The 57671-nt window shown below is 71.6% G+C and carries 45 protein-coding genes, 1 tRNA gene and 1 pseudogene (1 of these 47 running past the window's edge); 25 read left to right on the forward strand and 22 right to left on the reverse strand.

Annotated features, from left to right (window positions below; genetic code table 11):
- Positions 1-129 precede the first annotated feature (129 nt).
- Positions 130-1113 (reverse strand): annotated as a pseudogene (locus IF651_RS12205) (type I restriction-modification system subunit M); the annotation flags it as partial.
- 176 nt (positions 1114-1289) lie between these two features.
- Between IF651_RS12205 and IF651_RS12210 the strand changes: the two are divergent.
- Positions 1290-1991: a phosphatase PAP2 family protein gene (locus IF651_RS12210; protein WP_191829412.1), complete on the forward strand. Its 702-nt coding sequence runs from the start codon at positions 1290-1292 to the stop codon at positions 1989-1991.
- Here IF651_RS12210 and IF651_RS12215 read toward each other — a convergent pair.
- Positions 1977-2258: a hypothetical protein gene (locus IF651_RS12215; RefSeq protein WP_191829413.1), complete on the reverse strand. Its 282-nt coding sequence runs from the start codon at positions 2256-2258 to the stop codon at positions 1977-1979. The genes IF651_RS12210 and IF651_RS12215 overlap by 15 nt on opposite strands.
- Before the next feature lie 628 nt (positions 2259-2886).
- On the opposite strand from IF651_RS12215, the gene IF651_RS12220 reads away from it, so the two are divergent.
- The 3 genes from IF651_RS12220 (at position 2887) to IF651_RS12230 (ending at position 4623) form a co-directional block, all read left to right on the forward strand.
- On the forward strand, positions 2887-3399 hold the full coding sequence (locus IF651_RS12220) for a GNAT family N-acetyltransferase (RefSeq protein ID WP_191829414.1): 513 nt from the start codon (positions 2887-2889) through the stop codon (positions 3397-3399).
- Positions 3400-3482: 83 nt separating this feature from the next.
- Complete coding sequence (locus tag IF651_RS12225; protein ID WP_191829415.1) at positions 3483-3791, forward strand: type II toxin-antitoxin system TacA family antitoxin; 309 nt, start codon at positions 3483-3485, stop codon at positions 3789-3791.
- 268 nt (positions 3792-4059) lie between these two features.
- A complete protein-coding gene (locus tag IF651_RS12230; RefSeq protein ID WP_191829416.1) occupies positions 4060-4623 on the forward strand; it encodes a site-specific integrase in 564 nt (187 codons plus the stop codon).
- Positions 4624-4669: 46 nt separating this feature from the next.
- Here the strand turns inward: IF651_RS12230 and IF651_RS12235 are convergent.
- From IF651_RS12235 to IF651_RS12245, 3 genes are all read right to left on the reverse strand, one after another.
- Positions 4670-4759: transfer RNA gene (locus IF651_RS12235), tRNA-Ser, on the reverse strand.
- Positions 4760-4867: 108 nt separating this feature from the next.
- Positions 4868-5887, reverse strand: a complete 1020-nt coding sequence (locus tag IF651_RS12240; RefSeq protein WP_191829417.1) for an iron-siderophore ABC transporter substrate-binding protein — start codon at positions 5885-5887, stop codon at positions 4868-4870.
- Between the two features lie 9 nt (positions 5888-5896).
- Complete coding sequence (locus IF651_RS12245; protein WP_191829418.1) at positions 5897-6736, reverse strand: siderophore-interacting protein; 840 nt, start codon at positions 6734-6736, stop codon at positions 5897-5899.
- A 272-nt stretch (positions 6737-7008) separates the two neighbouring features.
- Between IF651_RS12245 and IF651_RS12250 the strand changes: the two genes are divergently transcribed.
- From IF651_RS12250 to IF651_RS12265, 4 genes are all read left to right on the forward strand, one after another.
- Positions 7009-7659: a DUF4956 domain-containing protein gene (locus IF651_RS12250; protein ID WP_191829419.1), complete on the forward strand. Its 651-nt coding sequence runs from the start codon at positions 7009-7011 to the stop codon at positions 7657-7659.
- Positions 7656-8510, forward strand: coding sequence for a VTC domain-containing protein (locus IF651_RS12255; protein WP_191829420.1), 855 nt, complete (start codon positions 7656-7658; stop codon positions 8508-8510). The genes IF651_RS12250 and IF651_RS12255 overlap by 4 nt, the downstream gene beginning before the upstream one ends.
- On the forward strand, positions 8510-10495 hold the full coding sequence (locus tag IF651_RS12260; RefSeq protein WP_191829421.1) for a carbohydrate-binding domain-containing protein: 1986 nt from the start codon (positions 8510-8512) through the stop codon (positions 10493-10495). Before IF651_RS12255 ends, IF651_RS12260 begins: the two co-directional genes overlap by 1 nt.
- Positions 10496-10752: 257 nt before the next feature.
- On the forward strand, positions 10753-11550 hold the full coding sequence (locus tag IF651_RS12265) for an NAD-dependent protein deacetylase (RefSeq protein ID WP_194720181.1): 798 nt from the start codon (positions 10753-10755) through the stop codon (positions 11548-11550).
- Here IF651_RS12265 and IF651_RS12270 read toward each other — a convergent pair.
- Positions 11547-11978, reverse strand: a complete 432-nt coding sequence (locus IF651_RS12270; RefSeq protein ID WP_422110483.1) for a nucleoside deaminase — start codon at positions 11976-11978, stop codon at positions 11547-11549. The genes IF651_RS12265 and IF651_RS12270 overlap by 4 nt on opposite strands.
- A 288-nt stretch (positions 11979-12266) precedes the next feature.
- Here IF651_RS12270 and upp point away from each other — a divergent pair, with 288 nt between their 5' ends.
- Together upp and IF651_RS12280 are read left to right on the forward strand one after the other, a co-directional pair.
- Positions 12267-12902, forward strand: coding sequence for a uracil phosphoribosyltransferase (gene upp / locus IF651_RS12275; RefSeq protein ID WP_191829422.1), 636 nt, complete (start codon positions 12267-12269; stop codon positions 12900-12902).
- 273 nt (positions 12903-13175) lie between these two features.
- Positions 13176-13802 carry a winged helix-turn-helix domain-containing protein gene (locus IF651_RS12280; RefSeq protein ID WP_191829423.1) on the forward strand — a complete coding sequence of 209 codons (627 nt, stop codon included), beginning with the start codon at positions 13176-13178 and terminating at the stop codon, positions 13800-13802.
- 52 nt (positions 13803-13854) lie between these two features.
- On the opposite strand, the gene IF651_RS12285 is transcribed toward IF651_RS12280, so the two are convergent.
- Positions 13855-18540, reverse strand: coding sequence for a sigma-70 family RNA polymerase sigma factor (locus tag IF651_RS12285; RefSeq protein WP_191829424.1), 4686 nt, complete (start codon positions 18538-18540; stop codon positions 13855-13857).
- 204 nt (positions 18541-18744) lie between these two features.
- On the opposite strand from IF651_RS12285, the gene IF651_RS12290 reads away from it, so the two are divergent.
- On the forward strand, positions 18745-19512 hold the full coding sequence (locus IF651_RS12290; RefSeq protein WP_191829425.1) for a hypothetical protein: 768 nt from the start codon (positions 18745-18747) through the stop codon (positions 19510-19512).
- An 84-nt stretch (positions 19513-19596) separates the two neighbouring features.
- Here the strand turns inward: IF651_RS12290 and IF651_RS12295 are convergent, their stop codons facing one another.
- The 5 genes from IF651_RS12295 to dnaK form a co-directional block, all read right to left on the reverse strand.
- Positions 19597-19905 (reverse strand): DUF1540 domain-containing protein, encoded by a 309-nt coding sequence (locus tag IF651_RS12295; protein WP_191829426.1) that lies wholly within the window; start codon positions 19903-19905, stop codon positions 19597-19599.
- A 150-nt stretch (positions 19906-20055) separates the two neighbouring features.
- Positions 20056-20553, reverse strand: a complete 498-nt coding sequence (locus IF651_RS12300; protein WP_191829427.1) for a heat shock protein transcriptional repressor HspR — start codon at positions 20551-20553, stop codon at positions 20056-20058.
- Positions 20554-20566: 13 nt separating this feature from the next.
- Entirely contained in the window at positions 20567-21568 is a 1002-nt protein-coding gene (locus tag IF651_RS12305) for a DnaJ C-terminal domain-containing protein (protein WP_191829428.1), read from the reverse strand.
- 132 nt (positions 21569-21700) lie between these two features.
- The gene (gene grpE, locus IF651_RS12310) at positions 21701-22381 is read right to left on the reverse strand and encodes a nucleotide exchange factor GrpE (protein ID WP_191829429.1); all 681 of its coding nucleotides are present in this window, start codon (positions 22379-22381) and stop codon (positions 21701-21703) included.
- Positions 22378-24243 carry a molecular chaperone DnaK gene (dnaK, locus tag IF651_RS12315; RefSeq protein WP_191829430.1) on the reverse strand — a complete coding sequence of 622 codons (1866 nt, stop codon included), beginning with the start codon at positions 24241-24243 and terminating at the stop codon, positions 22378-22380. Before dnaK ends, grpE begins: the two co-directional genes overlap by 4 nt.
- A 252-nt stretch (positions 24244-24495) precedes the next feature.
- Between dnaK and IF651_RS18385 the strand changes: the two genes are divergently transcribed.
- The 3 genes from IF651_RS18385 (at position 24496) to IF651_RS12330 (ending at position 27009) form a co-directional block, all read left to right on the forward strand.
- On the forward strand, positions 24496-24996 hold the full coding sequence (locus IF651_RS18385; RefSeq protein ID WP_191829431.1) for a Fic/DOC family N-terminal domain-containing protein: 501 nt from the start codon (positions 24496-24498) through the stop codon (positions 24994-24996).
- Positions 24897-25448, forward strand: coding sequence for a Fic family protein (locus tag IF651_RS12325; RefSeq protein WP_191829432.1), 552 nt, complete (start codon positions 24897-24899; stop codon positions 25446-25448). The genes IF651_RS18385 and IF651_RS12325 overlap by 100 nt, the downstream gene beginning before the upstream one ends.
- A 214-nt stretch (positions 25449-25662) precedes the next feature.
- A complete protein-coding gene (locus IF651_RS12330; protein ID WP_241744408.1) occupies positions 25663-27009 on the forward strand; it encodes an APC family permease in 1347 nt (448 codons plus the stop codon).
- Between the two features lie 49 nt (positions 27010-27058).
- Here the strand turns inward: IF651_RS12330 and IF651_RS18255 are convergent, their stop codons facing one another.
- Positions 27059-27988: a cold shock domain-containing protein gene (locus tag IF651_RS18255; protein WP_191829433.1), complete on the reverse strand. Its 930-nt coding sequence runs from the start codon at positions 27986-27988 to the stop codon at positions 27059-27061.
- A gap of 140 nt (positions 27989-28128) precedes the next feature.
- On the opposite strand from IF651_RS18255, the gene IF651_RS12340 reads away from it, so the two are divergent.
- Positions 28129-29640 (forward strand): SDR family NAD(P)-dependent oxidoreductase, encoded by a 1512-nt coding sequence (locus IF651_RS12340; RefSeq protein ID WP_191829434.1) that lies wholly within the window; start codon positions 28129-28131, stop codon positions 29638-29640.
- 39 nt (positions 29641-29679) lie between these two features.
- Here IF651_RS12340 and IF651_RS12345 read toward each other — a convergent pair whose 3' ends face one another.
- The 4 genes from IF651_RS12345 to IF651_RS12360 all read right to left on the reverse strand — a co-directional run bounded on the left by IF651_RS12345 (position 29680) and on the right by IF651_RS12360 (position 32346).
- On the reverse strand, positions 29680-30120 hold the full coding sequence (locus IF651_RS12345; RefSeq protein WP_191829435.1) for a hypothetical protein: 441 nt from the start codon (positions 30118-30120) through the stop codon (positions 29680-29682).
- Between the two features lie 64 nt (positions 30121-30184).
- On the reverse strand, positions 30185-30997 hold the full coding sequence (locus IF651_RS12350) for an alpha/beta fold hydrolase (RefSeq protein ID WP_191829436.1): 813 nt from the start codon (positions 30995-30997) through the stop codon (positions 30185-30187).
- Positions 30998-31016: 19 nt separating this feature from the next.
- Entirely contained in the window at positions 31017-31586 is a 570-nt protein-coding gene (locus IF651_RS12355; RefSeq protein WP_191829437.1) for a DJ-1/PfpI family protein, read from the reverse strand.
- 97 nt (positions 31587-31683) lie between these two features.
- Positions 31684-32346 carry a GntR family transcriptional regulator gene (locus IF651_RS12360; protein ID WP_241744409.1) on the reverse strand — a complete coding sequence of 221 codons (663 nt, stop codon included), beginning with the start codon at positions 32344-32346 and terminating at the stop codon, positions 31684-31686.
- A 282-nt stretch (positions 32347-32628) separates the two neighbouring features.
- Between IF651_RS12360 and IF651_RS12365 the strand changes: the two genes are divergently transcribed.
- The 9 genes from IF651_RS12365 (at position 32629) to IF651_RS12405 (ending at position 42697) form a co-directional block, all read left to right on the forward strand.
- Positions 32629-33900, forward strand: coding sequence for an iron-containing alcohol dehydrogenase (locus tag IF651_RS12365; protein WP_191829439.1), 1272 nt, complete (start codon positions 32629-32631; stop codon positions 33898-33900).
- 147 nt (positions 33901-34047) lie between these two features.
- Complete coding sequence (locus IF651_RS12370; protein WP_206715303.1) at positions 34048-35394, forward strand: extracellular solute-binding protein; 1347 nt, start codon at positions 34048-34050, stop codon at positions 35392-35394.
- Between the two features lie 7 nt (positions 35395-35401).
- Positions 35402-36340, forward strand: a complete 939-nt coding sequence (locus tag IF651_RS12375; RefSeq protein ID WP_191829441.1) for a carbohydrate ABC transporter permease — start codon at positions 35402-35404, stop codon at positions 36338-36340.
- The gene (locus IF651_RS12380) at positions 36340-37251 is read left to right on the forward strand and encodes a carbohydrate ABC transporter permease (RefSeq protein WP_191829442.1); all 912 of its coding nucleotides are present in this window, start codon (positions 36340-36342) and stop codon (positions 37249-37251) included. Before IF651_RS12375 ends, IF651_RS12380 begins: the two co-directional genes overlap by 1 nt.
- Entirely contained in the window at positions 37251-38315 is a 1065-nt protein-coding gene (locus tag IF651_RS18050; RefSeq protein WP_191829443.1) for an ABC transporter ATP-binding protein, read from the forward strand. The genes IF651_RS12380 and IF651_RS18050 overlap by 1 nt, the downstream gene beginning before the upstream one ends.
- Complete coding sequence (locus IF651_RS12390) at positions 38315-39391, forward strand: ABC transporter ATP-binding protein (protein ID WP_191829444.1); 1077 nt, start codon at positions 38315-38317, stop codon at positions 39389-39391. The genes IF651_RS18050 and IF651_RS12390 overlap by 1 nt, the downstream gene beginning before the upstream one ends.
- Before the next feature lie 53 nt (positions 39392-39444).
- Positions 39445-40902: an NAD-dependent succinate-semialdehyde dehydrogenase gene (locus tag IF651_RS12395; RefSeq protein WP_338403937.1), complete on the forward strand. Its 1458-nt coding sequence runs from the start codon at positions 39445-39447 to the stop codon at positions 40900-40902.
- Between the two features lie 170 nt (positions 40903-41072).
- Positions 41073-41693 (forward strand): RNA polymerase sigma factor, encoded by a 621-nt coding sequence (locus IF651_RS12400; RefSeq protein WP_191829446.1) that lies wholly within the window; start codon positions 41073-41075, stop codon positions 41691-41693.
- Positions 41693-42697, forward strand: a complete 1005-nt coding sequence (locus IF651_RS12405) for a hypothetical protein (RefSeq protein WP_191829447.1) — start codon at positions 41693-41695, stop codon at positions 42695-42697. Before IF651_RS12400 ends, IF651_RS12405 begins: the two co-directional genes overlap by 1 nt.
- A 100-nt stretch (positions 42698-42797) precedes the next feature.
- On the opposite strand, the gene IF651_RS12410 is transcribed toward IF651_RS12405, so the two are convergent.
- On the reverse strand, positions 42798-47207 hold the full coding sequence (locus IF651_RS12410) for a family 78 glycoside hydrolase catalytic domain (protein ID WP_191829448.1): 4410 nt from the start codon (positions 47205-47207) through the stop codon (positions 42798-42800).
- A 526-nt stretch (positions 47208-47733) separates the two neighbouring features.
- Here IF651_RS12410 and IF651_RS12415 point away from each other — a divergent pair.
- Complete coding sequence (locus IF651_RS12415) at positions 47734-52002, forward strand: family 78 glycoside hydrolase catalytic domain (protein ID WP_191829449.1); 4269 nt, start codon at positions 47734-47736, stop codon at positions 52000-52002.
- 124 nt (positions 52003-52126) lie between these two features.
- Here the strand turns inward: IF651_RS12415 and IF651_RS12420 are convergent, their stop codons facing one another.
- The 4 genes in view from IF651_RS12420 to rhaI are tightly spaced (at most 60 nt apart) and all read right to left on the reverse strand, a layout consistent with a single transcriptional unit that may run on beyond the window.
- Positions 52127-53572 (reverse strand): rhamnulokinase, encoded by a 1446-nt coding sequence (locus IF651_RS12420; protein WP_191829450.1) that lies wholly within the window; start codon positions 53570-53572, stop codon positions 52127-52129.
- Positions 53569-55605, reverse strand: a complete 2037-nt coding sequence (locus IF651_RS12425) for a bifunctional aldolase/short-chain dehydrogenase (RefSeq protein ID WP_191829451.1) — start codon at positions 55603-55605, stop codon at positions 53569-53571. The genes IF651_RS12420 and IF651_RS12425 overlap by 4 nt, the downstream gene beginning before the upstream one ends.
- Positions 55606-55665: 60 nt before the next feature.
- On the reverse strand, positions 55666-57099 hold the full coding sequence (locus tag IF651_RS12430; protein ID WP_191829452.1) for an L-fucose/L-arabinose isomerase family protein: 1434 nt from the start codon (positions 57097-57099) through the stop codon (positions 55666-55668).
- A gap of 3 nt (positions 57100-57102) precedes the next feature.
- Positions 57103-57671 carry the 3' portion of an L-rhamnose isomerase gene (rhaI, locus tag IF651_RS12435; RefSeq protein WP_191829453.1) on the reverse strand. The gene runs 598 nt beyond the window's last position, so the window shows 569 of its 1167 coding nt (coding positions 599-1167); its start codon lies beyond the right edge, outside the window; the stop codon is at positions 57103-57105.

The raw sequence follows: 57671 nt of genomic DNA on the forward strand, positions 1-57671 counted from the left end.
GCCCTTGCGGGCCACGGCCACGACGTCGTCGCGGAACTCCTTGGGGTAGGGCTTTGCCACGGGGACATCCTTCCACCTGAGGCCGGAACCTCAGAGATCAGGTGTCAACCAAACTCGGGGCAGACCCTAGCGCGGGTCGTTGATGAGTAGCGGGTTCGCGTCGCCCTCCCACCTGGTCGAGTACGGCGGGTTGGACACGATCGCCTCGAACGGCTCGTCGTCCCAGTGCGCCGGGTCGATCAGGGTGTCGCCGTGGGCGATGTCGAACTGCTCGTAGTTCACGTCGTGCAGGAACATGTTGATGCGGCACAGGTTGTAGGTCGTCAGATTGATCTCCTGACCGAAGTACCCCTGGCGGACCCCGTCCTTGCCGAGCACCTTGCGGTACTTCAGCAGCAGCGACCCGGACCCGCAGGCAGGGTCGTACACCTTGTTCACGCTCGTCTTGCCGACGACCGTGATGCGAGCGAGGAGCTCGGAGACCTCCTGCGGGGTGTAGTACTCCCCGCCGGACTTGCCCGCTGAGGAGGCGTACATCTGCATGAGGTACTCGTAGGCGTCGCCGAAGGCGTCGATCTTGTTCTCGCTGAACGTCCCGCTGCCCAGGTTCAGGTCGCCGATCGCGGCGAGCAGCTTGGCGAGCCTCTCATTGCGCTTGGCCACCGTGGTGCCGAGCCGGTTCGAGTTGACGTCGACGTCCTCGAACAGACCCTTGAGGTCGTCCTCGGCGTCGGTGCCCACCGCGGAGGCCTCGATGTTCCGGAACACCCGCTCCAAGGTCTCGTTGAGGTTCGCGTCGCGCGAGGCCCGGCCGCGCACGTTGACGAACAGCTCCGAGGGCCGGATGAAGAAGCCCTTCTCCGCGACGATCCCCGCGACCAGGCCCTCGTCATCGACGTCGGCGTTCGATGCCTTCGCGTAGTCGAAGTCCACGTTCCCGGCCGCCTGCTCGCCCTCGTTCAGATAGGCGGCGAGGTTCTCAGAGACGTACCGGTAGAACAGGAATCCGAGGACGTACGACTTGAAGTCCCACCCGTCCACGCTGCCGCGAAGGTCGTTCGCGATCCTCCAGATGGTCTTGTGCAGTTCGGCCCTCTGGGTCTCACGATTCATGACGCGACCCTATCGGCACGTGCCGACAGCACCACCTGCCGGGTGACCCGCGCCAGGGCTGTACCGGGCGGCGTCGGGCACAGTAGCGTGACGCCGCGCGTCGATCCTGCAGTGCGCCCGACCGGGGGACGCCATAGGCTGACGCGCCGCACTCGACCCCCGATCGGAGACCTTGAGTGAACGCCTTCGTCCACCGCTACGAGCTCGACACCACTCGACCGTCGGGGCGGGAGGTGGCGCGGGACGCCGCACGTCGCGCCCTGCTCCCGGGCCTCGCCCTGTGGCTGGTGATCGTCGGGATCGGGTTCCTCATCAAGGGCCCCCTGGAGGGTCTCGAGCAGGAGGCCGCGGTCAACGAGTGGTTCGAGTCGAACCGCACGCCGTTCCTGAACACGGTGACCGAATGGGTCTCGGCAATCGGGACCACCGAGTTCATCATCGGCGGCTGCGTGCTCACGATCGCCCTGGTGTGGTGGCGCACACGGCAGTGGTGGTACGCGTTCATCCCCGGGCTCGCGGTGGCGCTGCAGGCGGCGATCTTCCTCACGTCGTCGCTCGTCGTCGGCATCGAGCGCCCCGAGGTGGAGAAGCTGGACGACGCACCCCCGACGTCGAGCTTCCCGAGCGGGCACACCGGCGCATCGACCGCGTTCTACCTGACGCTCGCGCTGATGGCGCAGCGGGTGCAGAACCCGGTGCTCCGCGTGGTCCTGACCGTGCTCGCGGTCCTCGTCCCGTTCGCCGTGGGGACCGCACGGCTCTACCGCGGCATGCACAGCCTGACCGACGTGCTCATGGGGTTCGTCAACGGACTCGCGTGCGCCGTCATCGCGTGGAACTACCTGCGACGCGACGTACGGGCGTCAGCTCGACCCTGAGCGCCAGTGCCACAGGTAGACCACGCCATAGGTGATCCCTGCGGCAAGGAACCCGAGGACGTACGGGGCGAGCGGGCTGCCCTCGATGACGAGCGGCGTCGACCCGAACACGTTGCGGCAAGGCTCCAGCGGGGTTCCGAGCACAGACGTCCCGCACGGAAAGTTGACCGCGAAGGTGAGGGCGAAGACCAGCGCACCACCGAGGACCCCGGACACGAGGCCGTACGCGACGTCCGCCGCCTTGCCGGCGTGTTCATCCGCATCCATGGTCAACTCCGTTTGCCAAGGGGTCGTCCGGCCATGATGCGAGCGTGGCCACGAGAATGCCAGGACTTCCGGTCTTTCTCACCCGCCCAACCGATCTGGGTGCCCGCCCGCGGGACAACCTGGGACGTTGCCGGGCTCCGCGGCACCTGGACGACGAAGGGCCCCACATCCGCAGAATCCTGCGGATGTGAGGCCCTTCGGGTGGCGGTAGCGGTGAGCTTGGATGGCCGCCTTCGACGCCGTACGTTGGTTCTGCGGAAAACCTCCGTTGACCTGCACTGTTGGGAAGGCACTGGTTGCACTGGGCTGGTCATGCCAGCACCCGTGTGGCGGCGAAAACGGAGGCATACCGATGGCTCCAGGCTCCCACCGCGGCGGGGACGCTCCGAGGCGCCGGACCGATAGCGGAGCACGGGAGGTCGGCGGAGGACCGGGTCAGGGGTGGCCGCAGGCCATCGCGCAGCGACGCCGTAGGTGCCCTTGACGCGGACCGGAGCCGGCCGGATGCTCGGCTCTCGGTCCGGGGCCGGACGGCCGCGAGCTTCGCGCCGCCGTGCCCAACGTCACTGCATAACTCTAAGGTGGCCAGCACAGCGCCCCTCATCGCGGACGGAAGGCACTCAGCAGGATGCTCATCACGCGGCCGTTCGACTCGGCGGCCCTCAAGCTCCATCCCTTCAGCTGCGGCGAACCGGACCTCGACGACTGGCTCACCAGGTACGCCGGCCAGAGCGAGAAGAAGGACAACGTCCGCACGACACTGCTCCTGGACGAACAGCAGGGCCGCATCGCCGGCTACTACTCGATGCGCACGTTCGAGCTGTCCGCCGCCGACGCAGCCTCAGCCGACGGGCGGAGCCGCCGATACCCCGTCCCTGCGATGCTCCTTGCTCGCCTCGCGGTCGACAGCGACTACCAGAGTCACGGCGCCGGAAGACTGCTCCTGTTCGACGCGCTGCAGAAGCTCCTGGCTGCGGCGAACAGCATCGGGTTCGAGGTCATCGTCGTGCACGCCCTGCACGAGGACGCTGCGTGCTTCTACCTCAAGCACGGATTCCGGCGATTCCTGGACCACGACCTCAGCCTCTTCCTCACTACGAAGGACCTCCGTGCGACCTTCGTCACTCAGGATCCCAGTTGAAAGCGTACGCACCACGTGCGTACAGTGGACGTACGTCGGTGGCGCAGCGACCCACCACAAGCCATCTGGTACAGGGAGTAGTCATGCCTACCGCAAATGCGCGGTCCGAACGCCTCAGCATGCGCGTTTCGCCCGAAGCCCTCGCGACGATCCGCGAGGCGGCCACAGCACAACAGCAGGACGTGTCCGCCTTCGTCCTTGGTGCCGCGATGGAGCACGCGCGCGAGGTGCTGCTCCGTGACCGCGTCATCCAACTGACACCGCGAGAGCTCGACCAGGTCGACGCCGCACTCGATGCCGAGCCTCGTGTGATCCCAGAACTAGCCGCGCTGATCGCTGCGGTCCGTCGAGACACGCCGCAGCACGGCGCGAAGGAGCTCGCGACGCACTGAGCAAGTCGTCGTCATCACGCGCAGGGCGGTCTCGGAACTGATCCGGGGCCGCCCTCCGTCGTCTCGGCGGCCGGACGGACGGGTGGGGTGCGCGCAGCGAGCTTGCGAGCGGAGCGCGGGGCCCCTCCCGGGAGATCGGCCAAGCGCGGCGGAGCCGCGCCTTGAGGACATCGCGCTGCTGCGCAAGGCCGTCCGCGAGTGGGAGGACCGACCTGCGCTGCCCCGTGGCCGTCGCAACGTCACGCTCCTGCCGCAGATCGTCGACACGATGCTCGGCACCGGGCTGCGGATCGGTGAGTGCCTGGCGCTGCGTGAGGCGGACGTCGACCTCGACGCGGAGGTGCCGACGCTCACCGTGACCGGGACCGTCGTCCGGGCCGAGGGTCGGCTCGTGCGGCAGGGCAAGCCGAAGTCGGACCCGTCGCGCCGAACGATCACGTTGCCGGCCTTCGTCGTCGCGGCCATCACCGAGGCGCTGGACCTCGGCCTCGACGGCGGGCCCGACGAGCTGGTGTTCCCGTCGACCAAGGGCACGCCCCGCTCCCCCAGCCGGGTGCGTGAGCAGCTCCGCGACGCACAACTGGCGATCGGCACCACGGTCACCCCGCACGACTTCCGCCGGACCGTCGCGACGCAGGTCGCGAACTCGACGACGATCGGGAACGCGACGGCGCTGCTCGGCCACGCCGACGAGGGCACCACCGTGCGGCACTACGTGAAGCGGAACCACGTGGCGCCGGACCTGCGGGTCGTCATCGACCAGCTGATCGCGGTGGCGGGAGAGCCGGTCACCGAGTCCCAAAGAGGTGAGTTTCCGGTGACCTCCACATGATGAAGGGCCCCACATCCGCAGAATCTCGCGGGTGGGGCCCTTCGGGTGGCGGTAGCGGTGAGATTCGAACTCACGGTGGACTTTCACCCACACACGCTTTCGAGGCGTGCTCCTTAGGCCGCTCGGACACGCTACCTGTGCCGGTGAACCCGGCCGAAGCAGGATACCTGCTCAGCCCACCGGAATCCCAATCGGCCGGATCACGGGGGCCCGGACCGACGTCGGGCCGCCCGCCCGGCCGCGCTCACTCGCCGCCGAGCGCGTCCGCGAAGAGCGGCACGACGTTGTCGACCGCGTAGATCACGGCGGTCGGCGTGCCGAGCGAGAACGCGTTCGACAGGTCCTTGTCGTCGAACACGACGTAGCGACCGTCGGCCACGGACGGCACGGTCTGGAAGAGCGGCTGCTCCTCGACCTCGGCGGCGGTGAAGCCGATGGGCTGGATGACGGTGAGGTCGGCGTCGAGCAGGTCGAGGGTCTCGGTCCCGAGGTTCACCGAGAACTCCTCGCCCGCAGCCTCGTCGATCTCCGGCTTCGTGACGAACCCGAGCGCCTGCATGAACTCGCCGCGGCTGGACGTCGAGACGTAGGCGCCGAAGCCCTCGGACCAGTACGAGCCGATGACGGCCGTCTTGCCCTCGAAGTCGGGGTTCTCCTCCCGCGCGGCGGCGTAGGCGTCGTCGACCTCGGCGAGCAGCTCGTCGCCGGCCTCGCTGCGGCCGAGGGCGGCGGCGATCATGTCGACCTGGTCCTGCATGGGCGTGAGGTAGGCCTCGCCGCCCTCGGGGACGCCGACCGTCGGGGCGATCTCCGAGAGCCGCTCGTACCGCTCCGGGTCGCCCGAGGACTTCACGTCGAGGATGACGTCCGGCTCGAGCACGGCGATCTGCTCGTACGACGGCTCGAGCGTGTCCACGATCTCGGGAGACGTGGTGTAGGCGTCCTCGAGCCAGGGGCCGACGCCGTCGCCGCCGAACGCGAGCCAGTCGCTCGCCCCGACGGGCTCGACGCCGAGCGCGAGCGCCGTCTCGGCGTCGCCCCACCCGAGCGCGACGACACGGGTCGGCTCCTCCGGGATCTCGACGGTGCCGAACGCGGTGTCGATCGAGACGGGGAACGCGTCGGCCGCGGCCTCCGTGTCGCCCGACGACGCGTCGTCGGCGGGCTGTTCCGCGTCGTCGCCGGACGAGCACGCGGCGAGCGCGAGCACGGCGACGGCGGAGACGGCCGCGAGCGCGCGGCGGGTGCTGGTACGAGCGGTCATGGGTGGTCCTCAGTCCTCGAAGATCTGGCCGATGGGTTCGCGCTTCTCGGCCTGGAACCGGTCCTCGGCACGTCCGAGGGCCCAGTAGCCGGAGAGCGACAGGTCGTCGCGGGGGACGCCGCGGTCGGCGAAGACACGGCGCAGCGCCTTCATCGCCTCGCGCTCACCGTGCGCGAAGACCTGCACGCGCCCGTCGAGCCACTCGGTGCCGTGCACCGCGTCGGGGAGCAGCGTCGTCGTGCCGGCGTGCGCCTCGCCGCGCAGGAGCCACGTCACGGTGAAGCCCGCGGGGGCCTCCAGCGGCTGCGCGTCCGCCTCGGTGCCGATCTCGACGAACACCTGCCCGACGGCGTCGCGCGGCATGGCCTCGAGCGCGGCGGCGATCGCGGGGATCGCCGCGTCGTCCCCGGCGAGCAGGTGCCAGTCGGCGGTCGGGTCGGGCGCGTACATGCCGCCGGGACCGGCGAGCACGAGCCGGTCACCAGGCTGGGCCGCGGCGGCCCAGGGCCCGGCGAGGCCCTCGTCCCCGTGGACGACGAAGTCGATCGCGAGCTGCTGAGCCGCGACGTCGACCCACCGGACGGTGTACGTGCGGGTGACGGGCAGGTCGGCGGGCGGGAGCGTCTCACGCAGTGCGGCGACGTCGTACGGCGGTTCGAGGCCCAGCTCGGGCTTGGCGAAGAAGATCTTGACGTACGCGTCGGTGGACGCGTTGTCCGTGAACGCGGCGAACCCGGGCCCGCCCGCGACCACACGCACCATGTGCGGGGTCAGCCACGTGGTCTCGACGACGTCGAGCACGATCTGGGGCCGGGAGCGGCGGGGCGCCTGGACGGTGGGGGTCGACATACCTGCCTCTCGTTCGGACTCATCCTTGCTTAGGTGAGGCTAACATCACCTGCCGCGCCGATCGCGGGTCCCGATCGATGATCCCGGTCACACGCGGGCGGCCGCCGCGCGCCGTCGAGCCCGTCCTCGGCAGATGAACGCCCGGTGACCTGCCGATGCACAGGACTCACACGGCGACCTTGTGCCCGGCACAGCAGGCACACAGGGTCGGGCGGTGTTCTGAGACCTGTCAGCATCCACGGCGCCCTGCGCCCCGGCCCCGGAGCCGCCTCGTGTCCCAGAACCTCCTGTACGCCGTCGACCTCGTCGCCGCCGCCGTCCTCGCGTTCGGCCTGTACTTCCCTCGCCATCGTCGGCGCGACCTCGTCGTGGCCTATCTGGGTGTCAACGTCGGGGTGCTCGCGGTCTCGGCGACGCTCGCGTCGAGCGCGGTCGGCGCCGGACTCGGTCTGGGGCTGTTCGGCGTCCTGTCGATCATCCGGCTGCGCTCCACCGAGCTGTCGCAGACGGAGGTCGCCTACTACTTCGCCGCCCTCGCCCTGGGTCTCCTCGGCGGGCTCGGCAGCACCACGGGGTGGATCTCGCTCGCGGGCACGGTCCTGGTCCTGGTGGTCATGGCGGTCGTCGACCACCCGCGTGTCCTGCGCCGCCACCAGAGCGGGACGATCGTCGTCGACCGGGCCTTCCCGGACCGCGACGAGCTCGCGACCTACCTCGAGCAGCTCCTCGGTGCCCGCGTGCACGGCGTGAGCGTGCAACGCCTCGACCTGGTGAACGACACGACGCTGGTCGACGTGCGCTACGAGATCCCCAGGGACGGAGCGCCCCGGCGCACCGACGTCGTGACCTCGGCAGCGGCGAGCGCACTCCCGACCTCCCCGCCGGCACCGCCGACCGCCGACCGTCTCGAGGTGCGCGCGTGAGCACCGCCCTCGCCGCGTCGACCGACGACCGGGTCCGCGCTGCGCTCGACCCGCTCGACGGCGTCGGGCTCGAGGAGCTCGTCCACGCGGCCTCGCTCCTGACCCGGGTCGACCGCAAGTACGTCCTGCCTGCCGACGCCGCGGTCCGCGTCCTCGACGAGCTGGCCGGCTCGACCACGGCCCGGGTCCTGGAGATCGACGGTGCGCGTGGCTCGGCCTACGAGTCGGTGTACTTCGACACCCCGGACCTCGCCTCGTTCCACCTGACCGCCACGCGCCGTCGTCGGCGGTTCAAGGTCCGCACCCGGACCTACCTCGACTCGGGGACGAGCTTCCTCGAGGTCAAGACGCGGGCCGCCCGCGGGACGACGCTCAAGCAGCGCGTCCAGCACGACGACCCGGCCGCGCTCGGCACGGGCCGCGTGTTCGTCGGCGAGACGCTCGCGACCCAGGGCGTCGACGGCGCCCCGCACCTCGCGCTCGCCCCCGGGCTCGTGTCCCGGTACCGCCGCACCACCGTCCTGCTCCCCCGCGGGGACGGCGCCGCGCGAGCGACCGTCGACACCGGCCTGACCTGGGAGCTCGACGCACCCGGTGCTCCGGTGACGCGGGCCGTGCCCCACCTGGTGGTCGTCGAGACCAAGGGCGGCTCCACGCCGTCGGACCTCGACCGCCTGCTGTGGCGCCACGGCCACCGGCCGGAGCGGCTCTCCAAGTACGGCACCGGGATGGCCCTGCTGTCCCCCGACCTTCCCGACGGGCCCTGGCGGCGCGTGATCCGCCGCTACCTGGCCCCCACACCGAACGTCTCCGCCCGCACCCCCGGGCGGACCACCGACAGGAGCATCTGATGCGTATCCGCCGTCCCCTGACCTACCTCACCGCAGCGGCGGCCGCCGCCGTGCTCGCCGGGTGCTCGATCCTCGGCAGCCCGGACGAGTCGACCTCGTCCGCGGGCACCGACGGTGCGACCAGCGCGAGCGACGCGAGCCTCGTCTCGAGCGCCGTCGCCGGCATGACGCCCGACGAGGCACGCACCGAGAACACCGCCGTGACGGTCGACGACCAGGACGTCGAGTACGACGAGGCCGACGTCGTCGCGGTGTCCCTCGACGGCGACACGGCCGAGACGAGCGGCGACGGCGTGAGCGTCGACGGCTCGACCGTGACGATCAGCGCACCGGGCACGTACGTGCTGAGCGGCACGCTCGAGGGTCAGGTGGTCGTGGACAGCGACGCCGACGGGCTCGTGCAGGTCGTGCTCGACGGTGCGGACGTCACCGCCACCACCAACGCCGCGCTGAACGTCCAGGACGCCGACGAGGTCGCCGTGATCCTCGTCGACGGCTCCGCGAACAGCCTGACCGACGCCGAGACCTACTCCGACCAGGACGAGGACGACGAGCCCGACGGCGCGCTGTTCTCGACCGCCGACCTCGTGATCGGCGGCTCCGGCGCCCTGGCGGTGACGTCCCACGAGGGCGACGGCATCGTCTCCAAGGACGGCCTCGTCGTCGTGGGCGGCGACCTGACGGTCGACGCGGGCGACGACGGCGTGCGCGGCAAGGACTACCTGGTCGTCACCGGCGGGACGCTCGACGTCACCGCCGCGGGCGACGGCCTGAAGTCCACCGAGGACGACGACGAGACCCTCGGCTTCGTCGACGTGCGCGGCGGGACGGTCACCGTCGCGTCCGGCGACGACGGCGTGCAGGCCGTGACGGACGTGATCGTCTCGGGCGGCACCCTCGACGTGACCGCGGCCGGCGGCGCGGGCGGGACCGTGACCGACGACGCGTCCGCCAAGGGCCTCACGGGTGACGTCGGGGTCGTGGTCGGCGACGACGCGTCCGTGACCGTCGACGCGGCGGACGACGGACTGCACTCGAACGGGGCCGTGTCCGTCAGCGGCGGCACGATCGAGCTGGCGTCCGGCGACGACGGCGTCCACGCGGACGGCGACGTCACGGTCTCCGGCGGCGACCTCACGGTCTCGACGTCCGTCGAGGGCATCGAGGGCGCGGCGATCACTCTCGCCGACGGCACGGTGGACGTCACGGCGAGCGACGACGGCATCAACGCGACGGTCGGCGCGACCACCGACGGGACCATCGGCACCACGGGACAGGGCACCACACCGGACGACGACGCCGCGGCGTCGGGCAGCGAGGACGCGCAGGCACCCCAGGGCGCGGACGGGGAGGTGCCCGATCCCCCGCAGGGCGCCGACGGCGAGATGCCGCAGCGGCCCGACGGCCCTCCCGGCGACGGAGAGCGGCCCGAGATGCCCGCCGACGGGGAGATGCCGCAGGGCGGCCCGGGCGGCGGCGGTGCCATGGGCGGAGAGATGGGCGACGACGGCTCGACGCTCACGATCTCCGGTGGCACGCTCATGGTCGACGCCGACGGCGACGGGCTGGACTCGAACGGCGCGCTGACGGTCAGCGGTGGCACGACGACCGTGCAGGGCCCGACGAACGACGGGAACGGCGCGCTCGACGTCAACGGGACGTTCGAGATCTCGGGCGGCACGCTGCTGGCCGCGGGCAGCTCGGGCATGGCCGTCGCGCCGTCGACGGACTCCGCGCAGGGCTGGCTGGCGACGAACGTGTCCGCGAGCGCCGGCGAGACGGTCACGGTCGAGGACGCCGACGGCAACGAGCTCACGTCGTACACGGTCACGAAGGACACGGCGAACGTCGTCTTCTCCGACCCCGAGGTGACGAGCGGCGACGCGTACGCCGTGACGGTCGGCGGCGAGACGACATCCGTCACGTCGGGCGAGTGGACGGGCGGCGGCACGGGCCGCCCGGGCGCCGCCACCTCCGAGTCCTGACGTCGAGGGAGAACGCGGTGACGGTGACGGTGGCGGTGGCGGTGGCGGTGGCGGTGGCGGTGGCGACGGCGCGCCGTCGGGGCGCGTCGTACCGTGGTGGGGTGGATCCTGATTCGTCCGACGCGGACGTCACGACGCCGGGGGGTTCCGCCTCGTCCGTGCCCACGCTCTCGTCGCGGCTCGCGTGGCGGCCGAGCCAGGCGCCGTCGGGCACGGGACCGGCCCCCTGGACGGGCACGGCCGCGGACGCCGTCGGGCTGCTGCGCGGGCTGCGCGTCACGGCGCTGACCGGGGCGGGCCTGTCGACCGACTCCGGCATCCCCGACTACCGCGGGCCCGACTCGCCGCCGCGCAACCCCATGACGTACCAGCAGTTCGTGGGCGACGAGGCGTTCCGGCGCCACTACTGGGCGCGCAACCACGTGGGCTGGCAGCACGTGAACCGGACCCACCCCAACGCCGGGCACCGCGCGCTGGCGCGGCTCGAGGACGCGGGTGTGCTGGTCGGGCTGATCACGCAGAACGTGGACCTGCTGCACGAGGACGCGGGCAGCCGCAACGTCATCGACCTGCACGGGCGCTACGACCGGGTGATCTGCCTGCGGTGCGGACGCGTGATCTCGCGCGAGCACCTCGCCGAGCGGCTCACGGCGCTCAACCCGGGCTTCCTCGAGTCCGTGACCGAGGTGGGTGACGTCGAGATCGCGCCGGACGCGGACGCGGTGATCGAGCAGACGTCGCACTTCCGGCCCGCGCCGTGCGAGTTCTGCGGCGGGGTGCTCAAGCCGGAGATCGTCTACTTCGGCGAGAACGTGCCGCGCGAGCGCGTGGACCGCGCGTACGCGATGGTCGACGAGGGCGAGGCGCTGCTCGTCGCGGGCTCGTCGCTGACGGTGCTGAGCGGGCTGCGCTTCGTCCGGCACGCGGCGAAGGCGGGCAAGCCGGTGGTCATCGTCAACCGCGGTGCGACGCGCGGCGACCCGCTCGCGACCCTCAAGGTCGAGGCCGGCACCACCGAGACCCTGATCGCGCTCGCGACGGCGCTCGCCGCCTAGCGCCGGGTGCCGAAGAAGTCGCGCAGGAGCTGACCGCACTCGTACTCACGCACGCCGCCGATCACCTCGACGGCGTGGTGGGCGCGCTGGTCGCGCACGAGGTCCCACACCGAGCCGGTCGCGCCGGCCTTCGGGTCCCACGCCCCGAGGACGAGGCGCTGGACGCGTGCGAGCAGCAGCGCCCCGGCACACATCGCGCACGGCTCGAGCGTCACGACGAGCGTGCAGCCCTCGAGCCGCCACTCCCCCAGCGTCGCGGCCGCCTGCCGCAGAGCAAGGACCTCGGCGTGCGCCGTCGGGTCGCCGGTCTCCTCGCGCCGGTTGCGCCCCACGCCCAGGAGTCGGCCGTCAGGCCCGACGACGAGCGCCCCCACCGGCACGTCGCCGCTCGCGAGCGCGTGGGTGGCCTCGTGCAGCGCGAGCCCCACGAGCGACTCCCAGACGTGCCGCCGCGCGGCCAGGGACGCGGGCGGGAACGCGCCGTCGGCCCACGGCAGCTCGAGCCCACGCGCCGGGTCACGAGGGCGGTTCGCGTCGTCGGGCACCGGACCTCCGAAGTCGTCAGCGACTCACGAGCCTAGAGGTTCGTGGAGCGCTGACAACCCACCAGGAGCATGTGTCGTCAGCGACTCACGAGCCTATAGACGCTCGGGGTGCTGACAACCTGCGGGGCTCGTCGTAGCACGCGCGCTCCCGGCGTCCCGTAGCGTGGGGGCATGCGCCTGCACGTCGCCGACCACCCGCTCGTGGCCCACAAGCTCACCGTCCTGCGGGACGAGAGGACGGCGTCCCCGACGTTCCGGCTCCTCGTCGACGAGCTCGTGACCCTGCTCGCGTACGAGGCCACCCGGGACGTGCGCGTCGAGCCGCACGAGATCACGACCCCCGTCACGACGACCACCGGCGTCCGGCTCGCAGAGCCGCGCCCGCTCGTCGTCCCCATCCTGCGCGCGGGCCTCGGGATGCTCGAGGGGATGACGCGGCTGCTCCCGACGGCGGAGGTCGGGTTCCTCGGCATGCAGCGCGACGAGCAGACCCTCGAGGCGATCACATACGCCAACCGCCTGCCCGACGACCTCACGGGTCGCCAGGTGTTCCTGCTGGACCCCATGCTCGCGACCGGTGGCACGCTCGTCGCCGCGATCGACTACGTGATGGAGCGCGGCGCACGTGACGTGACGGCGGTGTGCCTGCTCGCGGCCCCCGAGGGGCTGCGCGTCGTGCAGGACGCCGTCGGCGAGCGGCTGGACGTGCACGTCGTGGTCGCGTCGGTCGACGAACGCCTCAACGAGAACGCCTACATCGTCCCCGGGCTCGGGGACGCGGGCGACCGGCTGTACGGCGTCGTCTGATCCCGGGACGTCGTCATCGATCGCAGTTCGACACCCGCATGACCGGATGCTGAGATTCCACCCCCAGCCCTGGCGCTGGACCCCTCCCGCTGGCATGCTCGGTCTCGTGAGCACCCCGACCACCCCCTCCAGCGCGCCGACCGGCGCGCCCCTGGGCGTGGTCATGTGCGTCTGTTGTCAGGCCTGAACTCCTTCCCCCGGTTCAGAACCTGACCCCGCCGACCCGCCGGACCTCCGGTGACGACGTCGGCCCGACGCACCCGGAGTCACCTCATGACCACGCTCACCACGCACCGCACCACCCGTCGTCCGCGCCCCGCCCGGCCCGGCGCCGCCACGGCACGCCACACACCGGGCTTCCTCCTCTACGTCGGCGTCGACCGGGACAGCGCCGTCGAGGACCCGCGCGCCGAGCTCGTCGAGCTGGCCGACGCGCTGGGCGAGCTCGCCCGCGACTGGCTCCCCGGTGCCGAGACGTACACCGCGCTCTCGCTCGCCGAGCCGTCCGTACCCGCCCAGGCCGGGCGTGCGCCGGTCCAGGACATCGCCGCGTTCCGCGAACGTCTCGCCACGCTGTCCCCCGTGCCACGGATCGTCGTCGACCCGCTCGACCGCACGGTCACGGTGGACGGGACACGGACGCGCCTGACGCATCGCGAGCTCGACCTGCTGACGTATCTTGCGGGCGCCGCGGAGCGCGTCGTCGCCCGCGCAGAGCTGCTCGAGACCGTCTGGGCGGACCACTCCGTCCCGGCCGGCAGCCGCACGATCGACGTGCACGTCCGCCGCCTGCGGGAGAAGCTCGGCCTCGACCACGCCATCACCACCGTGCGCGGGGTCGGCTACCGGTTCGACCCGCAGACCCCGCTGGTGGTCGCGGGCGCGGACGACGCGGCCTGATCCACGTCTGAGCGGTCGACGGCGGACCGGGACCCACCGTCGACGACCGGCGTCAGCCCTCGCCGCACCGGCTCTCGCGCTCCCAGAAGAGGCCGAAGACGTCGCCGCCCGGGCGGACGTTGTAGCTCCCGTTGCGCGCGGCGTAGTTCCAGCCGCGATCCGAGGCGACGGCGCTGTGGTCGTACCCGGTCCACCGCTGCCACGGCTCGTAGCACGCGGGTGCGGCGGTGAACCTCTCCACCTTCACCTGGTGCGACCACGAACTCGCGTGCAGCACGTACGTCGCGCCGTTCCAGTCGACCTCGCCCAGCTCGACCGTCCTGCGCTCTCCTGCGGCGAGGTCCCACGAACCCTTGGCGTGGCCCGTGGCCCGGAACGTCACGGGGACGTTCGAGCCCGAGTTGTCGAGCACGACCGACACCGCGCGGTACGAGTGGTCCCGCGTCTCGTCGTAGTAGGGAGCGCCGAGCGCCTCGGTCGCGGCCGGCGCGACGACCGTGCAGTCGAGCTCCGCGAAGTCCGCGGCCACCTCGTGCGTGAACGTCTGCCCCAGGTGCTCCCGCGACAGCGTGAACGTCGCGGTCCCGGCGTCGACGGCCAGCGCACCCGCACCGAGCTCGACCGTGCCGGTCGCGCCGGGTGCGACGACGCCGAGGTCGGCCTCGCCGAGCGGCGTGCGCGCGGTCACGTGCATCGACTCGGGCGAGTCGTTGCGCAGCGATGCGGTCAGCGTCGCCGAGTCGGCCAGGTCGCCCGTGCAGACGGTCGAGGCGGTCGGCGTCGCGCTCCAGTCCGGCTCGTATCGCGCGCCGTCGTAGGACGCCCGCAGCGCGGTGTCGGCGAAGCCCTTGTCGATGACGTACCGGTACTGCCGGAACGAGACGGAGCCGGCCTTCAGGTCGAGCGACCTCGAGTCGATCTCGAAGGTGGCCGACTGATCGGGTGCGATCTTCTGCACCGGGGTGGTGTCGCCGAACGAGCCGCCCAGCATCCGCGCGTCGAGCGTCTCGTCGGTGTCGTTCGTCAGGGTGCCGACGAGCTTCACCGACTCGCCGTCCCACTCCGCGGTGACCTGCGCCACCGTCGCCCACGACGGTTCGTAGGTCGAGGCGGCGAAGGCTGCGGACGTCGTCCCCGAGCCGGGACCGGCCGGGCGCGCCCGCTCGGCCGTGAAGGTCGCCGTTCCCGCCGCGACGTCGCGGGAGCGGATGCCGAGCGTGAAGGTCGCCTCCTCTCCGGGCGCGACGTCGACGACGTCCGTCGTGCCGTGGCTCCCGGCGGCCATCGACACCTGCAGCGTGGTCGCCGCGTAGGGGTTGCGGAACGTCCCGGTCAGCACGGTCGACCCGGTCGAGCCACCCTTCCCCACGACCCACTGGGCATCTGCCGTCGTGCTGCCGTCGAGCACGCCCCAGTCGAAGCAGTCGACACCGGCGACGACGTGCTCGTCCAGGTCGTGGCCGTCGGCCACCACCCGCACCGTGGTGCCCTTGCTGCCGACCGTCGTCGCGACGTCCAGCGTCGAGCCCGCAGCGACCTCGACGTCGGTCTGCACGCCCGGCACGGAGAACGTCACGGGCAGGGTCGACGCCCGGTTGTCCAGCGTGATCGTGACGGGAGCGCTCGACGCGTCCGTCTCGGGGTCGAACACGCACGCGCCGACGGTGGGCGCCGGTGCGGCAGGAGCGATCGTCTCGGCGGGGAGGGCGACGTCGAGCAGCTCCTGATACCCCTGTCCGTCACCGTCCGCGTCCCGGTGGAAGCGGTACTGGCGCAGCGTGGCGGTGGCGGCCGGCATGCTTGCCGCCTTCGTGTCCAGCTCCAGGTCGGCGGTGGAGTCCGTACGCAGCGGCGTGACGGTCGCCGAGTCCGCGACCGTCGACCACGGGCCGGAGTCGGGTGCGAGCAGCCGGACGTCCATCGCCGTACCGGTGACGTTCTCCACGTGCGCGGTGTACCGGACGGTTCCGCCCACGTTCCGTGCCACCACGTCCGCGTCGGCGTCCGTGAGCCACGGCGGTACGGACCAGCAGTCCGTCGCGGGGAAGGTGCCCGCGTCGAGCTCGTGCTCGAAGATCTGCCCGGCGACGGCCGTCGACAGGAGCAGCCGCGCCGAACCGGCGGCGAACCGCACGCCGTCGTCGACCTTGAGGACTTCCTCGTCACCCGGCTTCACGATCTCTGTCGCGCTCGACCCCGCGCCCTCGAGCGTCACGCTCAGGTCGTCGTAGGCGGTCAGGTTCCGGAATCCCGGCACGACGAGCGACGCCGTGTCCGCGTTCCCCGGCGCGGTGCACTGCGCCTCCACGTTCCCGACGAGTCCCTCCAGGGCGCCCTCCCAGTATCCGCCGACGTCGACGACGACCGGCGACTCGCCGGCGACGACCGCGCCCTTGCCCTCCCTCGGGTCGGTCGCGGTGCCGCTCGCGGTGAGGGTCCGTCGCCCACCCGCGGTGTCGCCGGCGTCGTCGGCGACGAGCCGCACGGGGAGGGTGACGTCCTGCTTCGCGCCCAGCGTCGTGCCCGACGGCGCGACGCACGTCGCGGCGCCGCCCGCGGGCGCGCACGTCCAGCCTCCCGTGACCTTCTGCATGCCGTCGGTGCCGGTGAGCAGGGACAGGCCTGCGGGCACCTGCAGGTCGACCGTCGGATCGGTCGCGTCCCGGTCGCCGCTGTTGCGGACCGTCAGCCGCACCGTGGCTGCACCGGGGTTGTCGGTGGAGAACGCCTGGGGGCCCGCCTGGCCGTAGTCGGCGGTGATGCGGAGCTGCGGGCCGTAGTACTTCACGGAGCGCGGATTGAAGGTCTTGCGCACCGGCTCGAGCCCCGTCGCACGGACCGATCCGGCGAAGGTGTAGTCGCCGCCGTCGTCCGCCCAGACCGGGACGCTCACGTCGCCGGTCTCCGACGGTCCGAGCTTGCCGACGGCGCACGTGACGGTGCTCGAGCCGTCGTCGTTCATGCTGGCCGCACCGCACGGGAGCGACGCCGCCGAGAGGGCGGTCCCGACGGCCGCGCCGAGCGACGACGACTCGTCGGCCACCCGGACGCCGGCCGGGAGGATGACGTCGACGGCCACGTCGTTCGCGGCCTGACCACCGGTGTTCTGCACGGTGATCGGCAGCGGCGCGGAGACCCGCGCGGCGAGGTCCACCACGCCCAGGGTCAGATCGAGGGAGGCCGGGGCGGGCGGCGGCGGCTGCGGTGTCGGCGGCGTGCCGGGTGCCGGTGCGGCGGGGGGGTCGACCACGCCGCCGCCGGCGGCCACCGGACCGGACGCCGTCGCCGGGGCCTCGGGCACGTCGGGTCCCGCAGTCGCCGCGGGCTCGTCCGCCGTCGTGTCCGTCGCGGTGTCCTCCGTGACGGCCGGGGCGTCCGGGTCCTGCGGGGGGATGTTCGAGGGCGATGCCGGGTCGAGTGCCGGGTCGGTCGCCGTGGGGTCATCGCTCCCGGTGTCGTCCGTGGGCGCGGGCGAGGCCTGGACCGTCGGTGCCGGCTCCGGCTCGTCGGGTGAGAACACCCCGAGCGCACCGGCGATGCCGAGCCCCGTGACGGTGAGCACGCCGAGCGCGACGGCCGCGCTGGCGAGCGGTGCCGCCGACACCAGTGCTGCGAGGCCGCCGGCGCTCGCGAGCGCCGCCCCGCCTGCGGTCGACGCGCCCGCGCCCACGGCTGCGGTGCCGGCCGCTGCACCCGCCCCGGTCGCGGCTCCCGTCCCGGCAGTCCCGGCGACCCCGCCCGTCGTCGCTGCCGTACCGGCGGCAGCACCCCCGGTGCCCGTCGCCCCGCTGGCCGCGCCACCCGCCGTCGTCCCTCCGGCCGTGCCGCCTGCGACGCCACCGCCGGAAGCCCCACCACCGGACGCCCCGCCGGACGCGCTCCCCGCGGCGCCGGTCGCGCCGGCACCCACGGCCGACCCGCCCGAGACGGGCAGCGCCGTACCGACGAGGCCGAGGGCGCCCACGCCCAGGACCAGCGGTGCGATGACGGAGCGCATGCCGTGCGACACGTCGCCGAGCTCGAGGACGAGCCCGCGGCACTCGCCGCACCCGTCGAGGTGCGACTCCACGCGCGCGGTCTCGCGCTTGGCGAGCCCGCCACGGACGTAGGACCCGAGCAGCGGGTTGACACCTTGGCACTCCTCGCCGGGCTGACCGCCGAGGTGCTGCTGCAGGTATGCCTGTCGCAGGCCTTCGCGCGCACGGTAGGACAGTGCGGCGACGCCGTTGGCGGTGATCCCGAGGATCGGCGCGATCTCCGCCGGTGGGAGGTTCTCGACCTCGGTGTACCAGAGGACGGCACGCCAGCGCTCGGGCAGCGACTCGTAGGCGCGCGCCACGATGGACCTCTCGAAGCCTGCGAGCGCAGGGTCCTCCGTGGAGGCCATGGGGCCGAACGCGTTCTCGAACGTGCGGTCGTCGTCGGTCGGCTGGGTGCGCCGCGAGCCGTTGACCAGGTCGTAGGAGAGCCGCCGGACCGCCGTGAAGAGGTAGGCGCGGAACGTGACGTCGGGACCGCCGCCGTTCTGCAGGACGCCCAGGGTACGGGCGAACGCGTCGGCCACGACGTCGTCGGCGTCGGCGCGGGACCGGACGTACTGGCGGGCGACGGTCAGGGCCGCGGCCGCGTGCCGCTCGTACAGCGCACCGTAGGCCGCCGTGTCTCCCGCGCGCACAGCGCTGATGAGCTCGGCGTCGCTGGACGCCTCGCTCCATACCTGGGTCTGTGCTGAACTCATGTCACCGATCTGGACGCTCGTCCCATGACGTCGGGTGTCCGGTGGCAATGCTAGACCGCGGAAGCAAGGCAACACAGGGGTCGCGAGGCTACGGAATGGTTACGACACGCTCTGGAGCGGGTGAATTTCCGGACGATCGGGACCAATCTCGAACTTCCGTGCCGAACCGGCGTCATACCTGACCGGTCCGGCGGTCTCATCACCATGGACGACCTCCATGGACATACTGCAGCGCCCGCACGCGGCCTGCGCGACGCGTGGCGCGCCACGAGCGCCGAGCGCGTCTGGCTGCGTGCCGGTGACTGGTACCACCCTGCCGTCGACGCCCTCGTCGAGGCCGTGCTCGAGCGTCGCGACGTGTCCGCCGCCGCCGAGCGGCTCGGACGCGCGCGCGGTGACGCCGGGGTGGGCATGGGCGAGACGCTCGACGACGCCGGCTGCCTCTACCGCGCGCACGGCGTCGATCCCGACCACACGCTGCTCCGGTCGGTCGCCGTGGGGTGGTCCGAGGCGTGGGACTCGTTGACCATCGCGCCCGAGGTGGTGGATCCGGAGTCAGGTCTCGCGACCTCCCAGTACCTCGTGCACCGGCTGCGCGAGACCTACGGCGCGGCGCAGCGCTCGGGCACCAGCTGCGCGACGTCGCACGCGCTCGTCGGTGTGGACGTGGCGCTCGACGGGCTGACCGGTTGGCAACGCATCGCACGGTCGGCCGCGATGGGCCGCGCGCTCACGCAGGCGTTCGGCGAGGGGCACCCGATGGCCACGCTCGGGAACGGCGTGTTCGTCGCGCTGGCCGAGCGACCGGTGGACGGCGTGGCGCTCGGCCACGAGCTCCGGTTCCGCATCGAGCGCACGGGCCTGTCGCTGGGAGTGTCCGCGATCCTGCGCCGCCCTCCCCGGATCTGGGTCGAGCCGTTGCCGGCGACCCACGCCGCAGCGGTCCGGCTCCTCGACGAGATGCACCGGTGACGCACCGCTCCGATCACGTGCGGGCAGACGAGAGCCCCGGTCCGCGCAGGCGGCCCGGGGCTCCGGCTCGTCGTCGGGCGCCGGTCAGCGCTCGCTGAACGTCAGGCAGTCGGCGCTGTGGTCCCCGGTCGAGCCGGCCCCGACGCGGATCGACGGCGCTCCGCACTCGAGCGACTCGTTGTGCACGCACTCGGTGCGCTGGCACGCGCCCACGTGGGCGAGGACCTTCTCGAGCCCACCCTTGGTGCCGAGCGGGATGAACGTGGCGCACTCCGCGTCGCCCGAGTGACCGGCGATGGTGACGGCGCCGGCGTGGCACCCCTGGTCGTGGTTGTAGCCGCACCCGTCGATCGAACACTCGACGACCTGGGGCATCTCCATGAGGCTGCTCATCGATCTCTCCTGTCTGCACGAGGCCCGTGGACCGGGTTTCCGTGTTCAACGGTATTCCCGGAGCCGGGCCTTGTATAGCAAGGAAGGCCTGGCTAATGAATGCAGGCGAGCGGCCTTTTAGGGCACGCCTTTGTGCGTAAAAGGAATGCCTTACCTGGAATTCTGCCCCGGCCGCCACAGCACGAGCGCACGCGTCCGCCCCGCGTACGACTCACGCAGCGCGTCGTCGACGCCGCGCCGCACCCCCCGCCCGCGTGGTACGACGACGACGTCCCCGCTCGCGGCGGCGGCGAAGACACGCCCACCGGGCTCGACCCGCGCGGACAGCACCTCGAGCCGCTTCTCGAGGCGCTCGACCCGGGACTCGAGCGCGAGGATCCGCTGGATCCCGGCGAGGTTGATGCCCTCCTCGTGGCTGAGCCGCTGCACCTCGCGGAGCTTGGCGACGTCGCGCAGCGAGTACCGCCGACCACGGCCCGAGGTGCGTCGCGGCACCACGAGGCCGAGCCGGTCGTACTGACGCAGCGTCTGCGGGTGCATGCCCGCGAGTGCCGCGGCCTGGGAGATGACGAGGACGGGGGCGTCCTCGTCGACCCCCGCGCCGAGGGTGTCCGTCCGCTCGTGGCGTCCGGCGGGGTTCGCGGTCATCACGACCGCCTCCTCACTCCGCCGCCTGGCGCACCAGGTCGGCTCGCACGTCCTCGCCGTCGGTCTCGGCGGCGAAGGTCTCGACGGCCTCTCGGGCCGCCTTCGACAGCTTCTGCGGCACGGCGACCTGGACGCCGACCAGCAGGTCCCCGGTCGTCTTCGTACCCTGGACACCGCGGCCCTTGACGCGCAGCGTGCGGCCCGCGGGCGTCCCGGCGGGAACCTTGACCTTGACGGTCGACCCGTCGAGCGTGGGCACGCTGATCGTGGCGCCCAGCGTGGCCTCGGCGAACGTCACGGGCACGGTGACGCGCAGGTTGGTGCCGTCGAGCGTGAAGACGGGGTGCGGCGTCACGTGCACGGTGACGACGAGGTCGCCGGCGGGTCCGCCGCCCAGACCCGGTCGTCCTTTGCCGCGCAGGCGGATCTTCTGCCCGTCGCGCACTCCCGGCGGGATCCGCGTGGTGACCTGGCGGCCGTCGACGGAGAACGTCAGGGTCGAGCCCTCGACCGCCTGACGGAACGGCAGGGTCGTCGCCGCGGCGACGTCGCCACCGGCTCGCGGCCGGGGCGTCCCGCCGTATCCCTGCGGGCCCCCGCCGCCGGCGAACATGGACCCGAGGATGTCCTCGAACCCGGCGGCGCCCTGTGCGCCACCCGTGGAGTAGCGCACGCGCGAGCCACCTGGCGCGCCGCCGCCGAACATCCCGCCGAACAGGTCCTCGAACCCTGCACCGCCCCCGTTACCCCCGGGACCTGCGGAGAACCGTGCGCCGCCGCCGGCCATCGCGCGGATCGCGTCGTACTGCTCGCGCTCCTTGGCGTCCGAGAGCACGGCGTAGGCCTCGCCGATCTCCTTGAACCGGTCCTCGGCCGCGGTGTCACCCGGGTTCTGGTCCGGGTGGTACTTCCGCGCGAGCTTGCGGTACGCCTTCTTGATCGCGGCGTCGTCGGCGTCCTTGGGGACGCCGAGCGCGGCGTAGAAGTCCTTCTCGATCCAGTCCTGTCCGGTCACGGCGTCTCCCTCCTCGTGGTGTGCGTGGTTCTGGTCCTTCCGCTGCGGTACGGGTCCGATGGTCGCGTGCCCGACGCCGCAGCGCACCTTCTCGTGGAAGGCGCGCCGCGGCGTCGGGCACGTGGTGCGGGACTACTCCGGGCCGACGACGGAGACCCGGGCCGCGCGCACGACGCGCTCCCCGATCCGGTAGCCGGGCTCGATGACCAGGTTGACCGTCGCGGCGGTCGCCTCGGGGTCCGCCTGGTGCATGAGCGCCTCGTGGACGTTCGGGTCGAACTCCTCGCCGACGGTCCCGTAGCGCTCGACGCCGAACCTGCCCAGCGCGGCGTCGATCTTGTCACCGATCGCGACGAACGGGCCGGTGAGCTCGCCGTGCTGGCGGGCGCGGTCCACGTCGTCGAGCACGGGCAGGAGCGCGCTCAGCACGTCCTCCACGCCCTTGGCGCGCGCGGCCTCCTGGTCACGCACCGCGCGGTTGCGGTAGTTCGTGAAGCTGGCCCGCTCGCGCTGGAGCGACTCGAGGTGCTGGGCTGCCTCGGCCTTCGCAGCGAGGGTCGCGGCGTCGTCCTCCGCCTCCGCGGACGGCTCGAAGTCGAGCCCCGCGAGGGGGTCCGTCTCCGCGCTGCCCGACGCCGCGGCGTCGGGCACGTCGTCCGACGGGCCGGCCGGGCCGGACCCTGCCGCGCTCTCGCGCGGACGGGCCGTCTCCGGGTCGACCTTGCGCTTGTCCGTGAAGTGGAACGGCTTGTCCTCGGGGCCCTGGCCGTCGCCGGCCTGCTCCTCGGGGCCTCGGTGGTCGTCCGCCGTCACTTGCGGTCGTCCTCGTCGTCCACGATCTCGGCGTCGACGACGTCCTCGTCGACGGGTGCGTCCTCGACGGGTGCGTCCTCGGTCGCCGTGCCCGCGTCGCCGGCAGCCTGCTCGGCCGCGTAGAGGGCCTCGCCGATCTTCTGCGAGGACGCGAGCAGCTTCTCGTGCGCCGACTTCACCGCGGCGTTGTCGTCGCCCTCGAGCGCGGTCTTGACCGCCGCGACGTCGGCCTCGACCTCGGTGACGACCTCGGCCGGGAGCTTGTCGCGGTTGTCCGCGATCTGCTTGTCCATCGAGTACGCGAAGGACTCCGCCTGGTTGCGGGTCTCGGCCTCCTCACGACGCTGCTTGTCCTCGGCGGCGTGCTCCTCGGCCTCCTTGACCATGCGGTCGATGTCCTCCTTGGGCAGCGCGGAGCCGCCCGTGATGGTCATCTTCTGCTCGGTGCCGGTGCCGCGGTCCTTGGCCGCGACGTGCACGATGCCGTTGGCGTCGATGTCGAACGTGACCTCGATCTGCGGGACGCCGCGCGGGGCCGGCGCGATGCCGGTCAGCTCGAACGTGCCCAGCGGCTTGTTGTCGCGTGCGAACTCGCGCTCGCCCTGGAACACCTGGATGAGCACCGACGGCTGGTTGTCCTCGGCCGTGGAGAAGATCTCGCTGCGCTTGGTCGGGATGGCCGTGTTGCGCTCGATGAGCTTGGTCATCACGCCGCCCTTGGTCTCGATGCCGAGGGACAGCGGGGTCACGTCGATCAGCAGGACGTCCTTGCGGTCGCCCGAGATCACTCCGGCCTGGAGGGCGGCGCCGACGGCGACGACCTCGTCCGGGTTGACGCCCTTGTTCGCGTCCTTGCCGCCCGTGAGCTCCTTGACGACGTCGGACACGGCCGGCATGCGGGTGGAGCCACCGACGAGCACGACGTGGTCGATCTCCGAGACGGAGACGCCCGCGTCGGCGATGACCTTGTGGAACGGCGCCTTGGTGCGGTCCAGCAGGTCCTGCGTCATCTGCTGGAACTGGGCGCGCGTGATCTTCTCGTCCAGGTGGATGGGGCCGTTCTCGCTCATCGACAGGTACTGCATCGAGACGTTGGTGCTCGTCGCGGACGAGAGCTCCTTCTTGGCCTGCTCGGCCGCCTCGCGCAGGCGCTGCAGCGCGATCTTGTCCTTCGACAGGTCGACGCCCGAGCTGTTCTTCACCTGCTTGATGAGGTGCTCGACGACGCGCTGGTCCCAGTCGTCGCCGCCGAGGCGGTTGTCGCCCGACGTCGCGCGGACCTGGATCGTGGAGAACTCGTCCTCGTCCTTGCCGACCTCGAGGAGCGAGACGTCGAACGTGCCACCACCGAGGTCGAAGACCAGGATGAGCTCGTCCTCCTTGCCACGCTCCAGGCCGTAGGCGAGCGCGGCCGCGGTGGGCTCGTTGACGATGCGGGTCACGTTCAGGCCCGCGATCTGGCCCGCGTCCTTGGTCGCCTGGCGCTCGGCGTCGTTGAAGTACGCCGGGACGGTGATGACGGCGTCCGTGACGGCCTCGCCCAGGTACTCCTCGGCGTCGCGCTTGAGCTTGCCCAGGATGCGCGCGGAGATCTCCTGCGCGCTGTACGTCTTGTCGTCGATCTCCACGTGCCAGTCCGTGCCCATGTGGCGCTTGACCGACGAGATGGTGCGGTCGACGTTCGTGACGGCCTGCCGCTTCGCGACCTCGCCGACCAGGACCTCGCCGGTCTTGGAGAACGCGACGACCGAGGGCGTCGTGCGCGACCCCTCGGCGTTCGCGATGACCGTGGGCTCGCCGCCCTCGAGGACGGTGACGACCGAGTTGGTGGTACCGAGGTCGATCCCGACTGCTCGTGCCATGTGTGCTGCCTCCATCGCTGCTGTGGATGCCCGACGGCGCGTGGTCACGCCGGGCAGTCCGGGTTGAGTCTGCTGCACTCAAGGTAGGCACTCGATCCCTGCTCGCGCAAGTTTCGACGTCTGAACTTGAGTCTGTATGGCTCAACCCCTGGCTGGGTGCGGTGTATTCCCACTGATCTGACTGCACAGCGGGCGGCCGACCGCCGTGGGGGCACCTACCTGCGGTACTTTCCGGCTCCGCTGGACGAGCAGATGTCCCGACTGGTCGGCTCGGTGGCGCTGGAGGCGGTCTCGGACGCGGCAGCCGTGATCGCGCGGATCGCACAGCGCTTGCGCGAACGCCCGCAGCCCATCCTGTACGCCACGCTCGTCCGCAGCGAGTCGATCTCGTCGTCCTGGGTCGAAGGGTTGCGGGAGACTCCTCGCAACATCATGGTCGCGCAGCTCCAGGAACGGGACCCGGGGCTGAGCGGGCACCAGTTCGACCGCCTCGATACGGCTCGCGCCATCCTCGGAAACCTCGACTCGGTCCGCGACGGCGTGGAGACGTTGCGGGGCCCGTGGTCGGACCAGGCGATCCACGACATCCACCGCACGATCGCTCCCCACGTGCACCGTACGAGGACGGCAACGGACGGGCCGGACGTGTCCTCGTGCACGGCTCCCTCGCGCGCGCCGGCGTGCTCGACAAGGGCGTGCTCCCGCTCTCCGTCGTCCTGCGCAAGGACACCGACGAGTACGTGCGTCGCCTGACCGCGTTCCGTCACGCCGATCCCGCCGACCGGCCAGAGGCGGTGGGACAGTTCGTCGCCTGGTTCGCAGGCCTCCTCACGGACGCGTGCGACGAGGCCGAACGCGTGCTCGCAGAGTCGCAGGAGGTCCAGGACGACTGGACCGAGCGGGTCTCGCGGTTCCGCTCCGACTCGAAGATCCACGACGCCGTGCGGGTGATCGCCGAGCAGCCCGTGGTGACGGCTCGCTACCTGCGGGCCGCGCTCGGGGTGTCGGGCGTGACGGCGCGCAACGTCGTCGACGGCCTGGTCGACGTCGGCGTGCTGGAACCCTCGGGCGGGCGGTTCCGGCGCGCCGAGGTCTACCAGGCGTCCGCTCTCCTGCGGATGATGGACCGGCTCGTTCCGGGCATCCAGCCGACCGCTCTCCCCACACCGCGACCAGGGCCGTCATCCCAGAGATCGGCACCGTGATCCACTCGGCGGCGGCGCCCCGGCGCCTCGCCTGACAGATTCCGCGAGAACCTCGACGAGTGCCGCTGTAGTTTCCACCTACGTGAAGTACAGCGTCACAGCACGTCCACCGCACGCTGCCGAGGAGCTGATTCCAGCGTCTACCGAACACCGCCCTCCGACGGACGTGCCCGCGTCCGGTCCGCCCACGGGAACGCTCCACCGGAGCCTCTCCTTGCGGCACCTCGTCGTCTACGGCCTGCTGTTCATCGGCCCGACGGCGCCGATGGGCACCTTCGGCGTCCTCGACGCGCGGAGCAACGGCGCGGTCGCCCTCGTCTTCCTCATCGCGACCGTGGCGATGGCGTTCACCGCCTGGTCGTACGCGCGCATGTCCGTCGCGGTCCCGAAGGCCGGGTCGGTCTCGGCGTACGCGACCGCGGGGCTCGGGCGACGGTCGGGCTTCATGGCCGGCTGGATGATCGGTCTCGACTACCTGTTCATCCCGAGCCTGGCCGCACTGTTCAGCGGCATCGCCAGCCACGCCCTGTTTCCTGGAGTGCCGGTCTGGGTGTTCACGACGGCTGCGGTGCTTCTCATCACGGGGCTGAACCTCGGCGGCGTCAAGCTCGCGGCGACGGTGGGTCTCGTCGCCCTGGCGGTGGAGATCCTGGTGCTCGCCGCGTTCTGCATCGGTGCCGTCGTCGTGCTGGTTCACGACGGCCCGGCCAGGCCGTGGCTGTCCCCGCTGACCGGGCTCGACGGATTCACGCTCGCCGGCACGATCGGCGCCGTCTCGGTGGCCGCCCTCGCCTTCCTGGGTTTCGACGCGATCGCCACGTTCGCCGAGGAGAGCACCGGCTCCCCGCGGCAGGTCGGACGGGCCGTGATCTTCTGCCTCGTCCTCGCCGGCGCCCTCTTCGTCCTCCAGACGTACCTCGGAGCGCTCCTGACGACGACGACCCCGACGGAGCTGGCCGCGCACCCCGACGAGCAGGGGACGATCTTCTACACCATGATCAGCGACTCGATCGGATCGTGGCTCGGCACGACCGTCACCACCGCTCGAGCGATCGGGCCCGTGCTCTCCGCGCTCGTCGCACAAGCCGCGGTGAGCCGCCTCATGTACGGCATGGCACGCGACGGGCAGCTGCCGGCCGCGCTCGGGTCCGTGAGCCGCCGCACCGGCGTCCCCCGTCCCGCGATCCTCGTCTCGGCGGTCGCGACCCTGCTCATCTCGGTCGCAGCCTCGGTCAAGGCCGACGGGCTCGACCTGCTCTCCTCGATGGTCACGGTCGGCGCCCTGACCGCGTTCGTCTTCCTGCACGTCGCCGTCGTCGGCTACTACGTGGTCGGCCGGCACACCGACCGACGCGTCCTGCACACGGTCGTCCCCGTCGTCGGCCTCGCCATCGTCGTCGCCGTGCTCGTCCTGGCCAGCCACCTCGCCCTGGAGATCGCCGCCGGGTGGTTCGTCGTCGGGCTGGTCATCCTGATCCTGCGCAGCAGACGTCGTCAGGGCACGACGACGGCCGACCCGCACACGGGCCCCGGCGCGGTCGGCTCGCCGCCAGACGGCTAGCGCAGGACCGCGGGACCGCTGTCGCGCTCGATCAGCAGGTCGGCGTCGCTCACACCAGCTCGACGCCGTCGGCCTGCGGTCCCCGGTCGCTCTGACGAATCCTGAACCGGACCCGGTCGCCCTCCTCCAGGACCTCCGCGCCCCGCACGACCGACACGTGCACGAACAGGTCCGCACCGCCCGCGTCGGGGGTGATGAAGCCGAAACCGCGGTCCGCGTCGTAGCGCGCGACGGTGCCCTCACCTGCGCGCACCGGACCGCCGGACGCCGCGGGACGGCTCGGCCGACCGCGGTCCGTGGCCGCGCGCGCACTCCCGGGGCCTCGCACGAGCTGCACGTTGCGGGCGTTCGGCCCCTTGTCGCCCTCGACGACGTCGTACGAGACGCGTGCGCCCTCGAAGAGCTCGGTCAGCCCCGGGCCCAGCGCCTTGACGTGGACGAAGACGTCCGCAGCACCCGAGTCGGGGGCGATGAATCCGAAGCCCTTGGACTCCTCGTACCAGGACACCGTCCCGTCCGCGCCGTCCGACGCCGGCCGCGTGGCCTCCGCCCCGAGCGGTAGCAGGTGGTCCGCCTGGGGCCCCTTCTCCCCGTCGACGACGAGGAACGCCACCCGCTGCCCCTCCGAGATCACACCGCCACCGACGATGGCCGAGCTGTGCACGAAGACCTCGGCACGACCGTCGTCGGGCGTGACGAAGCCGTACCCCTTGGCCGGCTCGTACCAGGTGACGGTGCCGAGCACGCCCAGGGGCGCGTCGGCGGCCCGCTCCCCCGTGACACGGACGCGGCGCGCCTGCGGGCCGCGGGCACCCTCGCCGACCTCGAACTCGACGGCCTGGCCCTCGCGGAGCTGCTTCGGTCCGTCGTCGCCGACGATCTCGGACGCGTGCACGAACAGGTCGTCGGCCTCGTTCCCGAGGTCGATGAAGCCGAACCCTCGGTCGGCGTCGAACCATCGGACAGTTCCCTGGGGCACCTCGAACTCCTCGTCTCGCAGACATTGCTGTCTCCTAGTGTCCCCGACAGAGCGACCGGCACTCCCGTCGGCAGCCGCCGCGTACGATCTATGCGGCGCGCGAGACCGCGACAGCCCTCCCCCTGCAGGACGGACGCCGCATGAGCGCGCACACGACCACGTCGGTGGCCCACCCCGACGACACGGCTCCCGAGCCGCACGGCATCGACCCCGCCGACTTCGCGACGTTCCTGCGGGTCATGGATCAGGTCGCCGTCCTGTCGCAGACGCACCCGCAGCACACCGCCGCCCGGCGCGCGTCGTCGGCCCTGTTCAAGGCAGCCAAGAAGCACCGGAAGTCCGAGAAGCGCCGGGAGATCGCCACGGCCGACGCAGCCGTCGTCGCCGCGACCGCGACCGGCAGCCCGGGCCGCATCGACGACGAGACGAACGGGGTCCCGCTGACCTCGGCGACGACCGGTGCCGTCGCCGGCACCCTGCGCCGCGCGCGGCCCTGCTACGTCTGCAAGCAGGACTACACGCTCGTCGACGCCTTCTACCACCAGCTCTGCCCGGACTGCGCGGCGCTCCACCACGCCAAGCGCGGCGCCCGCACCGACCTCACCGGGCGCCGTGCGCTGCTCACGGGCGGGCGCGCCAAGATCGGCATGTACATCGCGCTGCGGCTGCTGCGCGACGGCGCGGACCTGACGATCACGACCCGATTCCCCCGCGACGCCGTCCGACGGTTCAGCGCGATGGAGGACGCGGGCGACTGGCTGGACCGGCTGCACGTCGTCGGGATCGACCTGCGCGACCCCGCACAGGTCGTCGCGCTCGCGGACCAGGTCGCGGCACAGGGCCCGCTCGACGTCCTGATCAACAACGCCGCGCAGACCGTGCGCCGCTCGCCCGGCGCGTACACACGGCTCGCCGACGCGGAGCAGGCGCCGGTGTCCGCCGAGGCCGCCCGCATGATCACGACCCTCGGCCACACGAGCGACGCGCACCCCCGAGCCCTCGCCGGCTCGGTGTCCGAGCTGTCGAGCCCCGCGCTGGCAATCGAGCGCGCCGCCCGCGCCTCCGCCGACGAGCTCGTCGCCCAGTCGCTGACCGCCGAGGCCGCGAGCCTCGAGCGGCTCGTGGCGGGCACCTCGATCGACGCCGGCGGGCTGATCCCTGACGTCGCCACGACGAACAGCTGGGTCGCGACGGTCGACCAGGTCGACCCGATGGAGCTGCTCGAGGTCCAGCTGTGCAACCAGACCGCGCCGTTCATCCTGATCAGCCGGCTGCGGGACGCGCTCGCCGCCTCGACGGCTCGACGCACCTACATCGTCAACGTCTCCGCGATGGAGGGGGTGTTCTCCCGCGGCTACAAGGGTCCCGGTCATCCGCACACGAACATGAGCAAGGCGGCGCTCAACATGCTCACGCGCACCAGCGCCACCGAGATGTTCGCCGACGGCATCCTGATGACGGCTGTGGACACCGGGTGGATCACCGACGAGCGACCTCACACCACGAAGGTACGGCTCGCGCAGGAGGGCTTCCACGCACCGCTCGACCTGGTGGACGGCGCCGCGCGGGTCTACGACCCGATCGTCCAGGGCGAGGCAGGCACAGACCTCTACGGGTGCTTCCTCAAGGACTACGCGCCCTCGCGCTGGTGAGGGTGACGAGACCAGAGCGGCGTCACCCGCGCGGTCGTCTCAGCCGGCGCGCAGCACCAGGAGGAACTGCCCGCCGCCCGGCTCGACCTGCGTCGTGACGGCGAGGCTCGGAGCCAGCCGCGACAACCGGTCCACGAGCCACGTCGCGGCCTGGTCGGCGTCCGCGCGGCTGGGGCAGCGCGCCACCACCTCGCGTCCTCCCTTGCGCCCGAGCCGCTCCACGGTCGCCACGATGGGAGCGGGGTCGACGACGAAGAGGTCGGGCGACCACGGCACCACCGGCGCGACCGCGCCCTTGCGGGTGTTGCAGGTCCGGTGCGCGAGCCGCTCGGTCCCCGGCGCAGCCTTCTTCGACCTCGTGGCGCCGAGGTCGACGCTGGGCCCGAGGTCGGAGTTCACCGAGGCGTCGGGGTCCACCGGCTCGTCGCACAGCCAGCAGCGCCACGAGTCCCTGTCGCCGACCGTGCTGAGGTTGCTCATGCGCGCACCTTAACCTTCTCTCCGAGCCGATGGTCAGGGGTCGAGCCCCGTCCGCCCCACGGCCTCAGGCCCCGCGGAGGAAGTCTGACAGCAGACGCCGGAACTCGTCCGACCGTTCGACCGCCGGCACGTGCCCGCATCTCCCGAACACGTGCAGGCGGACGTCGGCCAAGCACTCCAGCAAGGGCAAGGCTGACGTGCTCAACGGTGTGACACGGTCCTCGGCGCCGTGGACGAGCAGCACGGGCGCGCGGACCGATGCCAGCGTCTGCGCAGACAGGGTGAGGTCCTCGGCCCACCGCTCTCGAGGTGGAGGGAACACCGACGCGAAGGCGGTCGCCCCCGCCACCATCGCCGCCGCACGGGCGTCGACCGCCGACTCCGTCACGAGCACCGGGTCGAGGAGAAGACGGCCCAGCATGTCGCGCGCTCCTCGTGAGGTGGCAGGTGCGGCCCACACCGCCGCGAGATCGGCGGACAGCGGCGCCCCGGGCGCGCCCATCGTCGAGACCGCCGCGACACGGGTGACCTGCCCTGGGCGCGCGGCCGCCAGCGCCAGCGCGACGGCGCCACCCATGGAGTGGCCCACCACGGCGTAGGACTCGAAGCCGAGGGCGTCCATCAGTCCTGCGGCCTGATCCGTCCACAGCCGCAGCCCGCCCCGGGAGCCGGTGGGCAGCGGGGTACGGCCGAACCCCGCCTGGTCGGGAGCGACCTGGTGCCAGGACGCGCCGAGCGCCTCCATCGTCGGTGCCCACGCTCCGGACCCGGTCGTGCCGGGTCCGGAGCCGTGCAGCAACAGCACCGCGGGCCCCACGCCGCCCTCGATGACGTGCACGGGGGAGTCGTCGACGAGGACTGTCCGCTCGACGGTCACCGGTCTACGGCGGGTGCGCTCATGCCGACCCGGAGCCGATGGACTTCGAGAACACCTCCATCATCACCCTGCCGAACTGCGGCATGTCCGGCCAGCCCCTGCAGGAGACGAGGTTGCCGTCCACCACGTCGGGAGCGTCGACCACCGTCGTCCCTGCGTTCTCCATGTCGCCGGTGATCGGGGGGAAGCACGCCGTGCTGCGACCCTTGAGCAGTCCGTACACCGCAGGGACCTGTGCGCCGTGGCACACCAGCGCGATCGGGAGGTCGCGGGCGAAGAAGTGCTCGGTGATCCGCCGGACGTCGGCGTCGACCCGGATCCACTCGGGCGCGCGGCCTCCGGGGATGATCAAGGCGTCGTAGCGCTCGACATCCACCTCGGCCCACGGCACGTCGACCGGCAGCTTGCGGCCGTTCTTCTCGACGTAGGCGTCGGAGTCGGGGTCGAACTCGTGGATGACCAGCTGCACGGGACGTGTCGTCCGAGACGAGACGTCGACCTCCCAGCCGCCCTCCTGGACACGGTAGTAGGGATACATGGTGTCAAGCTCCTCGGCGGCGTCGCCGGTCAGGAGCAGCGCTCTGGGCACCTGCTTCTCCTCGCACTCAACATTGGGTGGGGACGTGGATCGAATCGGATCAGATCCGATCTGATTCGCTCAGGTTTACTCGACCTGCGCGCACGCGTCAAGCCCCTGGCGCCGACCCGTCCGCTGTCTCGGACTCGTCGAGCAGGCGCCGGAACCTGTCCCCCGACAGCAGGATGTGGCGACGCATCGCGTACGCGGCGGCGTCGGGGTCACGCGCGGCGATCGCGGCGAGGACCTCCTCGTGCTCGCCCATGGCCAGGTCGGTGACCTGGGTGTCGTAGAGCAGGCGGAACATGTGCACGTGCGTGTGCAGCCGGGCGAGCGACTCGCGCACCAGCCGGTTGCCCGCGCTCAGGGCGACCAGGTCGTGGAAGGCGGCATCGCGGAGCCCGAAGGCGCCGTAGGCCATGTGCCCGTCGCCCGCCACCTCGGCCATCTCCCCCAGCATCCGCCGCAGCTCGGCCACCTGCTCGTTCGAGGCGCTCTCGGCGGCACGACGTGCCGCTGCGGGCTCGAGGAGCAGGCGGATCTCGCGGATGTCCTCGAACCTGTCCCGGGTGATCTGCGGCGGGATCCGGTAGCCGGCGTGATGCACCCGGACGACGAGGCCCTCGGCCTCCATGCGGTTGAGGGCGTCTCGGATCGGCGTCTGCGACACGCCGAGCTCTCGCGCCAGGACGTCGATGGTGACCCGGGAGCCCGGCACGATCCGCAGCGACATCAGCTGCCCGAGCAGCGTGTCGTACACCTCGTCCGCCATGCGCGTGCGGGGCCTGCCGCCCCGCGGACTGACTGCGCGTGCCCCCCGCTCGTGGTCCTGTTCGGCTGACGCTTCGCCAGGCATGTGTCGCGAGTCCCCTTCCCACGTCGTCGCAAGACTGTTGACAGCGGCTGAATCGCTGTTCCATACTCTCGGCACCGGATTGTATAGGAAATGACCGGCGCACCCCGTCCCGCACCGTCGCGGACGTATCCGTCCCGCACCGTCGCGGAACGGTGCGGACGCCGCCTCCCTCGGCACTGCCTACTCCCTGGAGCCTCCATGAGCATGCTCGGCGTCCTGCGCGGACCGCAACAGGTCCTGTTCGGTGCCGGACAGCGGAACGCCCTGGGCACGGTGACCGCGGCCCTCGGTTCCCGGGCGCTGGTCTGCACCGACGCCCGCTTCGGGGGCACCCGCGAGTTCGCGGACCTCGTCCGGCTGCTCGAGGCTGCGGGCGTACAGGTCACGGCGTTCACCGAGGTGCTGCCCGACGTGCCCGTGCACCAGGTGCGTCGGTGCGTCGAGCTCGCGGCCGGCGCGGACCCGGACGTCGTGGTCGGGATGGGCGGCGGCAGCTGCCTCGACCTCGCGAAGGCGGTGGCCGTGGTCCTTGCACACGGCGGCGAGCCGTCCGACTACTACGGCGAGCTCCGGGTCCCCGGTCCTGTCGTGCCCGTCGTCGCACTGCCCACCACTGCAGGAACCGGGTCGGAAGTGACGCCGGTGGCCGTTCTCACCGACCCCGAGCGCGTGAGCAAGGTGGGCATCTCCAGCCCTCATCTCATCCCGCACACAGCGGTGTGCGACCCGGAGCTCACCGTCGGCTGCCCACCGGCCCTCACCGCGAGCGCGGGTGCCGACGCCCTCTCGCACGCGATCGAGGCGTTCACCGCGGTGCGCCGTCCGGTGACGACCGAGCTGGCGACCGAGCGTGTCTTCGTCGGCAAGAACGAGCTGACCGACACCTACGCTCTCCTCGGGATCCGTCTGATCGCGGGCAGCCTGCAGCGTGCCTGGTCCGGCCAGGGCGACACGGACGCGCGCGAGGCGATGATGCTCGGGGCCACCGCCGGGGGGTTCGCCCTCGGCACCGCCGGCACGGCCGCCGCGCACGCGATCCAGTACCCGGTCGGCGCCGTGACCCACACTCCGCACGGGATCGGGGTCGGCGCCCTGCTGCCGTACGTCATGGAGTTCAACCGACCCGTCCGGGTCCCGGAGCTGGCCGCCGTGGCGCTGGCGATGGGCGCGTCCTCGGACGCGTCGCCCGAGGACCTGGCCGACGAGGCGATCGACCGGGTCGCCGAGCTGCTGGCGTCGGTGGGCATACCGTCGACGCTCGCCGAGCTCGGACTGCCGCCCGAGCGGCTGCGGTGGACCGCCGAGCAGGCGATGGGAGCCGCGCGGCTGGTCGAGAACAACCCGCGACCGCTGGACGTCGACGCCCTGGAGCGCATCGTCCGCGCCGCCCACGCCGGGGACCGAGCGGCACTGCGCGAGACCCCGCACCAGTCGTCGCCGGACCTGACCGCAGCGGGGGGCGCCCGGTGACCCAGGACCGATCTCGACCCCGACGACAGCGCCATCCCAGCCCCGACCCAGGAAGCAGGACAGCAGATGCGGTACGCAGAGCAAGTTCCCCGGCGGTCTCGTTCCGGCCGGAAGATGGGGGCCGCAGCGGCGGCCACGCTGATCGCCATGACCATGGCGGCTTGCAGCGGCGGAGGTGGCGGCGGCGGTGGGGACGATGAGGCGGGCGGCGCCGCGGCGCCGTCGACCATCCCCGAGCTGACCGAGGACCCGCTGACGCTCAGCTTCATCTGGTTCGAGTGGCCCCCGGCCCAGGCGCTCGAGGACTTCGCGAACGCGGAGTACTCCAAGGAGCGGCCGAACGTCACCGTCGAGGTCAACACCGTGCCGAACGCGAACTGGCACGACGCGATGTTCACGCAGTTCGCCGCGCGGCAGACCGACTTCGACATCGCGGTCCTCGACTCGCAGCACATCGGCGAGGCCGTGACGAACGGCAACATCCTCGACCTCACCGACTTCATCGACGAGAACATCGACGTCGACGCGTACGACCCCTACCTCCTGGCGGCCTACGGCCAGTACCCCCAGGCCGAGACGGGGCAGCGCGACGAGGACGCCAGCCTGTACGGGCTGCCGCTCCTCGGCGACACCTGGACGATGATCTACCGCAAGGACCTGATCGGCGACGAGCCCCCCGCGACCTGGGACGAGATGATCTCGGTCGCCCGGCAGTGCCAGGAGGACAACCCGGGCGTCAGCGGGCTGGCCTTCCACCAGGCCAACGGCTCCGACGCCGCGGCCGTCACGTACAACACCGTGAACGGCGTCTACGGCGGCGAGCTCTGGGACTCGGACGAGCGGCAGATCGAGGGCATCATCAACGACGAGGCCGGGCAGAAGTCGATGGACGTCCTGGTCAACGAGATGAAGCCGCTCACCGCGACCGGCTCGGGGAACTGGTTCATCGACGAGGTGAACGCGGCGGTCGCCCAGGGCAAGGCATGCATCGCCTTCAACTGGATCGCTCCGATCGGCGGTCTCCTGGACCCTGAGCAGTCGACGCTCGGCGACACGCGCGAGGAGATCCTCGACAAGCTCGGTTTCGCGACCCTGCCGACGCAGGACACGGACCTCGTGCCCCTCGGCGGCATGGGTATGCACGTGTCGGCCTACGCTCCCGAGGACCGTCAGGCGGAGGCCCTCAACTTCATGCGATGGTTCCAGCAGCCCGAGATCCAGAAGAAGTGGGCCGAGGCCGGCGGCGTGCCGGCGCGGACGGACGCACTGAACTCTCCGGAGTTCCTCGACGCCGCACCGTACAACCAGGTGTTCACCGACTCCGTCCCGCGGATGCGCGACATGTGGAACGTGCCTGAGTACGCGCAGCTCATCGACATCGAGAACACCAGCGTGAACGCGGCACTCAACGGCGTGAAGGGTCCGGAGGAGGCGCTCGACGACATCGCCACGGAGCAGCAGGACGTGCTGGACTCCAGCGGCGGCGGACTGTGAGCCGACCATGACGACGACGGCCGGCCACCCGGTGCGGGAGGCAGCTACCGCGCAGCCCGCACCGGGGCGGCCCCCTCGCCTGCGCGATCGTCGGCTCGCGGTGGCCTTCATCTCCCCGGCGATGCTGCTGCTGCTCACGATGTCGGTCTTCCCGTTGCTGTGGGCGCTGTACCTGTCGTTCACCGACTACTCGGCGACCGGGAACGCGCCCGCCTCGTTCGTGGGGTTCGCGAACTACGCCGAGATCCTGACGTCGCCTGAGGTGCACCAGCGGGCCCTGACGACGCTGGTGTACGTGGTCGGTGCGGTCGGTCTGCAGACCGTGCTGGGCTTCGGCATCGCGTACCTGATCTCGCGGCGGACCCACGGACGCGGGCTGCTGACCACGCTGTTCCTGGTGCCGATGATGCTCTCGCCGGTCGTGGTCGGGCTGTTCTGGCGGTTCATGCTCGACGCGCAGTTCGGCGTGGTCAACAGCTTCTTGGTGTCGCTCGGCCTCGAGCCGGTGGAGTGGCTGACCCGGCAGCGGACCGCCATGCTCTCCCTGATCGTGGTGGACACCTGGCAGTGGACGCCCTTCATCATGCTCATCGCGCTCGCAGGTCTGACCGCGGTGCCGAAGTACCTGTACGAGGCCGCCTCGATCGACCGGGCCTCCGAGTGGTTCCGCTTCCGCAACATCACCCTGCCGCTCGTGTGGCCGCTGCTGCTCATCGCCGTGATGTTCCGAGCCATCGAGGCCTTCCGGCTGTTCGACCTCGTCTACATCCTCACCAACGGGGGGCCGGGGTCGTCCACGGAGACCCTGTCGTTCCACGTCTACAAGGTCGCGTTCCTCGGTTTCAACACCGGGACCGCCTCGGCGTACGGGATCCTCATGGTCCTCGTCGTCATCGTGCTCGCGCAGCTCTACCTGCGCTACCTCAACAAGCTCAAGGAGGGATGATGGCGATCTCCGTCGACGAGGCCGTGCCCGCACCCCCCGTGCCCGACGACGCACGCCGCGCGCGCCGGCGTGGCGGTACGGGTCGCGCCGTGGTCGAGGTCGCGCTGCTGACCGTGGTCGCCGTGGCGATGCTCTTCCCGGTGCTGTGGATGCTCGAGACGTCCATCAAGGAGGGTCAGGACATCTACGCCGTCCCGGCGAAGCTCTTCGGGTTCGACGTCACCCTCGACCACTACAAGGACGTGTTCGTCGCCCCCGGCGGCGGTCGGTCGGACCTGTCCGTGGCGCTCCTGAACTCCGTCGTCGTGGCGGGCTCGTCCACCGTGCTGGCTACCCTGCTCGGAGTTCCCGCGGGATGGGCCTACTCGCGCTTCACCCTGAAGGGCGAGAAGGACCAGCTGTTCTTCATCCTGTCCACGCGCTTCATGCCGCCGGTGGTGGTCGTGATCCCGATCTTCCTCATGTACCGCTCGCTCGGGCTCATCGACACCCAGCTGGGCCTGATCCTCATCTACACCGCGTTCAACGTCCCGTTCACGATCTGGATGATGAAAGGGTTCGTCGACGAGGTGCCGTCGGAGTACGAGGACGCCGCCATGCTCGACGGCTACACCCGACTGCAGGCGTTCTGGCGCTTCACCCTGCCGCTGCTCGTGCCCGGCATCGCCGCCACGGCGGTCTTCGCGCTCATCTTCTCCTGGAACGAGTTCGTGTATGCGATCTTCCTTACCTCCAGCCAGGAGGTGCGGACGGCGCCACCTGCGATCGCGGGTCTCATCGGCGGCAGCACGGTGGACTGGGGTCTGGTGGCCGCCTCCGCGGTGGTGTTCGCGCTCCCGGTGCTCGTGTTCGCCTACATGGTGCGCAAGCACCTCGTCGCGGGCGTGACCCTCGGGGCGGTGCGGCGCTGATGGCCGGTATCGAGGTGACGTCCCTGCACAAGCGCTACCCGGACGGGACGGTGGCCGTGGAGCACGTGGACCTGTCCATCGGCGACGGCGAGCTGTTCGTCATGCTCGGCCCCTCCGGCTGTGGCAAGACCACCACGCTGCGCGCGATGGCGGGACTGGAACGGCAGACGTCGGGCGACATCCGGATCGGAGGCACGCTGGTCAACGACCTGCCCCCCGCCCAGCGCGACATCGCCATGGTGTTCCAGTTCTACGCGCTGTACCCGCACCTGAAGACCCGGGACAACCTGGCCTTCCCCCTGCGGGCCGAGGGGTTGCCCAAGGCGGAGGTCCGCGAGCGGGTCGACGAGGCCGCCCGGATGATGGAGCTCGGCCCGCTCCTGGACCGGAAGCCGCAGCGTCTCTCCGGCGGGGAGCAGCAGCGCGTCGCGCTCGCCCGCGCCCTGGTGCGGCGACCACGTGTCTTCCTTATGGACGAGCCGCTCACCAATCTCGACGCAGAGCAGCGGGCCGACATGCGCACCGAGATCAAGCACCTCCAGGGCGTGCTGGGGACGACGATGGTCTACGTCACCCACGACCAGGTCGAGGCGATGTCGCTCGGGCACCGCATCGCCATCCTCAACAAGGGCCGGGTGGAGCAGGTCGGCACTCCCCTGGAGGTCTACGACCGTCCGGCGAGCCTGTTCTGCGCCGCTTTCATCGGCTCCCCGCCGATGAACCTGTTCGACGTCGAGCTGGCCGACGGGGCGTTGCACGCCTCCGGCGGCCTCGTCCTCGCCCCGCCGGCGGGGCTGCCACGCGACCGGTCGCTGATCGCGGGAGTCCGGCCGGAGGCGTTGGAGGTGACCGCTCAGGGCGCGGACCGGACGGTGCCGGGACGCGTGGTGTCGGCCGAGACGCTGGGCGACGAGATCAACTACGTGGTGAGCAGCGGCGGGCGCGACGTGCGCGTCCGCATGCCTCCGACCGTCCGGTTCGCCCCGGACGCACCGGTGGGTGTCCGGCACACCGGCGGGATCCCGCCCGTCTACGACTCGAGCACGGAAGAGCTGGTGGCCTGATGGGAACGGTGACTGCGCACGGGCTGCGCAAGTCCTTCGGCGAGGTGCGTGCCCTCGACGGGGTGACGTTGGAGGTGCCCGACGGCGCGTTCTTCGTCGTGCTGGGGCCCTCGGGTGCGGGCAAGACGACGACCCTGCGGGCGATCGCCGGCCTGGAGAGGCTCGACGCCGGGTCGGTGCACCTGGACGGGCGGGACGCGACCGGGGACACCCCGGCCGCCCGCGACCTCGCGATGGTGTTCCAGAGCTACGCGCTCTACCCGCGCAAGACGGTGTACGAGAACATCGCGTCGCCGCTGCGCGCACGCTCCACCCCGGCCGACGAGATCGGCGCCGGCGTCGAGAGGGTCGCGGGACTGTTGCACATCGAGCGTCTGCTGCAGCGCCGGCCGGCGCAGCTGTCGGGCGGGGAGATGCAGCGCGTCGCGCTGGCCCGTGCGCTGGTCCGGCGACCGCGAGCGTTCCTCATGGACGAGCCGCTCACGAATCTCGACCTCAAGCTCCGTGTCGAGATGCGCACCGAGCTCACCCGCATCCACCGGACCCTCGGGGGCACCTTCCTCTACGTGACGAACGACCAGGTCGAGGCCCTGTCCATGGCCGACCAGATCGCGGTGCTCCGGGAGGGGGCGGTGCAGCAGGTCGGGACACCGACCGAGGTCTACGAGCGTCCGGCCAACCAGTGGGTCGCCGGCTTCGTCGGGAGTCCACGGATCAGCCTGCTCGCGTGCCACGCGGAGGGGGACCGTCTGGTCGGGGCGGAGGGATGGACGTTGCCGCGGCCCCGCTGGACCACGGCGGAGGACGGCCGCCCGCTGGTGCTCGGCCTGCGCGCCGAGGACCTGTCCGTCGAGCAGCGCGGCGATGCGGCGTTGCCGGGAGAGATCTACGGTCTCGAGCCGCTCGGCGACCGCACCCTGGTCGACGTCAAGGTGGGAGCAGAGATGCTCAAGGTCAAGGCCCGGCCGACCGTCACCGGGAAACCCGGGGAGCGCCTGTCCGTCTCGGTCGACCTGGACCGTGCGCACGTGTTCGACGCGGACACCGGGCTGGCGCTGTCCGAGGCCGGGCGGTAGCCGGGCACCCGGCCGACCGTGAGTGGTGGAAGAGCAGATCAAAGGAGACTGGTGTGGCCGTGACTACCGAGGTACTGACCGGCGTGTCCTCGCAGCTGTGGATCGGCGGCGACTGGGTCCCCGCCCAGGACGGCGACGAGATGGAGGTTCGCGACCCCGGACGGGACGAAGCCATCGACACGGTGGCATCGGCGGGACCGCAGGACGCCCACCGGGCACTGGACGCCGCCGACTCCGTGGCTGCCGCCTGGGCCGGCACCCCGGCACGGGTACGCAGCGAGATCCTGCTCCGCGCCTACGACGCGATGATCGCCGACAGGGAACGGCTCGCCCGCATCATCGTGATCGAGAGCGGGAAGACACTCGCCGATGCCCGCGCCGAGGTCCAGTACGCCGCCGACTTCTTCGCCGTCTACGGCCGGGCCGCCTACGACGTCGAGGGCCGTCTGAGCCGTTCGGCCGACGGCACCCGTCGGATCCTCGTCAGCCATGCGCCCGTCGGGGTGGCCGTGCTGGTGACCCCGTGGAACTTCCCGGCCGCCATGGTGACACGCAAGCTCGCCCCGGCACTGGCGGCCGGGTGCACCGCGATCCTCAAGCCCTCCTCGGCCACGCCGTTCATGGCGGCCGAGCTCGCCCGGATCATGGCGGACGCCGGGCTTCCCGGCGGAGTCTTCAACGTTCTCCCCAGCGCTGGCTCCCAGCGTCTCGTGGGTGCGCTGCTCGACGACGCCAGGGTGCAGAAGCTGTCCTTCACGGGGTCCACGGAGGTCGGCCGAAAGCTGCTCGCGCAGACGGCCCAGCGCATCGTCAACACGTCTCTCGAGCTGGGCGGGAACGCCCCGTTCCTGGTCATGGAGAACTCGGACGTCGACGCCGCGATCGACGGAGCGTTCGTCGCGAAGATGCGCAACACGGGGCAGTCCTGCATCGCCGCGAACCGCTACTACGTGCACGAGAGCCTGGCCGAGGCCTTCACTGCCGGCCTGGCGGCTCGCATGGGCCGGCTCACCGTCGGCCACGGGCTCGACGAGAGCGTCGGGGCCGGTCCGGTGATCTCCGGCGCCGCCCGCGACGCGCTGGCACAGCACGTCGACGCGGCGGTGAGCAGGGGCGCGCGCGTCCTGTGTGGCGGGTCGTCTCTCGAGAGAGCCGGCTGGTACTACGCACCGACGGTGCTCGGGAACGTCGCCGCGGACGACCCGGTCCTTGCCCACGAGCTGTTCGGCCCGGTCGCCCCGGTCGTCACGGTCTCCAGCGACGACGAGGCGGTGGAACGGGCGAACGACACCCAGTTCGGCCTGGCTGCCTACGTCTACACGGGCTCCCTCGAGCAGTCCTTGCAGGTCGCCGAGCGCCTGCAGGCGGGCGTGATCGGGGTCAATCGCGGCCTGGTGTCCGACGCGTCCGCACCTTTCGGCGGGGTCAAGCAGAGCGGCCTGGGCCGAGAGGGAGCGGCAGAAGGTCTCCTGGAGTACATGGAGCCCAAGTACATCAGCGCGGCCTGGTAGCACACCGGACCGGTCGACCTCCACGCATCGGCGCGCTCGTTCGTCCCCCACGGCATGCGGCAGGTGGCCGAGTCGTCCCGCGAGCGGAGGCGGTGAGGAGACCGCGGTAACGCTCCGGCCGGTACCGGACATGACATCGTCGTCACCGTCCCCCGGTCGAAAGGACCGCGATGTCCGCGCCCGCACCACCCCCACCTCCAGACGATCGCCACGCACGATTCACCGCGCTGTTCGACGCGACGCACCGCCCGCTGCTCGCCTACGCGGTGCGCCGCGTCGCCAGTCCTGCCGACGCCGCCGACGTCGTCGCCGAGGCGTTCGTCGTCGCGTGGCGACGGATCGACGAGGTCCCGTCCGGCGCCGACGCCCGCCCGTGGATGTTCGGCGTGGCGCGGCGCATCCTCGCCAACGCCCGCCGCGGGGACCAGCGACGTCTCGCGCTCGCAGACCGCCTGCGCACCCAGGTCGTCGAGGTCGTCCCCCCGCCCGACGAGGGGACGAGCGACGTGGAGCGGGCCCTCGCGAGGCTCGGCGACGACGACCAGGAGCTCCTGCGGCTCGTCGCGTGGGAGGAGCTCGCCCGGGACGAGATCGCCCTCGTGCTCGGCATCTCGCGCGGAACCGTCCGGGTCCGGCTCCACCGGGCCAGGCGCCGGCTCGTCGACCAGCTCCGCGCGCTCAGCGAGGCCGGCGACCACCCACCCGCACCCGCACGATCAGCAGACCTGCAGCAGAACACCACGACCGCACCCGCGTGGGCGAGCCCCCGCACGTCCGCCGAGGAGGCATGATGACCGACGTCATGAAGCAGCTGCAGGCCGCGGACCCCGTCCGCCGGGCGGACCTCGACGCGGTGGACGCCGCGACGTTCACCGACCTGCGCACCGCCATCCCCACGGACGTTCCCGACTCCCCCGCGGCCGGCCCGATCACCTCCCCCGCCGGTCCACGACGGCACGCCGGCCGGGTCGGACGCCGCGGCGCCGTCGCCATCGGCCTCGCCGCGGTCCTGACGGGCGGCGGCGTCGCGTACGCCGCGATCCACGCGTTCCGCGGCGCCGACGGCGAAGGTGTCTCGTGCGTGAGCGCGTGGGACGCGGACGACGGCGGGGAGCACGTCGACGCCGCCGGTCCGTGGCTGACCGGCGACCCGTACGCCGACTGCGCCACCCTGCTCGCCGAGCAGGGCCTCCCGCCGATCGACGACCCGGTCGCCTTCGCGTACGACGGGCAGACGTTCGTCGCGCCCGCCGACCAGGTGCCCGACGGGGTCGAGCGGCTCGAGGGATCCTCGGCCGTCGCCGGTGCCGTCGTCGAGCTCCAGAGCAGCGCGACGGACCTGGTCGACGGAGGAAGGAGCGGGTGCCGCACCCTCGCCGAAGGCGTCGCCTGGGCCGAGGACGAGGTCGACCGGCTCGGGCTGCAGGACTGGACGGTCACCGCTCCGGAGCTCTCCCCGGGCGAAGGTGCTACCGCCGACCCCGGGCTTCCGTGCTCCTACGTCGAGGTCCACGTGGGGGACCGTACGGTCGTCGTCACCTCGTCGGACGACCCGGCCGAAGCCCTGGCCAGCCCGGAGATCGACCCGGTCGTGGCCGCCCTCCGCCAACAGGTCGCCGACCGCTGCGTCACGCTCGACGAGGCGCGCGCCGTCGTCGACGACGTGCTGACGTCGATCGACGACGAGTTCCCGACGACGAGCGTGACGGACGAGTCCGCCCGGTGCGCCCGCGTGGACCTCGCCGTCGGCGGCTCCGTCCAGGCCACGGTCTACGGGCCGGCGACCGCGGGCTGATGCGCCGCCGGACGCTCGTCCGTCCGCGTAAGGACGAGAACGGGGGGAGCGCCGGCCGGGTGACCCGGCCGGCGCTCCCCCGTTCGTCGTGCCCGTGCCGTCAGCCGCAGTCGAGGGCGTCGTACGGTGCGTCGGTCTCGACCGAGACCTCGTCGCCGTCGAGCGTGCCGGTGGCGGTCACGGTCGCGGTGCCCGCGGCCGTGGTCGTGTCCCGCACCGCGAACGACTGGTACGCGCTCTTGCCCGGCTGCACGTCCGAGTCGTCCTTCGTGCCGTACGGGGTCGCGAGCGTGACGTCGAGAGGGACGTCGGTGCCGTTCGTCGCACGGACCGCGACGTAGGCCTTGCCCGCGAGGCAGCGGGACTGGGCGGTGACGTCGACGTCGAGCTCAGGAACGGCGCCCGCGGGAACCGGCAGCGTCCACGTGTCAGCGATCGACGGGTCGTAGAAGCTGTGGTCGTCCTGGTTCTCGTACCGCACCCGGACCGTGTCCGACGTCGCGAGCTCGGCCGGCACGACGACCTGGTACGTCTCCGTCCCCGCCCCGTCACGCGGGTGCTGGCGCAGGTGCACCTCCTCGCCGTCGACGTAGACCTTGTACCGCTTGGTCTGCGAACGGTCGTACGTCTCGACGGTCCGCAGGACGAACGGCTCGCCCGGTACGACCGCCATGTCGAACTCGAAGAACGAGAAGTCGGTCAGGTGGCCGGCGTAGCGGCGTGTGAGTCCGGCCTCGGTGCTCGTGCCCGACGACGGGGACGCCGTCAGGTCGTGCGCCTCCTCGGACGTGGCGTCCCCGAGGTCGACATGGTCGTATCCGTCAGGCACCTGGGTGACCGGCGGGATCTCGACCCGCACCTCGGCGGAACCGGCGCCGAGCAGCGTGCCGTCCTCAGCCACGAACCGGACGGACAGCGGCGCCCGGGTGGACGTCGCGGCCGCGTCGACGGGGGCCGTCACCGTGACCGGAACGTCGACCGAACCGCCGGCCGGGACGGTCATGGGAGCGCTCGGCTCCGGGACCGTCCAGCCTGACGGCGTCCCGAGCTCGAGGTGGCCCGTGACGGCAGCGTCCCCGGTCCCGGTGACGGTCGCGACGACCTCGGAGCTGCCGCCAGGGGCGATCGTCGCGGGGGTCGCGACGACGGGGTCGACGGTGACGAGCGGGTCGACGATGCCGGCGCCCGCGACGGTGAACGTGTACTCACCCGAGCCGACGGTGACGACGAGCGAGCCGTCTGCCACCTCGACGTCCGTGACGCCGTCGACCTCGTCGAGCGGCAGCCCGCCCTCGGTGACGGTGGTCGCGTCGGCGGCGGGGAGCGTGACGTTCGCGGTCGAGCCGACCGGGACGTGCGCGGTGAGGACGACGTCGCCGTCCTGCGAGCGCCAGTCCACCGCCACCTTGCCGTACGGCGTCATGGTCGACGCCTTGGCCCACTTCATGCGGCTCGTGACTGTCGGGTCGATCTCGATGGTGCGGTACCCGTCATCCACCGACGGCTCGATCCCGGCGGCGCTCTGGTAGAACCAGTCGTCGACCGTGCCGAGGAAGTAGTGGCCCAGCGACCGTGCGTCGGTCGACCAGTGCTCCCACATCGACGTGCCGCCGTTCTCGATCATGTAGCCCCAGCTCGGGTAGCCGGTCTCGACCGCAAGGTCGAACGCGACATCGTCGTACCCGAAGTCCGTGAGGACGGGCAGCAGGTACTTGGTGCCCACGACACCGGTGTTGAGCCTGCCGCCCTTGGCCTCGATGTCGGCGACGATGCTTGCCGCCACGCGGTCCGCGGTCGCGTCGTCCGGGGCGAGCCCGAACGCGAGCGCCACGACGTTGTGCGTCTGGCGGTAGCCACGGTCCCCGTCGCCCCGGTAGTAGCCGCGGGACGTGTCGAGGAACGTCGCGTTGAACGTGTCCTTCACCGTGGCGGCGTTCGCGGCGAAGTGCGCGGCGTCGTCGTCGTGGCCCAGGTGCTCGGCCGTGCGCTGCATGGTCACGAGGATCTCGTACAGGTAGGCCGTGTTGGCGACGCGGGTGTCCTCGGGAGCGTTGCCGCCCGCGGGGCTCGCCTCGGGGCTCACCCAGTCCCCGAGGCGGGGATTGGTGACGAGCCCGTCGTCGGAGCGCTCGAACTCGAGGTCGGCGTACTGCTTCATGCCGTCGTACTGGTCCGTCATCACACGGTCGTCACCGCCGTACTGGTACAGCCACCACGGGATCGAGGTGTAGGCGGAGTGCCAGATCGGGTTGACGCCCCACTGGCCCCAGTCGGCCGAGCTCGGCGCGATGACGAGCGGTGCGCCGTTCTCGTCCCGTGTCTCGTGGACGTCACGCATCCACTTGGCGAACAGCTCGTGGGTGTCGAGGTTCGTCATGAACATCTGCGCGCCCACGGCGGCGTCCCCGGTCCAGCCGTTCTTCTCGAACATCGGGGTGTCCGTCGGGATGCCGTGGATGTTGTTCTTCAGGGTGTCGACGACCGCGCGGTGCACCTCGTTCATGATCGGCTCCGAGGACTCGAACGTGCCCCACTCCTCGGCGTCCGTGTGCACGACCTTCGCCGTGAAGTCCTCCGGCTCCGGCTCGTCGCCCTCGGGCCAGCCCGAGACCTCGATGTACTGGAAGCCCTTGTAGGAGAAGCTCGGCTCCCAGGTCTCCGGAGCACCGGTGCCCGCGAGGACGAACCGGTCGGTCTGGAAGCCGGAGCCGAACCCGCCGTTGTTGTCGGCGTTGACGGTGCCGTCGCCGCGCAGCTTCTCCGCGGCCTGGGCGCGCACCGTGGTCCCCGCGGGACCCTCGACGGTGTACTCGACCCAGCCAGCGATGACGCGCGGGAACTTCACGACGTACGTGCCGTCCTCGGGCTCGGCGATGTCCACCGCTGGCAGGTCCTCCGTGACCCGGATGGGCTGCTGGCGCTGGTTCACGAGGACGCCGGACGGTCCGTCGACGGCGCTCGCGGCGTCCCAGCCTGCGTCGTCGAACCCGACCGTGTCGTAACCGGGCAGGATCTCACGCGCGTCGTACAGCTCCCCGCCGTAGAGGTCGTCGAAGCGGGTCGGACCGTCGTGGATCGTCCAGCTGTCGTCGGTCACGACGTCCTGGACCGAGCCGTCGGTGTGCTCGATGCGCAGGACCGCGCGGACGACCGGCTCGTCGTGCCACGGCGGCGCCTGCCAGTTCCACACGTTGGACCCGGTCATGCCGTAGAAGCCGCGCCCGAGCTCGACGCCGATCGCGTTGGGCCCGTCCTCCAGCAGCGCGGTGACGTCGTCGGCGACGTACTGGACGGTGTCGTCGTAGTCGGTGAACCCAGGGGACAGGACGGCGTCGCTCACGGGTTCGCCGTTGAGCGTCACGTCGGCGTACCCGCCGGCAGAGACGAAGAGCGTGGCGGCGCGGACGTCGTCGGCCTCGAACTCCTTGCGCAGCAGCGGCGCGGGCTTCGGGTCGGCGACGGGCGGGCGGACACCGGAGCCCCACGGGCCGGAACCGTAGGCCGCCTGGACGGCGACCGGCTCCCACGACGAGTCGTCATAGCCGGGTTCGGCGAAGTCGGCGTCGACCGTCGTGGAGCCCTTCCATGCGGTGTCCGTCCGGAGGAGCTCGCTCGAGCCGTCCGTATACGTGATCCGGGCGACCGCGACGAGGCCTGCGGGCGAGCCCGCACCGTTGTCGGTCGAGACGGCGATCACGTTGCGGTCGGCCTGGAGTTCGGCCGTGAAGTGGCGCCCCTGCTGCCACTCGTTCACCTGGCCCGACGACTCGCCCAGGAGCTCGCCGTTGACGTAGAGGTGGAACAGGTCGTCGCCCGTCAGGAGGATCTCGACACCCTCCGCGGTCTTGCCCGCGGGCGTCTCGAGCGCGCGCCGGAACGCGCGCGGCTCGGCGGGAGCCTCCGGGGACGTGGACTCGGGCGTCCAGATCCAGGACGAGCCGACGAGCGTGAGGTCGGTGAGAGGGCCGTCGGTGCGGTCGTTGCCGATCCACTCGCTGCCCGCCCAGTCCGCGTCCTCGAACAGGCCGGTGCGGAACTCGGACGTCGCGCTCGCACCGCCGGCGTTCGTGGCGACGTCGACGCGCCAGTAGTACTGCGTCGCCGTGTCGAGGCGGGGACCGGTGTACTCCACGTTCGCGGACTCGGCGGACTCCACGATGCCGCTGTCCCACACGACGTCGTCCGTGTCGAGCGCGTCGGGGGAGGTCGCGAGGCGCAGCCGGTACGACTCCTGGACCACGCCGCGTCCCGTGCTGTCGATCACCCAGGAGAAGCGCGGCCGCTCGAGGTCGATGCCGATCGGCTCGGTCTTCTTCTCGACCTGGAGCCGCGAGAGCGTCGGCGCCGCAGCCGGGTCGGCAGCGAACGCCGCCGCGGGGACCGGGGCGGGCGCTGCGGTGCTCGCGGTCGCGGTGACACCCGTCGTGGTCACCAGAGCGGCGACGACGACGGCGGCGAGCCGTCTCGACCGCGTCGTGCCTCGGGAGCGTGGCGGTGATGTCGGCCTCATGCAGGTCTCCGTTCGTCAGTTCTTCGGGTTCTCAGGAACAGCTGATCGGGCTGTACGCCGCAGCGGGTCGGGAACGTGATCTCGTACGTCTCCGCCTGCCGCCACGGCAGCCGCCGGGACGCGCGTGAGGCGGGAGGTCAGGGCCAGGACGCGGGACGGGGCACGGCCGAGCTCGTGCACAAGCATGTCGGACACCAATCGACGTTGAATGGGCATGCATTGAGACGTTTCAATAACCAAGCGTACCGAGCCGGATGCTCACCGGTCAAGATCCCGGTACCGGGCGCCGGTGATCGCCGACGTCGACGCACGCTCACCCCCCTGCTTGTCCGACCACCCGCGGTGCGACTAGACTCATTGCCTGAAACGATTCATTCGTCTTCGGACCCCTCGCCTCTCGTATCGACGACGATCGGAGCAGCCCGTGCGATCACGCGCCGTCTGGCCTCATCCCCGTGGTAGATCCCCCAGGAACCGCGGCCGCAGCCCGGCCGCGCTGCTCGCGTCCGCCACCGTGCTGGGACTGGTGAGCACGCTCGTCGGCGCCCCCGCGCAGTCGGCGCCCTTCGCCGTGCCCGACCTCACCGCCCTGCGAACCGACGGTGCGGCGAACCCGCTCGGGATCAACGCCGACGCGGTCGACTTCGGCTGGGAGATCAGCTCGGAAGCGCGCAGCGTCTCCCAGTCCGCGTACGAGGTGCGCGTCGCGACGAGCGCGGACGGCCTGGACGACCCCCTCTGGAACTCCGGCCGGGTCGAGTCGGACGACAGCGTGAACGTCGCCTACGACGGTCCGGAGCTCACCTCGCAGACCCGGTACGCGTGGCAGGTGGAGGTGTGGGACCAGGACGGCACGGCGAGCGGCTGGAGCGAGCCGGCCTGGTTCGAGACCGGGATCCTGGCCGAGGACGAGTGGCAGGCCGACTGGATCGGCGGTCCGGACGCGCAGGCACGGATAGGCGCGTGGACCGACTACCGGTACACGGTCGACTACACCCTCGAACCGGGGACCGCGTTCGGCGTCTTCCTCCGCGCCACCGGTTCTGACGACGCGTTGATGTGGCAGCTCAACGATGAGGAGCCCGGCAACCCGAAGCTCCGCCCGCACGCGCGGATCGGCGGCGGCTGGTCGTTGCTCGACGAGATCAGCCTCACGGAGGCCGGCCTTGAGCCCGACGTCCTCACCGAGCGCGGGGAGCTCGAGGTGACGGCCGAGGGCGGGACCGTGTCGACCCGTGTCGACGGCGTCCTCGTCGACACGCGCAGCGTCTCCCTGCCTCGGTTCGAGAAGGGGTACGTCGGGTTCCGCACCTCGGCGAGCACGACCTCGCACGAGTCGGTGACCGTCCACTCCGCGGCGGTCGAGCCGCTCGACGGCGGCGACCCGCTGCTGGACACGGACTTCGACGGTCAGAACCCGTTCGACGGCGGCGAGCTCGTCGAGGACGGGCTGCTCCTCGACGGCAACCACGAGACGCTCGTGAGCGTCCCCGACGACCACCCGTTCCTGCGCACCGATCTCGACCTGCCCAAGGAGGTACGCAGCGCACGCGTCTACGCGAGCGCCCGCGGCGTGTACGAGCTGAGCCTCAACGGCACGAAGGTCGGCGACCAGCAGCTCGCGCCCGGCTGGACCGACTACGACACGCGCATCGAGTACCAGACGTACGACGTCACGGACCTGGTCCGGACCGGGTCCAACGCCTTCGGCGCGATGCTCGCCCCGGGGTGGTACGCGGGCAGGCTCGCGCACGCCGGCGACAAGAACTACGGGTCGAGGCCGTCGGTGATCGCGCAGCTGCGCGTCGACTACTCGGACGGGACGAGCGACACGTTCGGGACCGACGACGACTGGGCGACGGCGCCCGGCCCCTACGCGAAGGCCGACCTCATCGACGGCGAGGACTACGTCGCCGGCCGCGAGCGAGCGGGCTGGGACGAGCCAGGGTACGACGACTCCGCGTGGGACGCCGTGTGGGTCGCCCCGAGCGCGACGTCGCTGCTCGAGCCGCAGGCCGCGCCGCCGGTGCGGGTCACCGAGGAGCTGCCTGCCCGCACCCGTACCGAGCCCGAGCCGGGCGCCTGGGTCTACGACCTCGGCCAGAACATGGTGGGTGTGGCGCGCGTCGTCCTGCGGGGCGAGCCCGGCAGCACGGTGCGCGTGCGGTACGGCGAGGAGACGTACCCGGACGGTCGCCTGTACACGGCCAACCTGCGCTCCGCTCGAGCCACGGACTACTACACGTTCGACGAGCGGGGGGAGGCGGTGTACCAGCCGCGCTTCACGTTCCACGGCTTCCGCTACGTCGAGGTCACCGGTGTGACCGACCCGCCGACGACCGACGAGGTCACGGGCGTGGTGTGGGGATCGGACCTCGAGCGGACCGGGACGCTGGAGACCTCGAACGAGCTGGTCAACCAGCTGCAGAGCAACATCACGTGGGGTCAGCGGGGCAACTTCCTGTCGATCCCGACGGACACCCCGGCCCGTGACGAGCGCCTGGGCTGGAGCGGTGACATCAACGTGTTCGCTCCGACGGCCTCGTTCAACATGGACACCCTCGCGTTCCTGTCGAAGTGGCTCGTGGACCTGCAGGACGCCCAGCTGCCGAACGGCGACTACAACGGCGTCGCGCCCTACCACCCCGACCTCGCGTGCTGCGGGGGCGGGACCGGCTGGTCCGACGCCGGGATCACCGTCCCGTGGACGCTCTGGCAGAGCTACGGGGACACCGAGCACGTCCGTGCCGGCTGGACGTCGATGACCCGCTACATGGACTACCTGGCCGCCGCCTACCCCGACCACGTGCGCGGCTCGAGCTACGCGGACTGGCTCAACCTGGACGACCCGACGCCGGGCGACGTCCTCGGCACGGCGTACTACGCATACGTCGCGCGCCAGATGTCCGAGATGGCCGAGGCGATCGGTCACGACGACGAGGCGGAGCACTACGCGTCGCTCGCCGCCGAGGTGGGGGACGTGTTCCGCGACCACTTCGTCGCGGCCGACGGCACGGTCACGGGCGACAGCCAGGCCGGCTACGCCATCGCGATCGGGATGGGCCTCATCACCGACGAGCAGATGCCAGCGGTCGCGGAGAACTTCGTCGCGACGCTCGAGCGCCGCGACTTCCACCTCTCCACGGGCTTCCTCGGTACCCCATGGCTGGTCTCGTCGCTCGCGGAGTCGGGGAACCTCGACGTCGCCTACCGCGTCCTGCTCAACGAGGACTACCCGTCGTGGGGCTACGAGATCGCCAACGGCGCCACCACGGTGTGGGAGCGCTGGAACTCGATCATGCCGGACGGCAGCTTCGGGGACGTGTCGATGAACTCGTTCAACCACTACGCCTACGGCGCGGTGGGCGACTGGATGTACCGCAGCATCGGCGGCATCGCCCCGGGTGCTCCGGGCTACAAGCAGTCGGTTCTCGCACCGACCCCCGGCGGCGGCATCAGTGACGCGAGCGCGCGCTACGACTCCGTCTACGGCCAGATCCGTACCTCGTGGAGCACCGGGGGCGGGGACTTCCGGATGAGCGCCACGGTCCCCGCCAACACGACGGCGACGGTCGTCCTCCCGACGGTGGACCCGGACCTGGTGACCGAGGGGGGGCTCGCCCTCGCCGACGTCTCGGACGTCACGGACGTGGAGGTCGTGGACGGCGCGGTCCGTGTCACCGTCGGTTCGGGCGACTACGTGTTCGTCGCGGCAGGGGCCGGCGTCGTCGACCCGGTGGTCGCGCTCGACCCGGTCGAGGTGTCGCCGGGCACGATCGCGCCCGGCGGGTCCACCGAGGTCCGCACGACGGTCACCGGGCTCGGGACCGAGGACGTCACGGGCCACCTCGAGGTCGAGGTGCCGTCGGGCTGGAGGGCCCCGAGCCCGAGCGAGGAGGTCACCGTCCGAGCACGCGGCAGCGTCGACGTCCCGGTCACCGTGACCGCGCCGCTCGAGGCGGCCGCGACGTCCGCACGGGCGCCGCTGAACCTCCGGTTCGTGATCGACGACGTCACGGTCGGTTCGGCGTCCACCGAGGTGGGCGTCGAGATCGAATCCGTCGCCGAGGTGCCCGCAGGCTACGACCACGTGGACCTCGGGGACGCCACGTCCGAGGAAGCGCACGACCTGACGGCGTCCCCGTCGTCGGGCACGAGCACCGAGGCCGGCCTCACGCGCCGCTACGCCGGGCTCACGGACTTCTCGTTCTTCGAGTTCGACATGGCGGTGGTACCGGGCGAGCCGTTCGTCCTTCGCGCGACCGAGACGTACGACACGTCGCAGACCAAGCGGTACACGGTCTACGTCGACGGCGAGGAGGTGCACCTGCGCAGGCACCGGCACGACGGGGCGGGGACGGAGACGTACCAGGTCGTCGTGCCGGCCGAGCTCGCGACGTCGGACACGGTGCGCGTGACGTTCGAGACGCAGGACGACCACAGCTTCTACGACCCGTCGATCGCTGACACGTGGACGCTGCCGGTTCCCGCGGGCGCCGTTCCTGAGCTCGACGTCGACGTCTCCGCCCAGTCCCGCTGCCTCGCGGGCAAGGCCTACGTCGCGGTCCGTGCGACGAACGGCACCGACGTCCCTCTCGACGTCACGCTCGCGACCCCGTACGGCACGAAGGACGACTCGGACGTGCAGCCGGGCAAGAGCGCGTACCAGTCGTTCGCGGTGCGGGACACGACCACGGCCGCGGGCACCGCGACCGTGACCGCCACCGGCACGCTCGACGGCGACGAGGTCTCGGTCGAGACCGACGCACCGTACGACGCCCTCGACTGCGGCTGACGGCGCCCGGGTCCCGCCTGACCCGGGCGGGCGCACGGGCGGGGGTGGTGACCGTGAGGCCACCACCCCCGCCCTCGTTCCCGGTGGGTCCTCACCGTCCTGCCCGACGTCGCGGTCGCAGCGATCAGTGCTGGGCGCGCGGCTCGTACCGCACGGGCGGAGAGGACCGCAGCACGAGGTCGCGCAGGTCCTCGAGAGTGCCGTCGACGGCGCCGAGGGCGCGGGCCTGGACGAGGACGTTGCCGATCGCCGTCGCCTCGACAGGGCCTGCGAGGACGGTCAGGCCCGACCGGTCCGCGGTCGCCTGGCACAGCAGCGTGTTCAGTGCACCTCCTCCGACGACATGGATCACGGTGGCACGACGGCCCGCGAGCCGCGAGGCCTCGTCCACCGTGTCCGCGAACGCCTGGGCGAGGCTCTCGACGATGCTGCGCACGAGCTCGCCCCGTGTCTGCGGGGCGGCGACGTCGTGCTCTCGGCACCAGGCCACGATGCGCCCGGGGATGTCGCCGGGCGGGAGGAAGCGCGGGTCGTCGACGTCGAACACCGTGACCGGTCCGGTCACGGCCGTGGCGGCGTCGAGCAGCTCGGCGAGGGTGCTGGACCGCTGCTCGGTCGTCGCAGACCGCTCCCACGTCCGGACGGACTCCGACAGCAGCCACAGACCCATCACGTTGTGCAGGAACCGGACGCGCCCGTCGACGCCGCCCTCGTTCGTGAACCGGGCGGCGCGAGCGCTCTCCGTGAGCACCGGGGCATCGAGCTCGAGACCGACCAGCCCCCAGGTGCCACAGGACACGTAGGCGACGTCCCGGTCGGTGCTGGGGACCGCGACGACCGCCGAGGCGGTGTCGTGCGAGCCGACGGCCGTCACGGGGACGCCCTGGCCGACGACCCGCGCGGCCTCGTCGGTCAGGACGCCCAGCGACGCGCCGGGGTCGACGAGCGGCGGCAGGATCGACGCCGGGACGCCGAGGCGGGAGGCGAGCGCCGTGTCCCACTCCCCCGTGCGCGGGTCGAGCAGACCCGTCGTCGACGCGTTCGTGCGCTCCGCCACCTGTGCCCCCGTGAGCCAGTAGGCGAGCAGGTCCGGCACGAGCAGCATGCGGTCGGCCACGGGCAGCAGGTCCGCATCGCACGCGAGCTGGAACACGGTGTTGAACGGCAGGTGCTGCAGCCCGTTGTGCCGGTACAGCTCGTCCGGCGGGACGAGCGCGTGGACGTGCTCGACCCCGGCCGCGGTGCGGTCGTCGCGGTAGTGGTAGGGCACGCCGAGGAGCCGCCCGCGGCGCAGGAGGCCGTAGTCGACCGCCCACGAGTCGATCCCGACGCTGTCCAGCGAGCCCGCGTCGTCGCGACGTGCTTCCGCGAGGCCGGCGAGCACCTGGCGGTAGAGCTCGAGCAGGTTCCAGTGCAGACCGTCCCGGGTGCGCACCGGTTCGTTGCCGAACCGCGCGACGTGCCGCAGCCGCAGCTCGCCCCCGCCGACATGTCCGACGATCACCCGGCCGCTCGTCGCGCCCAGGTCGACCGCCGCGACGGTGGCGCGGGCCGCGGGCCGCGGGCTCATCGCAGGAACGCCGCGGCGACGCCGGAGTCGACGGGGACGTGCAGGCCCGTCGTGCGCGACAGCTCGGGACCGGTCAGCACGTAGACGGCGTCGGCGACGTTCTCGGGGACGACCTCACGCTTGAGGATGGTCCGGTTGGCGTAGAACTGCCCGAGGTCGGCCTCGTCGACACCATAGGTCGCCGCGCGGTTGGCACCCCAGCCCGAGGCGAAGATGCCCGACCCGCGGACCACCCCGTCGGGGTTGATCCCGTTGACGCGTACGCCGTGCTCGCCCAGCTCGACCGCGAGGAGCCGCACCTGGTGCGCCTGGTCGGCCTTGGTCGCCGAGTACGCGATGTTGTTGGGGCCGGCGAAGATCGAGTTCTTCGACGAGATGTAGACGACGTCGCCGCCCATGCCCTGGTCGACCAGCACGCGAGCGGCCGCCTTCGAGACGAGGAACGCGCCCTTGGCCATGACGTCGTGCTGGAGGTCCCAGTCCGCCTCCGTGGTGTCGAGCAGCGACTTCGACAGCGACAGGCCCGCATTGTTGACGACGAGGTCCACCCCGCCGAACGCGAGCACCGTGGCGTCGATCGCCGCCTGCACGCCAGCGGCGTCGGCGACGTTCGCGGCGACACCGATCGCGACGTCGGTGCTCCCGAGCTCGGCGGCCACGGCCTGCGCCGTGGTGAGATCGAGGTCGGCGACGACGACGCACGCGCCCTCGGACGCGAGCCGGGTCGCGATGGCCTTGCCGATCCCGGACGCCGCGCCCGTGACGAACGCGACCCGGCCCTGGTGGGTCTTCGGCTTCGGCATCCGCTGGAGCTTGGCCTCCTCGAGCGCCCAGTACTCGATGCGGAACTTCTCCGCGTCCGAGATCGGCGCGTAGGTCGACAACGACTCGGCCCCGCGCATGACGTTGATCGCGTTGACGTAGAACTCGCCCGCGACGCGCGCCGTCTGCTTGTTCGCACCGTAGGAGAACATGCCGACGCCCGGGACGAGCACGATCAGCGGGTCCGCACCGCGGATCGCGGGGCTGTCCGTCCCGGCGTGCGCGTCGTAGTACGCCTGGTAGTCCGCTCGGTACTCAGCATGCAGCTCGCGCAGGCGGGCGAGCTGCTCGTCGACTCTCGCCGACGCGGGCAGGTCGAGGATCAGCGGCTTGACCTTGGTGCGCAGGAAGTGGTCGGGGCAGCTCGTCCCGAGCGCGGCGAGGGCCGGGGCCTTCTCGGACGCCAGGAAGTCCAGCACCACGTCGGGGTCGGTGAAATGGCCGACCATCGGCCGGTCGGTCGACGCCAGACCTCGGATCGTGGGAGCCAGCGCCGCAGCGCGAGCCCGCCGCTCGTCGTCGGGCAGCGCCTCGAACCCGGGACGGACGTCTCCGAACGGGTCGGACGAGCCGTGCTCGGCGATGTAGGCGGTGGCGGTCTGGATGATCCAGCGCGAGGCCTCCTCGGCCTGGTCCGACGTGTCTCCCCAGGCGGTGATTCCGTGCCCACCGAGGATCGTGCCGATAGCCTGCGGGTTCTGCGCCTTGATCTCCGCGATGTCCAGGCCGAGCTGGAAGCCCGGCCGGCGCCACGGTACCCAGACGACCTTGTCGCCGAAGATCGCCCGCGTCAGCTCCGCGCCGTCTGCGGCCGTCGCGATGGCGATGCCGCTGTCGGGGTGGAGGTGGTCCACGTGCCGGGCGTCGACGAGGCCGTGCATGGCCGTGTCGATCGACGGCGCGGCACCGCCCTTGCCGTGCAGGCAGTAGTCGAACGCGGCGACCATCTCGTCCTCGCGCTCGACACCGGGATAGACGTCGACGAGGCGACGCACCCGGTCCAGCCGCAGGACCGCGAGGCCCTTCTCGGTCAGCGTCCCGAGGTCGCCGCCGGAGCCCTTGACCCAGAGCAGCTCGACCTGCTCGCCGGTGACCGGGTCGAGGTCGGAGCCCTTGGCCGAGGTGTTGCCCCCGGCGTAGTTGGTGTTGCGCGGGTCGGCGCCGAGCCGGTTCGAGCGCGCGACGAGGTCGGTGACAGCGGGGTTCGTCATGGTGTCCGTCCTGGGTTGTGTCGTGGTGGCCTCGGGGCGTGCCGCGCACGCCGGCCGGTGTCAGACCTGTCGGTAGTCGATGCCGAGCAGGCTCGCGGCCGCGCGGTAGTCACCCGCGCGGTGACCGATCGAGAGCGACCAGTGGTGCCCGACGCCGGTCGCGCTCCACTCGTCGACCCACTCACCGGGATCACGGGCGAAGTCGACGCGCGACGTCGTGTTGCCGATCTCGAGGAGCGGCCCGGGGACCACGGTCCCCTCGGAGGCGATGAACGAGAGGGACCCGTCGGCGTCCTGCCCGAGGCCCAGCAGGGTGACCGGGCCGTGCTGGACGTCGAACTCGACGCTCACTCCCCAGCCGCGCTTGCCGTGGTAGACGCCGAGGCCGCGCAGGAGCGGGTCGCGTGCGGACACCGCGAGGTGCGCGGGGCCGTCGTGCCCCATCTCGACGACGCCGTCCTCGAAGTCCAGTGCCTGGATCTCGCAGAACGACCCGCCGGCGCCGACGACCTGCGTGGCGAGCTGCGCGACGCTCGTGCGCAGCTCGTACTCGCCCGTCGTCGGGACGCCACGAGCTGTCAGCAGCGAGGCCCCGAGGATCATGCCTGCGCCGAGTCGCTCGTGCTGCTCGCCGTCGAGACCGCGGTGGTAGTAGGCGAGCGAGTCGAGCTCGAAGTCCTCGACGAGGCGGTCGAGGCCGACGGACACGCGGGCACCCCAGGCGAAGTCCGCGTCCACGACGCTGTCGTCGAGGGTGAAGACCTCCTGCGCGAGGTCCATGCGAGCCTCGGTCTCGGCGTCCGTGACCTTCTCGACGCGCACGCGCAGGTCGTCGAACTCCAGGACCTCGACGTGCGAGCCGAACGAGACGGGGAGCAACGTCAGGTCGGTCGAGACGTCGAGCATGCCCGGGTAGACGTGGCCCATCAGTCCGTGCCGCGCGTGCCGCAGGGCGGCACGCACCTGCGCGGCGTTGACCCAGCGCTCGATGCGCCGCCACGCCGACTCCTGGCGGAGCCAGCCGGAGACCGACCGGAACTCGATCCCGGCCCGACGGAAGACATTGCCGACCTCGGGGACCGGGCACTGGCCGCAGTAGGCGAGCCACTGTCCGGTGTCGAACGTCGCGTGGTCCATCCGCTCGGTCGGCTGCAGGTCGATGACCAGGACCGGGGCGTTGCTGCGCTGTGCGATCGGCAGCACCATCGACGAGGTCAGGTACGTCGTGAGGAACAGCACGATGAGGTCGCAGTCGGCCCGGCGCAGCGTCTCCGCGGCGCGCGCACCCTCCTGCGCGTCGGAGATGAATCCGACGTCGGTGACCTCCGCGTCCATCTCCTCGAAGCGCTCCGAGACGTAGCGCGAGGACTCCTGGAGCTGGGGCAGCAGGTCCGGGAACTGGGGCCAGTAGGTCCCGAGCCCGCCGGCGACGAGGCCGACACGGGCCTTGCGACGGATCGCGGGGGTGAGCGCGGGATGTGCTGTGGCTGCCATGTCTCAGGCCCCCCAGCTCGCCTGCGTACCACCGACGCGTTCCTCGGCGATGCGCTGGGCGTAGCCGCTGTCCAGGTAGGCCTGGAACGGGTCGGCCGGTAGGCCCCGCCCCTCGCGCCACTGCGCGAGCCAGGGGCGGACGTCGGTGTAGAACGCGTCCATGAAGACCGCGTTCGCGCCGAGCACGTCGCCTGCCTCCTCCGCCGCGGCGAGCGCCTCACGGTCGAGGAGGAGAGCGCGCGCCGTCATCTCCTGCACGTTGAGCACGCTGCGGATCTGGCCGGGGATCTTGTCCTCGACGTTGTGGCACTGGTCGAGCATGAAGGCGACGTCAGGGTTGGCGTAGCCCCCGCCGCGGATCACCTCGGCGATGATGCGGAAGAGCTGGAACGGGTCGGCGGCCCCGACGATGAGGTCGTCGTCCGCGTAGAAGCGGGAGTTGAAGTCGAACGATCCGAGCCTCCCCAGGCGGAGCAGCTGCATGACGATGAACTCGATGTTGGTCCCGGGCGCGTGGTGTCCCGTGTCCAGGCAGACCATGGCGCGGTCGCCGAGCGCGGCCACCTGCGCGT

The organism is Cellulosimicrobium arenosum (assembly GCF_014837295.1).
In the GTDB taxonomy this organism is placed as follows: Bacteria; Actinomycetota; Actinomycetes; order Actinomycetales; family Cellulomonadaceae; genus Cellulosimicrobium; species Cellulosimicrobium arenosum.

What these genes read in the sequence shown, in the direction of transcription:
- IF651_RS12215 (WP_191829413.1), bottom strand. Translation starts at nt 2,258, where the DNA reads ATGGATGCGGATGAACACGCCGGCAAGGCGGCGGACGTCGCGTACGGC.
- IF651_RS12220 (WP_191829414.1), top strand. Translation starts at nt 2,887, where the DNA reads ATGCTCATCACGCGGCCGTTCGACTCGGCGGCCCTCAAGCTCCATCCC.
- IF651_RS12225 (WP_191829415.1), top strand. Translation starts at nt 3,483, where the DNA reads ATGCCTACCGCAAATGCGCGGTCCGAACGCCTCAGCATGCGCGTTTCG.
- IF651_RS12230 (WP_191829416.1), top strand. Translation starts at nt 4,060, where the DNA reads ATGCTCGGCACCGGGCTGCGGATCGGTGAGTGCCTGGCGCTGCGTGAG.
- IF651_RS12240 (WP_191829417.1), bottom strand. Translation starts at nt 5,887, where the DNA reads ATGACCGCTCGTACCAGCACCCGCCGCGCGCTCGCGGCCGTCTCCGCC.
- IF651_RS12245 (WP_191829418.1), bottom strand. Translation starts at nt 6,736, where the DNA reads ATGTCGACCCCCACCGTCCAGGCGCCCCGCCGCTCCCGGCCCCAGATC.
- IF651_RS12260 (WP_191829421.1), top strand. Translation starts at nt 8,510, where the DNA reads ATGCGTATCCGCCGTCCCCTGACCTACCTCACCGCAGCGGCGGCCGCC.
- upp (WP_191829422.1), top strand. Translation starts at nt 12,267, where the DNA reads ATGCGCCTGCACGTCGCCGACCACCCGCTCGTGGCCCACAAGCTCACC.
- IF651_RS12280 (WP_191829423.1), top strand. Translation starts at nt 13,176, where the DNA reads ATGACCACGCTCACCACGCACCGCACCACCCGTCGTCCGCGCCCCGCC.
- IF651_RS12285 (WP_191829424.1), bottom strand. Translation starts at nt 18,540, where the DNA reads ATGAGTTCAGCACAGACCCAGGTATGGAGCGAGGCGTCCAGCGACGCC.
- IF651_RS12290 (WP_191829425.1), top strand. Translation starts at nt 18,745, where the DNA reads ATGGACGACCTCCATGGACATACTGCAGCGCCCGCACGCGGCCTGCGC.
- IF651_RS12295 (WP_191829426.1), bottom strand. Translation starts at nt 19,905, where the DNA reads ATGAGCAGCCTCATGGAGATGCCCCAGGTCGTCGAGTGTTCGATCGAC.
- IF651_RS12300 (WP_191829427.1), bottom strand. Translation starts at nt 20,553, where the DNA reads ATGACCGCGAACCCCGCCGGACGCCACGAGCGGACGGACACCCTCGGC.
- dnaK (WP_191829430.1), bottom strand. Translation starts at nt 24,243, where the DNA reads ATGGCACGAGCAGTCGGGATCGACCTCGGTACCACCAACTCGGTCGTC.
- IF651_RS18385 (WP_191829431.1), top strand. Translation starts at nt 24,496, where the DNA reads ATGTCCCGACTGGTCGGCTCGGTGGCGCTGGAGGCGGTCTCGGACGCG.
- IF651_RS12340 (WP_191829434.1), top strand. Translation starts at nt 28,129, where the DNA reads ATGAGCGCGCACACGACCACGTCGGTGGCCCACCCCGACGACACGGCT.
- IF651_RS12345 (WP_191829435.1), bottom strand. Translation starts at nt 30,120, where the DNA reads ATGAGCAACCTCAGCACGGTCGGCGACAGGGACTCGTGGCGCTGCTGG.
- IF651_RS12360 (WP_241744409.1), bottom strand. Translation starts at nt 32,346, where the DNA reads ATGGCGGACGAGGTGTACGACACGCTGCTCGGGCAGCTGATGTCGCTG.
- IF651_RS12365 (WP_191829439.1), top strand. Translation starts at nt 32,629, where the DNA reads ATGAGCATGCTCGGCGTCCTGCGCGGACCGCAACAGGTCCTGTTCGGT.
- IF651_RS12370 (WP_206715303.1), top strand. Translation starts at nt 34,048, where the DNA reads ATGACCATGGCGGCTTGCAGCGGCGGAGGTGGCGGCGGCGGTGGGGAC.
- IF651_RS12375 (WP_191829441.1), top strand. Translation starts at nt 35,402, where the DNA reads ATGACGACGACGGCCGGCCACCCGGTGCGGGAGGCAGCTACCGCGCAG.
- IF651_RS12380 (WP_191829442.1), top strand. Translation starts at nt 36,340, where the DNA reads ATGGCGATCTCCGTCGACGAGGCCGTGCCCGCACCCCCCGTGCCCGAC.
- IF651_RS18050 (WP_191829443.1), top strand. Translation starts at nt 37,251, where the DNA reads ATGGCCGGTATCGAGGTGACGTCCCTGCACAAGCGCTACCCGGACGGG.
- IF651_RS12390 (WP_191829444.1), top strand. Translation starts at nt 38,315, where the DNA reads ATGGGAACGGTGACTGCGCACGGGCTGCGCAAGTCCTTCGGCGAGGTG.
- IF651_RS12400 (WP_191829446.1), top strand. Translation starts at nt 41,073, where the DNA reads ATGTCCGCGCCCGCACCACCCCCACCTCCAGACGATCGCCACGCACGA.
- IF651_RS12405 (WP_191829447.1), top strand. Translation starts at nt 41,693, where the DNA reads ATGACCGACGTCATGAAGCAGCTGCAGGCCGCGGACCCCGTCCGCCGG.
- IF651_RS12410 (WP_191829448.1), bottom strand. Translation starts at nt 47,207, where the DNA reads ATGAGGCCGACATCACCGCCACGCTCCCGAGGCACGACGCGGTCGAGA.
- IF651_RS12420 (WP_191829450.1), bottom strand. Translation starts at nt 53,572, where the DNA reads ATGAGCCCGCGGCCCGCGGCCCGCGCCACCGTCGCGGCGGTCGACCTG.
- IF651_RS12425 (WP_191829451.1), bottom strand. Translation starts at nt 55,605, where the DNA reads ATGACGAACCCCGCTGTCACCGACCTCGTCGCGCGCTCGAACCGGCTC.
- IF651_RS12430 (WP_191829452.1), bottom strand. Translation starts at nt 57,099, where the DNA reads ATGGCAGCCACAGCACATCCCGCGCTCACCCCCGCGATCCGTCGCAAG.